Here is a 57,671-nt window from a genome sequence, read left to right on the forward strand (position 1 = left end):
CAACTGACCAATCTGCACAGCAAGGTCAGTGACCTCGAAAGCATCACTCTGACCAAGAATGATAAGGGTTATACGTTCAACCGCATTACCGCCAAGCCTACCGTGCGCTCCGCCTACGTTCATGGCGTGATCAACAGCTCGCTGTCGCAGTCTGCCGCGCGCGCCGGCCTTTCCCACAGCCTGACCATGGACATGGCCAGCGTGTTTGGCTATGACGTCGACTTCGCCCAGGATATTCGTAAGGGCGACGAGTTCGATGTGATCTACGAGCAGAAAGTCGTCAACGGCAAGGCTGTCGGCAACGGCCCGATCCTTTCCGCACGTTTCACCAACCGCGGCAAAACCTACACCGCCGTGCGTTACACCAACAAACAAGGCAACAGCAGCTACTACACCGCTGACGGCAATAGCATGCGCAAGGCGTTTATCCGCACGCCGGTAGACTTCGCCCGCATCAGCTCGAAATTCTCCATGGGACGCAAACACCCGATCCTGAACAAAATCCGCGCCCACAAAGGTGTCGATTACGCAGCACCACGCGGTACCCCGATCAAAGCAGCCGGTGACGGCAAAGTATTGCTGGCCGGTCGCCGTGGCGGCTACGGCAATACCGTGATCATCCAGCATGGCAACACCTACCGTACGCTGTACGGCCACATGCAGGGCTTTGCCAAAGGCATCAAGACTGGCGGCAGCGTCAAGCAAGGCCAGGTGATCGGATATATCGGCACAACCGGGCTCTCCACCGGCCCGCACTTGCACTATGAGTTCCAGGTCAATGGCGTGCACGTCGACCCACTGGGCCAGAAAGTTGCGATGGCCGATCCAATCTCCAAAGGGGAACGCGCACGCTTCCTTGCGCAGAGTCAGCCGTTGATGGCCCGCATGGATCAAGAGAAGTCCACTATGCTGGCTTCGAAGCGCTAAATCATGACGCTCTATATAGGTGTGATGTCCGGGACCAGCCTAGATGGCCTGGACATTGCGCTGATCGAGCTGACCCCGGCGATCAACTTGATCGCCACGCACTACACTCCCATGCCTGATTCCCTGCGCACCGAGCTGCTTGGCTTGTGCGCCAGCGGCCCGGACGAGATTGCCCGCTCCGCCATCGCTCAACAGAACTGGGTGAAACTGGCCGCTCAGGGCATTAACACCCTCCTCCAACAACACAACCTGAAACCCGAAGACATTCGATCGATTGGCAGCCACGGCCAGACCATTCGCCATGAACCGGCGCGCGGCTTCACCGTACAGATAGGAAACCCTGCCCTATTGACCGAGCTGACCGGCATCACCGTGGTCAGCGACTTCCGCAGCCGTGACGTGGCCGCCGGCGGACAAGGTGCACCGCTGGTTCCAGCCTTTCACGAAGCGTTGTTTGATGAACGTGCCGGTAATCGTGCGGTGCTGAACGTTGGCGGATTCAGCAACCTCAGCCTGATCGAACCCGGCAAGCCTGTCGCCGGCTTTGACTGCGGCCCAGGCAACGTTCTACTGGATGCGTGGATTCATCAGCAACGCGGCGACAACTTTGATCGCGACGGCCAATGGGCGGCCAGTGGCAAGGTTGAACCGGTTCTGCTGTATGAATTGCTGAGTGATCCGTTCTTCGTGACCAAAGGCCCGAAAAGCACCGGTCGCGAAGTGTTCAACCTGCCATGGCTGACACAACATCTCTCGAAGCTCCCGACCTTCGCCGCTGAAGATGTGCAAGCAACCCTGCTTGAGCTGACCGCACTGACCATCGTCGAATCGCTGCAGCACGCTCAATCGAATACTCAGGAACTGTTGGTCTGCGGTGGCGGCGCCCATAACGCCACACTGATGAAGCGCCTGGCCAGCCTGCTACCCAACGCGACAGTCAGCAGCACCGCCGCCTACGGCGTGGACCCGGACTGGGTTGAAGCCATGGCCTTCGCCTGGCTGGCCCATTGCTGCCTGGAAGGCATCGCCGCCAACCGCCCAAGCGTCACCGGCGCCCGCGGCCTGCGCGTACTCGGCGCCATCTACCCGGCATAAATGCCACACAGCAAAACGCCGCAAAGCCCTGAAGCCATGCGGCGCTTGGTAATGCGGTGAAGCGCGATCAGATCGAGAACGAAGAGCCGCAACCACACGTGGTGCTGGCGTTCGGATTCTTGATCACGAAACGCGAGCCTTCCAGACCTTCCTGATAATCCACCTCGGCGCCCGCCAGATACTGGAAGCTCATTGGATCTACGACCAGACTCACACCTTCGCGCTCGACGATGGTGTCGTCATCGGCCACTTCTTCATCGAAGGTGAAGCCGTACTGAAAACCTGAACAACCGCCGCCCGTAACGAATACGCGCAGCTTCAAGCGATCATTCCCCTCTTCATCGACCAGGCTCTTCACCTTGTGCGCGGCACCGTGGGTGAATTGCAAAGCGGTGGGGGTGAAGGATTCGACGCTCATGCTGACTATCTCCCGGCGTTACGCCGCCATAATGCGTGATGACGCGCATTATCCGCTTCTCCTAGAAAATTGGTCAACTATTGTTACGGTATATCAATAAACCCGATTGCCGGTTCTAAATGCAAAAAGGCCCGTCAGACGGGCCTTTTTGCTGAACGGGGTAAAACCTTACGGCAGCATGCCGGCGTGGGACAGGCCCAAGCGCTCATCCAGCCCGAACAGAATGTTCAGGTTCTGCACCGCCTGACCCGACGCACCTTTGACCAGGTTATCGATCACCGACAAAACCACCACCAGATCACCGTCCTGCGGACGATGCACCGCGATACGGCAAACGTTGGCACCGCGCACGCTGCGGGTTTCCGGATGGCTGCCGGCCGGCATCACGTCGACGAACGGTTCGTTGGCGTAGCGCTTTTCAAACAACGCCTGCAGATCCACCGAGCGATCCACGACAGTCGCATACAGCGTCGAATGAATGCCGCGAATCATTGGCGTCAGGTGCGGAACGAAGGTCAGACCGACGTCCTTGCCCGCTGCGCGACGCAGACCTTGGCGGATTTCCGGCAAGTGACGGTGACCTTTGACGGAATAGGCTTTCATGCTTTCCGACGTCTCGGAGTACAGCGAACCGACCGAAGCACCACGGCCCGCACCGCTGACACCGGATTTGCAGTCAGCGATCAAACGCGTGGTATCGGCCAGCCCGGCTTCGAGCAATGGCAGGAAACCCAATTGCGTAGCCGTTGGATAGCAACCCGGCACGGCGATCAGGCGAGCATCCTTGATCTGCTCGCGATTGACTTCCGGCAGACCGTAGACCGCTTCCTCCAGCAGCTCCGGCGCACCGTGCGGCTGGCCGTACCACTTGGCCCATTCAACCGAGTCTTGCAGGCGGAAGTCCGCCGACAGGTCGATGACCTTGGTCCCGGCCGCCAGCAATTCGCCAGCCAGCGCATGGGCAACACCGTGCGGCGTGGCGAAGAACACCACATCACAGGCGCCCAGCGTCTTGATGTCCGGAACGCTGAACGCCAGGCCGTCGTAGTGGCCTCGCAGGTTCGGGTACATGTCAGCGACGGCCAGACCGGCCTCGGATCGGGAAGTGATCACGACCACTTCAGCTTGCGGATGCTGTGCCAACAGACGCAGCAGTTCGACACCGGTGTAACCCGTGCCGCCGACGATACCGACCTTGACCATATACCTGCCCTCAACGAACCCACTGGAAAGCCGTCGATAATAGGGGCCGCGCGGCCCTGCGACAACCGCTTAGGTGACGTGCGGACAGTCAAGCCTCTACTATTCGGGCTACCGTGAACCTGGGAATAACTAAAAATGCTTTATCTGTGGCTCAAAGCGCTTCATATCATCAGCATGGTCTGCTGGTTTGCCGGCCTGTTTTACCTGCCGCGCCTGTTCGTTTATCACGCCCAAAGCGAGGATACCGTCAGCAAGGAACGCTTCAGCCTCATGGAGCGCAAGCTGTACCGCGGCATCATGGGCCCGGCGATGATCGCCACGCTGATTTTCGGTATCGCGCTGATCTGGCTTAACCCAAGCATCTTCAGCCAGGGCGCCTGGATTCACGCCAAGCTGACGCTGGTGGTGATCCTGATCGGCTACCACCATATGTGCGGCGCGCAGGTGAAACGTTTTGCCCGTGGCGAAAACACCCGCAGCCATGTCTTTTATCGCTGGTTCAATGAAGTGCCGGTTCTGATATTGCTGGCTATCGTAATTCTGGTCGTTGTTCGGCCGTTCTAATAAGCACAACTCACCGGGGTACTTCCAATGTCGCTGCCCGCTTTGCTCGAACAACGTTTGCGTCTGCCCGTGGTGGCAGCGCCGATGTTCCTGATTTCCAATCCGCAATTGGTGCTCGCCTGCTGCCGTAATGGCGTGGTCGGCAGCTTTCCTGCACTGAACCAGCGTGAGAGCAGCGGCTTCAAGGCCTGGCTGGAAGAGATCGAAGCAGGACTGGCGACACTGGAAAATCCTGCGCCTTACGCCGTGAACCTAATCGTCCACAACAGCAACCCGCGGCTACAAGCGGACCTTGCGATCTGCGTCGAGCACAAAGTGCCGATCGTGATCACCAGCCTCGGCGCTGTGAAAGAAGTAGTCGATGCCGTTCACAGCTATGGCGGCCTGGTGTTTCATGACGTGACGACCCGTCGCCATGCCGAAAAAGCCGCCGAGGCCGGTGTGGACGGTTTGATCGCCGTGGCAGCAGGCGCCGGTGGACATGCCGGGACCTGGAGCCCGTTCTCGCTGATTGCCGAGATTCGCCAGTTCTTCGACAAAACCCTGCTGCTGGCAGGCTGCCTTAACCATGGTCACGAAATTCTTGCCGCGCAATTGCTCGGTGCGGATCTGGCCTACTTCGGTACGCGATTTATCGGCACCACCGAAAGTCATGCCCCTGACGCCTACAAAGAGATGTTGCTGACGTCCAGAGCCGCGGACATCGTTCATACGCCAGCGGTGTCAGGCGTACCGGCAAGTTTCATGCGCCAAAGCCTGGAGGCCGCCGGTTTCGACATGGCGGCACTGCAAGGCAAGGGCAAAGTCGACTTCGGCTCCAAACTCAAGCCGATCAGCGATGAAGCCAAAGCCTGGAAAACCGTGTGGTCTGCAGGCCAGGGTGTCGGGGAAATCGATGATTTGCCAAGCGTCGATCAACTGGTCGCTCGACTGGACGCGGAATATCGCAAGGCACTGGAACTGGCGGCACAGCTGCCTAAACGCTGGCCGCGCTGAGATGAAAGTTTGGCCAGCCCGCCCCGGCTGGCCTTACACTCCACGCCTGTAACATTTCCTCATTCAAAAACTCGCGACAAGGATGCCTCGCAATGAGCGACAACCGTTTCAAGATCGTGTTCGACGGCGCTCTGCTGCCAGGCGTTGACGTCACCACCGCCAAACAGAAGCTGGCCGAGCTATACAAAAGTGAAGTCGCTGCCGTCGAACGATTGTTTACGGGCAAGTCGGTTACGCTCAAGAAAGGCTTGTCGCAGATCGACGCGCAAACCTACCTTCAGGAGCTGACGAAAACCGGTATCGATGCTCGCGTCGAAAGCGAATCGTCCATTGAACTGAACTTGGCCGAAGCCCACGAACACCGGCCTGTCGCCAGCCAACCGGTATTTGCCGACCCTGCCTCCCCTTACGCACCGCCCCGAGCCACCGTCGGCGAAAGCCTGCCCGCGTACGCTCCACTCAAGCCATTCAGCGTTGAAGGCCGCATCGGTCGTTTGCGCTATCTCGCCTGGACGATGGTCCTGACGCTGGTCACGCTGGCCGTCGGTTCGGTATTGGCCATTTTCGCCTTCGCCATCATCAGCGCCGATTCGACCGCAGGCCTGATTCTCGGTGGCCTGGTTGCGTTCTTACTGTTCATTGCCATGGCGGTCGTGAGCATTCAGATCAGCGTTCAGCGCCTGCATGACATCGGCTGGTCCGGCTGGCTCTGGCTGCTGAACCTGGTCCCGTTCGTGGGCAGCTTCTTCCCGTTCGTGATCATGATCGCCCCGGGCACCAACATCGCCAATCAATACGGCGCGCCGCCTCCACCTAACACCACCGCGGTCAAAGTGCTGTCTTCGCTGTGGGTCGTGTTGATTGCCATCGTCTTTATTGGCGCACTGGCCGGAGGCTTGACGGCTATTCAGGAAGAATATGAAACCGCGGCCGAAACCAGCTACGACAGCAGCTCGGTGATTACCGAAGAAATTGAAGTCGAGCCGGCGCAAGAGGCGGAGCAAGCAGCGGATTCCGCAGAGGAAGAAGCCGAATAAGCCCCGGCCCCTGTAGACTCTGCGAAAGAATGAACAGCGCTCCCCGCCCGTGACACCCGCGTCGCCGGCGCGGAGCTGTTGCGATGGAGAACTGCATGACCCGTTACGCTCTGATCACCGGCGCTTCCAGCGGCATCGGCCTGGCGATGGCCGAAGCGCTGGCCCGCCGTGGCCGCAGCCTGATACTGGTGGCCCGACAGCGTGATCAGCTGGAAAGTATTGCAATCGAATTGACCCAACGGTTTGGCGTGGAAGTGCTGTTCCGCGCCTGTGACCTCGGTGAACCGCTACGGCTGTCCGGGTTTCTGCTGGAACTGGAAGAAGGTGACCGGCAAATCGATTTGCTGGTCAACTGCGCGGGCATCGGCACCTGCGGGCCATTTCTGGCCCAGGACTGGATGACCGAGCAGGACCTGATCGAAGTGAACATCCTGGCCCTCACCCGCTTGTGCCATGCCATCGGTAACAGCATGGCCTTGCAGGGTGGCGGGCAGATTCTGAACGTCGCTTCAATGGCGGCATTCCATCCCGGCCCGTGGATGAGCACCTATTACGCCAGCAAAGCCTATGTGCTGCACTTTTCCGAAGGGCTGCGCGTCGAGCTGAAGAAGTGCGCAGTCAAGGTCTCGGTGCTTTGCCCCGGCCCGACACGTACCGGCTTCTTCCGCACTGCGCAGTTGAACACCGGCAAACTGGCCGACAGCAACCTGCTGATGAGTCCAGAAGAGGTTGCGCTGTATACCGTGCGAGCCCTGGAGAAAAATCGGGCAATCATTATTCCGGGTCGGGGGAACCGCTGGCGTGCCTTCCTGCCGCGGCTCGGCTCTCGCTGGCTGAACCGGACAATCGCGGGCATGGTCAACAAGGCCTACTGTCCGCGCTGACCAGGCCTCAAGGTAAAAGGCTGGGCTCGGGGATAACCCATGAGTACACTCAGGCCAGCCCCAACAACGGAGAAAACAGCTGTGGATACTCTGTTCACCAAGATCATCAACCGGGAAATCCCGGCAAAAATCATTTACGAGGACGACCAGGTACTGGCCTTCCACGACATCGCCCCACAGGCACCGGTGCATTTTCTGGTCATCCCGAAAAAAGCGGTGCGCACCCTCAACGACCTCACCGAGGACGACAAGGCATTGGCCGGACATATCCTGTTCACCGCCCAACGCCTGGCCCTGGAACTCGGCTGCGAGGAAGGTTTCCGTGTGGTCATGAACTGCAATGAACTGGGTGGACAGACGGTCTATCACATTCATATGCATGTGCTGGGTCAGCGCCAGATGCACTGGCCGCCGGGCTGATTGTGACTGAGGAGTTTGTGGCGAGGGAGCGCCTTCACCTCATACCCCTTTCCTGGAAATGACCCAGCGCAAACCTTCCCCGGCCGATTGGGTTAAACTGGCCGCCGAGATTCTTCCCGGAGGTCAGCATGACTACCCAGCGTCACTACTCGCCGATTGACCGCCTTCTGCTGCAAGCCGATGCCGCGATGCGTACCTTGCTGCCCTTCAGTGGCCAGCCGTACCGTCCGTCGCCCGCCATCGTGCAGCCGGATGCGCAAATGAGTGACGAAGACACCCGCCACGTTGCCGGGTTGATGCGCATCAACCATACCGGCGAAGTCTGCGCCCAGGCGCTGTATCAGGGTCAGGCCCTGACTGCGAAGCTGCCGCATGTACGCGCCGCCATGGAACATGCTGCCGAAGAAGAAATCGATCACCTGGTTTGGTGCGAGCAACGCATCAAACAGCTGGGCAGCCACACCAGCATTCTCAACCCGCTGTTCTACGGCATGTCGTTCGGAATTGGCGCGGTGGCTGGATTGATCAGCGACAAGGTCAGCCTGGGTTTCGTTGCCGCGACCGAGCATCAGGTGTGCAAACACTTGAATGAGCACCTTGAGCAATTGCCGGAAGAAGATGAAAAGTCCCGGGCGATTCTTGAGCAGATGCGGATTGATGAAGAACATCATGCCGAGAGTGCGCTGGATGCCGGAGGTTTTCGTTTTCCGGCGCCGGTGAAATTCGGGATGAGTTTGTTGGCAAAAGTGATGACCAAGAGTACTTATCGGATCTGATAGATGCATTGCCTGACAAGGTCTCTTCGCGAGCAGGCTCGCTCCTACAGGGGATTTTGCGACAGACAAGAAAAAGGCGACTGCCGTGAGGGAGTCGCCTTTTTTTGTGCTCGAAAATCTTAGTTAGGCATGTTGCGCGCGTAGAAGATTTCCAGCATTTCGTGTTTCACACGGTCGGTTACCTGAGCTCGCTGCTCGGAGGACAGGCTGTTGGTGGCGTCGCCAAACAAGTAGTTGTCCAGTTCGAAGTTCTTCAACAGCATCTTGGTGTGGAACAGGTTTTCCTGGTACACGTTCACGTCGGTCATCTGGTACGCGTCGCGGGTGTCGTCGGAGAGGTAGTTCTGAATCGAGTTGATCTCGTGATCGATGAAGTGCTTGTTGCCTTCCACGTCACGGGTGAAACCGCGCACGCGATAATCCACGGTCACGATGTCCGAATCGAACTGGTGAATCAGGAAGTTGAGCGCCTTGAGCGGTGAAATGACGCCACAGGTCGACACGTCAATGTCCACACGGAAGGTCGCAATGCCATCGTCCGGATGGATTTCCGGGTAGGTGTGCACCGTGATGTGGCTCTTGTCGAGGTGAGCCAGGATAATCTCGGGCAACGGGCCCGGCGACTCTTCGATCTGGCTGTCGGTCGGGGTTACCGGCTCTTCAGAGATCAGAATCGTGACGCTGGCGCCCTGGGGTTCATAGTCCTGACTGGCAATGTTCAGGATGTTGGCACCAATGATATCGACAACTTCTGTGAGGATCTGCGTCAGGCGTTTCGCGTTGTACTCTTTATTGATGTACTCGACGTAAGCCTGTTGGTCTTGCGGGGTTTCCGCGTAGCAGATGTCATAGATGTTGAAGCTCAAGGTCTTTGTCAGGTTATTGAACCCGTGGAGCTTGAGTTTGCTTTTCACCGTTAAAAACTCTCTATGTATTGCGGCCCGGGCCGCGTGATCAAGCATGCCCGTCAGATGCGAACAACGCAGCTGCGTAGGACGGTTAACACCTCTTCGCGATGGCGATTTTGGTTGTCTGTTCGGGTTTGCAGCCGTCGATGACGGACCACTACCCTGAAAAAAGTGGCGCATTATGCAGACGTCAGCTTGGGATCGCCAGAGTCTGCACTGCTTTTATGATAGTTGAATGTCGATTCAACCGAGTTCGATGATCTCGTAGTCGTGGGTAATCGCCACGCCAGCCGCGCCGAGCATGATCGACGCCGAGCAATACTTCTCCGCTGACAGTTCGATAGCGCGTTTGACCTGGGCTTCTTTCAGCCCGCGGCCTTTGACCACGAAGTGCATGTGGATCTTGGTGAAGACTTTCGGATCTTCGGTCGCACGCTCGGCTTCGAGGAAGGCTTCACAGCTTTCGACGGCCTGACGGGACTTTTTGAGGATGCTGACCACGTCGAAATTGCTGCAACCGCCAACACCCAGCAGGAGCATTTCCATCGGCCGGACACCCAGGTTACGACCGCCTGCATCGGGCGGACCGTCCATGACCACGACGTGACCGCTGCCGGATTCACCGAGGAACATGGCTTCGCCAGCCCATTGGATGCGTGCCTTCATCGCCAGACTCCACTGCTTAAAAAAGGGTCGCCAGCTTAGCACAGGGCCCCTGATCTACAGCGCCCTGCATTCGTAGGGCATAACCATCCGAACCGTAGGTAATTTCTCGAATATTGCGAGAAGTGTCTGTTAAGCTGGCGCCAATTCGCTGGCGCATAGCCAGCTTTGCTGGCATCCGTCGTCATCGACTCATAAAAAATCAAACACACCGTGAAGTCTTTTCGGGATACAACCATGGTTGCTATTGCCCCAACCCCCAAAATCAAGAACCTCGACAAGCTGTTGATGCATTGCCAGCGCCGTCGTTATGCGGCCAAGAGCAACATCATTTGCGCCGGTGATCGCTCGGAAACGCTGTTCTTCATCATCAAGGGTTCCGTCACGATCCTGATCGAGGATGACGACGGCCGCGAAATGATCATCGCCTACCTGAACTCCGGGGACTTTTTCGGCGAGTTGGGCCTGTTTGAACAAGCGGGGCTCGAGCAGGAACGCAGCGCCTGGGTACGCGCGAAGATCGAGTGTGAAGTGGCGGAAATCAGCTACGCAAAATTCCGCGAACTATCCCAGCAGGATCCAGACATTCTTTACGTGCTCAGCGGACAAATCGCACAACGTCTGCGTAATACCACGCGCAAGGTCGGCGATTTGGCCTTCTTTGACGTCACCGGCCGCGTCGCCCGTTGCCTGCTGGAACTGTGCAAACAGCCGGACGCCATGACCCACCCGGACGGCATGCAGATCAAAGTCACCCGTCAGGAAATCGGGCGGATTGTCGGTTGTTCACGGGAGATGGTCGGTCGCGTGCTCAAGGATCTGGAAGAACGCAACCTGGTGGACGTCAAAGGCAAGACCATGGTGGTCTTCGGTACGCGCTAAGCTTGAAAACTCAAGCGGCGAGCATGTCCGCCAGCAGCTGGCGATAAAGCGCATCAAGCCGCCCGAGCGCATCGGGCGCGGCAAACTTCTCATGCAGGGCAATGTGGCTTTCGGCGCGCACCCGCTGCTCAAGACCGCACGCTTCGTTGAAGCGATTGACCGCAGCGACCATCGATTCACGCTCGTTATCCAGCAACAACGCACCGTGCACCAATCCAACTGGACGCGCTCCACCCTTACTCTGGCGCCAGCGCTGAGCGGTACCGACCATCTTACGGCCGTCGAGGTTGACGTTGAAACGGCCATCGCAGAACGCACCGTCGACTTCGCCCAAGGAAGATACGCCGCCCAGCTCATCGAGTAACTGACAGATCGGGTCGCAGAGACGGCGATAAGCGATTTCGATGCGGTTCTGGTCACCTTCGCTGCGAGGGGGTGCGTAGACCAGCGCGATATTGATAGTGGAAGCCGATTGCGGCACAGGCTCTCCACCGGTTTCACGCAGCAGCACTGGCCAACCGGCGGCGGCTGATACTTCACAGGCGGCTTCGAAACCTGGCAGGCGGTTCAGACGTCGGGGCATGACCAATGCGCGGTCGCTGGGTTGCCAGAACAATAAGCCGAAGTCTGAATCGCCGGTGCAGACATGGGCCAGCAGGTCTTGCTCGGCTTGCAGGCCGGCTTCGACGGTCAGATGGGTCGGCTGAGTCATGGGCTACTCCACTAGGCGTAAAGTCTTTGGGAAATTTGAGGGCCTCTTCGCGAGCAAGCCCGCTCCCACATTAGAATTGTGTACACAGATCCAATGTGGGAGCGGGCTTGCTCGCGAAGGGCGCGCAGCGGTTTGCCTGACTGCACTCAGTCGAGCGTAGAACCGCTGACCGGACCGCCGCGCTCAGGAAAGAACAGGCGCTGCAACTCGGTGCCCGGGCTTTCGGCGCGCATAAACGCCTCGCCCACCAGAAACGCGTACACGTCACTGATTTCCATCAGCTCCACATCGGCCCGGTTGAGAATGCCGCTTTCCGTAATCACCAGGCGATCACGCGGGATGCGTGGCAACAGGTCGAGCGTGGTTTCGAGGCTGACGTCGAAGGTGTGCAGGTTGCGGTTGTTCACGCCAACCAGCGGTGTGTCGAGGGTTTTCAAGGCCCGCTCCAGCTCGTCGCCATCGTGGACTTCCACCAGCACGTCGAGGCCGACGCTTTTGGCCACGGCCGCCAGTTCGGCCATCTTCAGGTCATCCAAGGCGGAGACGATCAACAGCACGCAGTCAGCGCCCAACGCGCGGGCTTCGACGATCTGGTACGGATCGATCATGAAATCCTTGCGGATCACCGGCAGGTTGCAGGCCGCCCGCGCCTGCTGCAGATATGCATCGGCGCCCTGGAAGTAATCGATATCGGTCAGCACCGACAAGCACGTCGCGCCGCCCTTCTCGTAGCTTTTGGCGATGTCGGCAGGAACGAAGTGCTCGCGGATCACGCCTTTGCTCGGCGAGGCTTTCTTGATTTCGGCAATGACGGCCGGCTGTTTCAGCTTGGCCTGAGCAATCAGTGCCTTGGCAAAACCACGGGGTGCATCGGCCGCCTTGGCCAGGCTTTCCAGCTCCGCCAGACTCACACGGGCGCTACGCTCGGCAACTTCCTGGACTTTGCGGGCCAGAATGTTTTCCAGAACCGTCGGTACACTCATCCCTCATTCTCCACTTTGAATACCGCGGTAAATGCACCCAACTCCTCAAGTTTTTCCCGAGCGAGGCCTGTGTGCAGCGCATCGTGCGCCAGGGCAACGCCTTCTTTCAAACTGGTTGCCAGGTCGGCGGCGTACAGCGCCGCACCGGCATTGAGCACGATCATCTCGGCGGCTTTCTGACCGCTTTCGGTCTTGCGCTTGCCCAGAGCATCGCGAATCAACTCAAGGGACGCCGCCGGGCTTTCCACCGCCAGGCCGTGCAGACTCTGGCTCTTCATGCCCAGGTCTTCCGGCTCGACCCAATATTCAGTGATCTGGTCATTCTTCAGTTCTGCCACGTAGGTTGGCGCCGCCAGACTGAACTCGTCCAAGCCATCCTTCGAATGCACCACCAACACGTGCTTGCTGCCCAGGCGCTGCAAGACTTCGGCCAACGGTCGGCACAACGCCTGACTGAACACGCCCACCACCTGATGTTTCACGCCGGCCGGATTCGTAAGCGGGCCGAGCATGTTGAACAGGGTACGCAGGCCAAGATCCTTGCGCGGGCCGGCTGCGTGCTTCATGGCACTGTGGTGGGTCTGGGCAAACATGAAACCGATGCCGACGTTATCGATGCAACGTGCAACCTGGACTGGCGTCAGGTTCAAATAGATACCCGCTGCCTCCAGCAAGTCAGCGCTGCCGCTTTTGCCCGACACCGCACGGTTACCGTGCTTGGCCACGGTGCATCCGGCCGCTGCCACCACGAAAGAGGAAGCGGTCGATACGTTAAAGATGTTCGCACCGTCACCACCGGTGCCGACCACGTCGACGACGCCGTCAAGGGTCTTGAGTTCGACCTTGTCCGCCAGCTCGCGCATGACCGACACCGCGCCGACGATCTCGTCGATGCTTTCACTCTTCATGCGCATGGCCATCATGAACGCGCCGATCTGCGCATCCGTGCATTGCCCGGTCATGATCTCGCGCATGACATCGCGCATCTCATCGGTGCTGAGGTCGAGGTGATCGACGATACGGCTCAGGGCTGTCTTGATATTCATGAAAAGTCCTTAGCGCGTGCCGCCGGTTTGTTTGAGGAAGTTAGCGAACAGCTCGTGGCCCTGCTCGGTGAGAATAGACTCGGGGTGGAACTGCACACCCTCGATGTTCAATGTCTTGTGGCGCAGGCCCATGATTTCGTCGACCGAGCCGTCTTCGAGCTGGGTCCAGGCGGTCAGCTCCAGGCAATCGGGCAGGGTTTCGCGCTTGACGATCAGCGAGTGATAACGCGTCACCGTCAGCGGACGATTCAGGCCTTCGAATACGCCCTTGTCCTCGTGGAATACCGGGCTAGTCTTACCGTGCATGACCTGCCGGGCGCGGACCACATCACCGCCAAAGGCCTGACCGATGGATTGGTGACCGAGGCAGACACCAAGAATGGGCAGTTTGCCGGCGAAATGCTTGATCACATCGATCGAGACTCCGGCTTCGGTCGGGGTGCAAGGGCCGGGGGACACGACGATACGCTCAGGGTTGAGCGCTTCGATTTCGGCAACGGTGAGCTCATCGTTGCGCACGACTTTGACCTGGGAGCCGAGCTCACCGAGGTACTGCACAACGTTGTAGGTAAAAGAGTCGTAGTTATCGATCATCAGCAACATGGCGGTTGGAACCTCTTGAATTCACTGACTTTAAATACAGCCTTCGAATGATTACCCGCAACGTCCTGCGCTTTGTCAGTCGCCGGGTGCGCCGGCAAAGCGGTATGTCATACGGGTGAAGAAGGCAAATCGGTACAGGTCCGGCGGAGCCGGCAAAAGAATTCAGGCGCGCCAACGCCAGCGGGCGTGTGCCTTGATGACTTGATCCAGAAGTTTGCTGATGATCAACACGGGGAAGGTCTCATTCATACGTCTCGGCACAGTAACTTAGCTGGGCAGAGCGTGCAATATAGCCGGCGTGACTGGCCGCGAAACAATTGAACGGTTCGCGACCGATGGCAAAAGGCCGGAAGTTTTTGGTACTGTCGTTTCGTTCACTACAACAATAAATAAACGGACTTGCTCATGATCAAACAGACGTTGTTTGTACCGCTCGCAGGATGCTTGCTCGCCATGGCCTGCGCCCAGGCGATCGCCGCGCCTAATCCTTACTCCAACTTCGTCGTCTTCGGTGACAGTCTCAACGATGCCGGGACCTTTGCCGACACGGGCGGGCCTGCCGGTTCGACCCAGCGCTTTACCAACCGGACGGGGCCGGTTTACCTGGATGGCAGCGGCGAAGTCCGCTCGCTCAATTCCACACAGATTCTTGGCGGAAAACTAGGCTTCTCGGCGGATCAGACCGCCTCATCTTCCTCGGCGGTACGCGCCAACAATGGCCAGCCCGATGGCAACAACTGGGCCGTCGGCGGTTATCGCACCGACCAGATTCTCGATTCGATCACCAGCACCTCCGCCACGGGCGATCGCACCCGAGCAGGCTATCTGCCGTCGAACAATTTCCGCGCCGACCCGAACGCGCTGTATTACCTGTCGGGCGGTGGTAACGACTTCCTGCAAGGTCGCGTGACCAGCCTGCCTCAGGCCAGCGCCGCCGCCGATCGCCTGGTCAGCAGCGTGCAAACCCTTCAACAGGCCGGTGCCCGCTACATCATGGTCTGGTTGCTGCCAGACATCGGCTTCACCCCGGCCTTCAACGGCACACCACTGCAAGCGTTCACCTCCCAACTCAGCACCCAGTTCAACACTGAACTGGTGAGCCAGCTGCAGAACGTCAATGCCAACGTCATTCCGCTGAACATCCCGGTTCTGCTTAAGGAGACGTTTGCCAACCCAGGGCAGTTCGGCCTGGCCACCGATCAGAACCTAAGCGCCACCTGCTTCAGCGGCAGCAGCTGTACGGAAAACGCCCGTTACGGCATCAACAGTGCGACGCCGGACCCAACCAAACTTATCTACAACGACTCGGTGCACCCGACCGAAGCCGGGCAACGCCTGATTGCCGATTACGCCTACTCGCTGCTGGCCGCGCCATGGGAAGCCACCCTGTTGCCACAAATGGCCCAAGGGACTTTGCGTTCTCATCAGGATGAGTTGCGCAACCAGTGGCTGGCTGATTGGGAAAACTGGCAAGGCGTGGGTCAATGGCGGGCGATTGTCGCCGGCGGCGGCCAACACCAGGATTTCGATAGCCAGCGCAGTGGCGCCAGTGCTGACGGCAACGGCGCCAACCTGAATATCGGCGGCAGCTACCGGCTCAATGACGCATGGCGTGTAGGTTTGGCGGCGGGCTTCTACAATCAGAAGCTCGAAGCAGGCGATCACGACTCGGAATACAAGCTCAACACCTACATGGGTACGGCATTCGCCCAGTACCAGCAAAACCGTTGGTGGGGTGACGCGGCAGTGACCGCCGGGCATCTGGACTACGACAGCCTCAAACGCAAATTCCAGTTGGGGGTCAACGAACGCGCAGAGAAAGGCGACACCGACGGTTACCTGGTCGCTATCAGTGGCCGCCTGGGGTATGACATCGCGCCAGAGGCCAGCAGCCCGTGGCACCTGTCGCCGTTCGTGAGTGCTGATTTCGCCAAAGTCGAAGTCGACGGTTACTCGGAAGACGGTGCCGATTCCACCGCATTGACCTTCGATGATCAGTCGCGCATCTCCCGGCGTCTTGGTCTCGGCATCCAGGGCAAGTACCAGATCACTTCGCAGACCCAGGTGTTCGGCGAACTGGCTCATGAGCGTGAGTACAACGACGATACCCAGGATGTGACGATGAACCTCAACAGCCTGCCGAACAATCGCTACTCCCTGGCCGGCTACACCCCGCAATCTCACCTGAACCGCTTGAATCTGGGGGTAAGCCACAACCTCACCAAGGATCTGGCATTGCGGGCCAGCTACGACATTCGCAAGGATGACGACTTTACCCAGCAAGGCATTAACGTAGGCGTTGCGCTGGACTTCTAAACATCAGGCAAAAAAAACGCGGCGCCCTCACAGGCGCCGCGTTTTTTTATGCTGAATGCACATTGTGGCGAGGGGGCTTGCCCCCGTTCGGCTGCGAAGCAGTCGCAAATCCATGTGACTTGGTGGACCTGAAGAACCAAGGGCCGCTTCGCGCCCCAACGGGGGCAAGCCCCCTCGCCACAAAGGCTTGTGTGAACTCAGGTATCCGGGGTTTGTTCGGCCAGGGCCACGGCGCGGAACATCGCACGGCGCTTGTTCAGGGTTTCTTCCCATTCCAGCGCCGGCACCGAGTCGGCGACGATGCCGCCACCGGCCTGCACGTGCAGTTCACCGTTCTTGATCACTGCGGTGCGGATCGCAATCGCGGTGTCCATGTTGCCGTTCCAGGCAAAGTAGCCCACTGCCCCGCCGTAGACGCCACGCTTGACCGGCTCCAGTTCGTCGATGATTTCCATCGCGCGAATCTTCGGTGCGCCCGACAACGTACCCGCTGGCAGAATCGCCCGCAGTGCGTCCATCGCCGTCAGTCCAGCCTTCAATTGGCCGGTAACGTTGGACACGATGTGCATCACGTTGGAATAACGCTCGATGACCATTTTCTCGGTGAGTTTCACCGAACCGATCTCCGACACCCGACCGGTGTCGTTACGGCCCAGGTCAATCAGCATCAAGTGCTCAGCGATTTCCTTGTCGTCCGACAGCAGGTCTTTTTCCAGCGCCAGGTCCGCCTCTTCGTTGGCCCCGCGTGGGCGAGTGCCGGCAATCGGGCGCACGGTGATCAGGTTGTCTTCGACCCGCACCAGCACTTCCGGCGAACTGCCGACGACGTGGAAGTCGCCGAAGTTGAAGAAGTACATGTAAGGCGTCGGATTGAAGCAACGCAGCGCCCGGTACAGATCGATCGGCGCCGCCTTGAAGTCGATCGACATGCGCTGGGACGGCACGACCTGCATGCAGTCACCGGCCAGGATGTATTCCTTGATAGTGTCGACGGCTTTTTCGTAATCATCCTGGGTGAAGCTCGAGCGGAATACCGGATCAGCCGACTGTTGCTTGCTGAAATCCAGGCCACGGCGCGGGGTGATCGGCTGGCGGAGTTTTTCCAGCAGCTCTTCCAGACGGGCCTGACCTTGCTCGAAGGCATCTTCCTTTGAGGGGTCAGCCAGCACAATCGCGTGCATCTTGCCGGCGAGGTTGTCGAACACCACCACGGCGTCGGAGACCATCAGCAGAATGTCCGGCACGCCCAGCGGATCAGGGTTCGGGCACTTGCCCAGACGCTTCTCCACATAGCGCACGCAGTCGTAACCGAAATACCCCACCAGACCGCCATTGAAGCGCGGCAGGCCAGGGATGGTCGGCACGTTGTAGCGGGCTTTAAAGGTTTCGACAAAGGCCAGAGGATCTTCGACCTCGTGGCTTTCGATCTCGACGCCGTCGTGGGTCACGCTCACCTGATGATCATGAACCCGCAGCACGGTGCGGCACGGCAGGCCGATGATCGAATAACGGCCCCACTTCTCCCCGCCTTGCACCGATTCCAGCAGGTAGGAGTTCGGCTCGTCGGCCAGTTTCAGGTAGATCGACAGCGGGGTATCGAAGTCGGCCAGGGTTTCGCAGGCCAACGGGATACGGTTATAGCCGGCAGCGGCCAAACGCAGGAATTCTTCGCGGATCATGGGGTAGCCTCGTGGCTTGAGGTGCTAACAGTCAGGTATGCAAACGCGCCGGAAAGCCGGCCAGAATCGAGTCAGGCGCGCCAACGCCAGCGGGCCAGGGCCTTGATGACTTTCATCCAGAGTTTGCGAGTGACCACCACGATGGCGTTTCCAGAAGGGGGTTGAGCTACGTCGGGCAACGTTATCTCAGCGGCTGAATCCAGGCAACCGGGAATTAGCTTGCGCAGATCGTCGATCACCAGCGTCGGCGACTCTTCCGAAATAGGCCGGCCATGGTTGTAGCCATAGCTGAGGGCCACGCACTTGACCCCCGCCGCTTTCGCCGCCAGCACGTCGCTGCGCGAATCGCCGACAAACAGCGATTGCGAGGCCGGAATATTGGCCATTTTCATCACGAAAAACAGCGCGGCCGGATCAGGCTTTTTCTGCGGCAGGGTGTCGCCGCCGATAATCCACTTGAAGTAACGGCCGATTTTCATCTGATCCAGCAGCGGCGCGACGAAGCGCTCCGGCTTGTTGGTGATCAGTGCCATCTCGACACCCTGCTTGTGCAGCCATTTGAGGGTGTCACGCACGCCTGGATAGACCACGGTCAAGTCATGGCTCTCGCTATAAGCCTCCATGAAAATCGCCAGTGCGCCCTCGGCTTCACCGTCGTCGACCGTCGAATGGTCGATGCCACCGGCCAGCGCACGGCGAACCAGCACCGGCGCGCCGTTGCCGACCCACTCGCGCACCGACTCGAGGCCGGCGGGTTGACGCCCGAGTTTGAGCAGCATGTTATCCACAGCCAGGGCGAGGTCGGGGACCGAATCGATCAGCGTGCCATCCAGATCGAACATCACCAGCCGCGGCAGACGCCCCGGGAACAGCTGCTCAAAGCCACTCATGGACGAGCCAACGCCAGTTCGGAACGCATCTTTTCAATCACCTCATGGTAGTTCGGTGCATTGAAGATCGCGGAACCGGCGACGAAGGTGTCGGCGCCAGCCGCTGCGATTTCACGAATGTTGTTCACGTTGACGCCGCCGTCGATTTCCAGGCGGATGTCACGGCCGGAGGCATCGATCAGCGCGCGCGCTTCACGCAGCTTGTCGAGGGTGCCGGGGATGAACTTCTGCCCACCGAAACCCGGGTTGACGCTCATCAGCAAGATCATGTCGACCTTGTCCATCACGTACTTGAGCACGTCCAGCGGCGTTGCCGGGTTGAACACCAGGCCCGACTTGCAGCCGCCTTCGCGGATCAGTTGCAGGGAACGATCGACGTGCTGCGAGGCTTCCGGGTGGAAGGTGATGTAGGTCGCACCAGCCTCGATGAAGTCACCAACGATGCGGTCCACCGGGCTGACCATCAGGTGAGCGTCAATCGGCGCGGTCACGCCGTACTTGCGCAGCGCGGCGCAGACCATCGGGCCGATGGTCAAGTTCGGTACGTAGTGGTTGTCCATGACATCGAAGTGCACGAAGTCGGCGCCGGCGGCCAGGACGTTGTCCACTTCTTCACCCAGGCGGGCAAAGTCGGCGGAGAGAATCGACGGAGCAATGACGAAGGGCTGCATGACGCACCTTTTTTGAGCAGAATCACGATGGCGCGCATTGTATACCTCATGCTTTGACGCGCGCACTGTGACCGCGATGATTGGGCCTGCCTTCGATCAATAAGTCGCCGCAGGCTCTAGAACGCCGCTCGGTAGATCTTCTCGATATCGATGGCGCTCAACTTACGTGGATTGTTGCGCATCAGGCGCTCGATCCCCGCGGCTTCCACGGCCATGGCCGGGATCGCGTCCTCCGGAACACCGAAGCTGCGCAGGCCCGGCGGGATTTCTACCGCGGCGCACAATTCGGTCATTGCCTCCACGGCTTTGTCCGCCGTTTCGTTGGCGCTCAAGTGAGCGGTCTTCACTCCCATGGCCTCGGCAATATCCTGCATACGCTCGACGCAGGCCATCTTGTTCCAGGTCATGACATACGGCAGGAGCAAGGCGTTGCTGACGCCGTGGGCAATGTTGAAACGCCCGCCCAACGGATACGCCAGCGCATGCACCGCGCCGACTCCGGCATTACCGAAGGCCATGCCGGCCATCAGGCTGGCGGTGGCCATGTCTTCGCGGGCTTGCAGGTTGGACGGGTTGGCGTAAGCCTTGGGCAGCGCTTTGGCGATCAGCTTGATGGCGCCAATGGCCAGGGCATCCGTGATCGGCGAGGCGTTGACCGACAAGTAGGATTCGATGGCATGCACCAGCGCATCAACGCCACTCGCGGCAGTGACACTGCGCGGACAGGTCAGGGTCATTTGCGGACTGACCAACGCCACGTCCGGCAATAGATAGTCGCTGACAATGCCCTTCTTCAGTTGCGCGACCTTGTCGGAGAGGATGGCGACGTTGGTCACCTCCGAGCCGGTGCCGGCCGTCGTCGGGATGGCAATCAGCGGTGGGCCTTTGCGTGGCACCTGATCGACGCCGAACAAATCCTCCAGCGCACCGTGGTAACCGGCGTAGGCCGCGACGCTTTTGGCGATGTCGATGGCGCTGCCGCCGCCGAGTCCGATCAGACCGTCATGCCCGCCCTCGCGGTATACCCGCATGCAGTCCTCGACGATGGCGATTTCCGGGTCTGGCAGCACACGGTCGAAAATCTCGTAGGATCGATCGCCCAACTGCGCCAGCGCCAGCTCGACCGTGCCGGACTTGACCAGGGCAGCGTCGGTGACGATCAGCGGGTTGTCGACATCCAGGCGGGTGAGTTCGGCGGCCAGTTGCTCGATGGCACCTGCGCCGGTGATCAGTTTGTGAGCGATTTTGAAAGAGGAAAGACTCATCGTGCGCAGCCTCTTATAAATAGGGGAGCTGGGCACAATAGTAGCTGGGGATTGGGGTTTGTCTGCTATTCAGCCTGTGAATGACACAACATCCCGGAAACACCTCAAATCCCTGTGGGAGCGAGCCTGCTCGCGATAGCGGAGTATCAGTCGACATCAATATTGAATGTCAGTCCGTCATCGCGAGCAGGCTCGCTCCCACAGGGGATGGTGTGTGGGTTTAGACCTGGGCGGTGCGCAGTTTTTCGCTGCGGCCGCGCAGCCACTCGAGGGTCAGCAACAGGATCACCGAGAAGGCGATCAGCAGCGTTGCTGCAGCAGCAATCGTCGGGCTGAGGTTTTCGCGGATACCGCTGAACATCTGCCGAGGCAAGGTCGCTTGTTCCGGGCCGGCGAGGAACAGCGTCACCACTACTTCATCGAACGACGTCGCGAAGGCAAACAGCGCACCGGAGATCACACCCGGCGCAATCAGCGGCAACGTCACCCGGCGGAACGCCGTCAGCGGCGAAGCTCCCAGGCTGGCAGCGGCGCGCACCAGGTTATGGTTGAACCCCTGCAAGGTCGCCGACACGGTAATGATCACAAACGGCACACCCAGCACCGCATGCACCACGATCAGCGAGAAGAAGCTGTTGCCCAGGCCCAGCGGCGCAAAGAACAGGTAGCTCGCCACACCGATGATCACCACCGGCACCACCATCGGCGAAATCACCAGCGCCATCACCAGCGCCTTGCCCGGGAAATCGCCCCGCGTCAGGCCGATCGCCGCCAGCGTCCCGAAGATCATTGCCAGTACCGTCGCCGCCGGGGCAACGATGATGCTGTTCTTCAATGCCCGCATCCATTCCGCCGAGGTGAAGAAGTCCTGATACCAGTGCAGCGAGAAGCCTTGCAGCGGATACACCAGGAAACTGCCCGAGTTGAACGACAGCGGAATGATCACCAGCACTGGCAGAATCAGGAACAACAGAATCAGGCCGCAGAGAATCCGCAAGCTGTAGAACCACACCCGCTCCACGGGCGACATATAAGGACTCAGCATTTCATTCTCCCCTTAGCTCAGGCGCAGACGACTGGCGCCCACCAGCCAGTTGTAAATCAGATAAAGCACCACGGTCGCCAACAGCAGCAACCCACCGAGTGCGGTTGCCATGCCCCAGTTGATGCTGGTGTTGGTGTAGAAGGCGACGAAGTAGCTGACCATCTGATCGTTCGGGCTGCCCAGCAACGCCGGGGTGATGTAGTAGCCGATCGCGAGGATGAACACCAACAGGCAACCGGCGCCGACACCGGCATAGGTCTGCGGGAAGTACACCCGCCAGAAACTGGCGAACGGGTGGCAGCCAAGGGAAATCGCGGCGCGCATGTAGGTCGGCGAGATGCCTTTCATCACGCTGTAGATCGGCAGGATCATGAACGGCAGCAGGATGTGCACCATCGAGATGTAAACCCCGGTGCGGTTGAACACCAGCTCCAGCGGCTTATCGATAATGCCCATCGCCATCAGGCCGCTGTTGATCAGCCCGCCCGATTGCAGCAACACGATCCACGCGGCAACCCGCACCAGGATCGAGGTCCAGAACGGCAGCAACACCAGAATCATCAGCAGGTTGCTTTGGCGTGACGGCAGGTTCGCCAGCAGGTAGGCCAACGGATAAGCCAGCACCAGGCAGATCACGGTGATGATCAGGCCCATCCAGAACGTGCGGGCGAAGATGTCGAGGTAGATCGCCTGGTCGGGGGTGGCCGGGGCGATTTCGCCGAGGTCGTCGATGCGATGATCGACGGACGCCAGCAGGTAGTACGGCGTAATACTGCTGGTGTTGCGACGCACCGCTTGCCAATAGGCCGGGTCACCCCAACGCTCGTCGAGGCCTTCCAGCGCTTCTTTATAAGAGGCCGGTTCGGTGGCGAACGGCAAGGCGCGGGCGGTTTTGGTCAGCAGGCTGCGGTAGCCGGCCAACTCCATGTTCAAGCGTTTGGACAGATCGCCCAGGGTCTGATTTTTGCGCGCTTCAGCGAGGTCTTCGCTGGCCGCCTTGTAAACCGGTTCAGCGGGCAGGCCGCGGCCGTCCCAACTGGCGATGGCCTCCACGGTGCGCGGCATGCCGCCGACCACTTCCGGGTTACCAACGCTTTTGTAGAGCAGCGCCACGATCGGCACCAGGAACACCAGCAACAGAAACAGCACCAACGGCGCGATCAAGGCTTGTGCCTTCCAGCGGTTGATCCGCTCGGCGTGCTTGAGCCGCTGCTTCAAGGTGGGGTCAGTGCCCGCGTTCAGGGGAATGGCGGTGGCCATGGCGTACTCCGGAAATCTTTGATCATTGCAGAGGCATACAAACAACCTGTGGGAGCTGGCTTGCCTGCGATGGCGCCATCAGATTCAACATCTCTGTTCTCTGACACACCCTCATCGCGGGCAAGCCCGCTCCCACAAGGATTGCGGTGTTCAAACCCTTAACTGACCGGCATTGGGCAAAGCCTATGCCACAGGGTCGTGCTTACTTCGCAGCCCAGGAATTGAAGCGCTGTTCCAGTTGCTCGCCGTTGTCAGCCCAGAAGCTGACGTCGATTTGCACTTGGTTGGCGATGTTTTCCGGGGTGGTCGGCATGTCTTTCAGGACATCCTTGGACAACAACGGTACGGCTTGAATGTTGGCCGGGCCGTAAGCGATGTTTTCCGAGTAAGTCTTCTGCTGCTGCGGAGCCACCGAGAATGCGATGAATTTCTTCGCCGCTTCGGCGCGCTTGGCGTCCAGACCTTTCGGAATCGCCCATGCGTCGAAGTCGTAGATACCGCCGTTCCACACGACTTTCAGGTTGCTTTCTTTCTGCACGGCGGCGATCCGGCCGTTGTAGGCCGAGCTCATGACCACGTCACCGGACGCGAGGTATTGCGGCGGTTGTGCACCGGCTTCCCACCACTGAATGCTTGGCTTGAGCTCATCGAGTTTCTTGAATGCGCGATCCTGGCCATCTTTGCCGGCCAGCACTTTATAGACGTCTTTCGGCGCAACGCCGTCGGCCATCAGTGCGAATTCCAGGGTGTACTTGGCGCCTTTGCGCAGGCCGCGCTTGCCCGGGAATTTCTTGGTATCCCAGAAATCTACCCAGCTGGTCGGTGCGGAGGCCAGTTTGTCGGCGTTGTAGGCCAACACGGTCGACCACACGAAGAAACCTACGCCACAAGGCTGGATAGCACCCTTGACGTAATCTTCGGATTTGCCGAACAGCGCAGGGTCAAGTTGCTCGAACATGTCTTCGTCGCAACCGCGAGACAGTTCTGGCGATTCAACTTCCACCAGGTCCCAGGACACGCTCTTGGTGTCGACCATGGCTTTGACCTTGGCCATCTCACCGTTGTATTCGCCTGCCACGATCTTGCCGTTGCCAGCCGCTTCCCACGGTGCATAGAACGCTTTGGCCTGCGCGGCCTTGTTCGCCCCGCCAAAGGACACCACGGTCAAATCCGGGCCCGCCGCCATCGCGTGTGCCGCACCGATCATGCCCATGACCAAAGCGGTGAATTTCAGGGATCTCAACATTTATTGTTCTCTCCACGTGCAGGGTTGGTGTTGGTGTAGCCGGGGCGATCAATGCGCCTCTAGAAGTGGGTCGAGCGCGCGAACGTGTTCGACCTGCCAGCCAAGCGGTACCACATCGCCGACGGCGAGCGCGGGATCGAGCTCGGCAATCGGTTGTTTCACGAAGAAGTCGGTCTTGCCGCAGACTTCCAGGCGAACCCGGACGTGGTCGCCCAGATAGATGAATTCCGCCACCCGCCCTGAGAAGCGGTTGACGCAGGATTCGCTGGAGCCGTTGAGGCTTACGCGTTCCGGACGAATCGACAGCGTGACCGGTTCGCCGGTTTTGCCGACGTTGACCGCCAGGGCTTCAACCTTTTCACCGCGACCGAGTTCGACGATGCAACGATCGCCGGTCTGGCTGTGCAAGCGGCCGTTGAGGCGGTTGTTCTCGCCGATGAAATTGGCGACGAAGGTGTTTTTCGGCTCTTCATAGAGGGTGCGCGGCGCAGCGATCTGCTGGATCTCGCCCTGATGGAACACCGCCACACGGTCGGACATGGTCAGGGCTTCACCCTGGTCGTGAGTCACGTAGACCACGGTCACGCCGAGGCGCTGGTGCAGGTGTTTGATTTCCATCTGCATGTGTTCGCGCAGTTGTTTGTCCAATGCGCCGAGGGGTTCGTCCATCAGCACCAGTTGCGGTTCGAACACCAAGGCGCGGGCCAGGGCCACACGCTGTTGCTGGCCGCCGGACAGTTGCGCCGGATAGCGCTGGGCGAAGGCGTCGAGCTGAACCATGCTCAGGACTTTTTTGACCTTGTCACTGACGTCGCTCTTGTTCAAACCGCGCACGGTCAGCGGAAACGCCAGGTTCTCGGCGACGGTCATGTGCGGGAACAACGCGTAATTCTGGAACACCATGCCGATGTCGCGCTTGTGCGGCGGCACGTTGTTGATGGAGCGCCCGGCCAGTAGGATTTCGCCGGCAGTCGGCGTTTCGAAACCGGCGAGCATCATCAGGCTGGTGGTCTTGCCGGAGCCGGACGGCCCGAGCAAGGTGAGGAACTCGCCTTTGCGAATTTCCAGGTTGAGGTCTTTGACGATCAGGTTCTCGCCGTCGTAGCTTTTTTGCACTCCACGAAAGCTGACCAGAATGTCACTGGCCCCTGCGTTTGAATCGACCTGGCTCATACCCACACCTTTTTTGTTGATGACTGCTGTGGACTAAGCCTAGTGGACGGTGGGGAGCGCGCAAATCGGGGCGCAGGAGAGAATCGCCTCAGCGGGATGGAAGGTTGGGGGTAGGGATTGCCCTACACGGATGGCGGGGATGGGTAGGTGCGGCGGCGGCTTGAAGCTGCAAGCCGCGGGAATGGGCAAAAGCGGGTTAGTAAGCATGTCGCAAATGGACATCCCACCGCGGACCTGTGGGAGCGAGCTTGCTCGCGATTGCGGAGTGTCAGTCGACATATGCTATGAATGTTCCACCGTCATCGCGGGCAAGCCCGCTCCCACATGGGGCTGCGGGGGGGCTTAGAGGAGTTTGTGTTCCATCGCGTACTTCACCAGTTCCGCCAGGGAGGTGATGTTGAGCTTTTGCATCAGCCGCGCCTTGTGAGTGCTGATGGTTTTGCTGCTGAGGGCCAGTTGCTGCGCGATGTCGTTGACGTTGGCGCCCTGGGCCAGGCGTTCGAACACCGAGAACTCACGCTCCGATAGCAACGAATGCAACGGCCGCGAATCGGTCAGGCCGACTTCGAAGACCATGCGGTCGGCCAGGTCCGGGTCGATGTAACGACCGCCCGCCGCGACTTTGCGAATCGCCGTCAGCAGCAGTGCCGGATCGCTGTCCTTGGTCGCGTAACCCGCAGCGCCGACTTTCAGCGCCCTGGCGGCCATTTGCGCTTCGTCGTGCATCGACAGCACCAGAATGGCCGGCGGATTGTTCAGCGCACGAATCCGCGGAATCGCTTCCAGACCATTGACGCCCGGCATGGAGATGTCCAGCAATACCACTTCGCAGGGAACATGCCGCAGGGTCTCGAGCAACTGCTCGCCATTGCTCGCCTCCCCTACCACCAGTAAGTCCTTGGCCAAGCCAATCAACTGCTTGATGCCTTCACGGACGATGGTGTGGTCTTCGGCTACCAGTACACGGATCACAGTCTTCTCCATTTTTCTTGTTTCAGAGCCAAGATCATTCGCGGGCAAGCCACGCTCCCACAGGGTTTTGCGTTGTTCACACTATCCCTGTCGGAGCGAGCCTGCTCGCGAAGGCTTCAGTACAGACACCACAAATACTTCAGGCCTCATTCACCGGCACTCGCACACTCAACGTCGTGCCCTCCCCCGGCTCACTCTCCAGCGACAACCGCCCACCCATGATCAACACCCGCTCACGCATGCCGACCACCCCGAAGGACGTCGCCCTGCCGGTGGCGGGAACAAATCCTACGCCATCATCGCTAACCGTCAGACACAACTCGTCGCCTTCCAGCGTCAACGTCAGTTCGACAGTATGCGCCTGGGCATGGCGCATGACATTGGTCAGCGCTTCCTGAAGGATCCGGAACAGCCCAATGGCCTTGGCGTCACTGAGCACCGGCAGATTCTCCGGCACCTGCACCAGACACGGAATCTGCGTGCGCGCCTCGAAGCGCCGGGCCTGCCACTCGATGGCGGACGCGATCCCGGCATCGAGAATCGGTGGTCGCAGCGCCGTCGCCACATCGCGCACCAACTGGAACAGCTGCGCAATCAGGCGTTTCATGCTGTTCAATCGCTCATTCAGACCCGGGTCGAGTTGGGCATAGGCCAATTCGCACATGGAGGTTTCCAGCTTGAGCACGGTCAACATCTGACCCAACTCGTCGTGAACTTCCCGGGCGATGCGGGCTTTTTCCTCTTCGCGCACGCTCTCCAGGTGAGCGGACAGCTCACGCAGCTGCTCGCGGGAGCTGGCCAGTTCCAGTTCGATGCGCTTGCTCTCGCTGATGTCCCAGACAATTCCGTCCCAGACATACGCGCCGTCCTCGAGTCGACGGGTGATGGCCTTGATCTCGGCCCAGCGCTGTTCGCCTGAACGGGTAAGAATCCGCCCCTGCCACGACCAGTCACTGTCCGTATCCAGCGCATGGTCCTGAGTCTGGTGATAGCTGGCCTTGTCGTCCGGATGCACCAGACTGCGCAGGCCTTTGTCGCGATGGGCCAGAGTCGCCGGCGAGTAGCCCACCAGACTCTCGCTGCCTTCACTGATGTAGGCAAAATCGATCTGCCCTGTCACCGGCGCCCGCTCCAGGCGAAAGACCAATCCCGGAACGTTGGCGGCAATCCCCTGCAACCGTGCTTCGCTTTCCTGCAACGCCGCAAGGGCACGACGACGCTCAGTGACGTCGTTGAGGTAAACCACCAGGTATTCACCCCCGCGAAAGCGCATGAAGCTCAACGAGACATCGGTCGGCAGGATGCTGCCATCGGCTCGTACACAGTTGGTTTCGAAACTTTGCGGCCCCTCTTCGCTGGCCCGGGCGCGCTTCCACAGGTTTAACCAGCGGTCCATGTGCAAGCCCGGCTCGAAGTCGATCAATGGCCGATCAATGATTGCACCGGACGGATAGCCGAGCATGGTTTCAGCGGCGCGGTTGGCATAGCGCACGTGACTGTCCCAGTTGACCCAGAGGATGCCGACGGTGCTTTGATCGATGGAGAACTGCGTCAGGCGCAACGCCTCTTCACTGGCCTCGCGCAGGGCAATGTCCTCGCGCGCCGCCAATAGACGCTGCTCCAGACTGTGTTGTTGGCGGCGCTGCCAGAACACGATGGCCATGCTGCTCAGCATCAATACCGCCATCAGCAGGCAGAGGTTTTGCCAGAATCCCCGGGATTCGGTCAGGCGTGGGTATTTGGGTTGCAGCCATTGGTTGTGCAGTTGTTCAAGGTCTTTGGCCGGGATTGCCCGCAGTGCGCTTTCGACGATGCCGGCCAGTTCCGGCTGGTCTCGACGTGTGGCGACCCGCAGCAATTGCGGCAAGCCGATGTCACCCACCACGACCAGCCCGGAGAACTCAGGCTCCACGGATAAACGTCCCAACTGCGCTTCATCGACCACGGCGTAACCAGCCTGCTGGCTCAGCAACAGCTGCAACGCCTGGCGCTCGATCGGTACGCCTTGCAGGTTCAGGTGGGGATAGTTGCCGCGAAGGTAATCGGCCGTCGCGCTGGGCATGCGCACGGCGACGCGGGTCTGGCTGTCGAGTTTCTCCAGCTCCACCACACCAGCGCTTTTCTGATCGCTGACCACCAGTTGCGGCACTCGCATGTAGGGGTCAGAGAACTGCCAGAACCGCAGGCCGGCGGGGGTTTGGGTCAGCCCGGGGGCAATGTCGATTTCACCCTCGCGCGCGGCGGCTTCCAGTTGCGCGAGGTCGGGGAAATTACGCCAGCTCAGTTCGACCTTGAGGGCCTTGGCCAGCCATTTCATCAACTCGACGTTGACCCCGGACAAGCGCTGCAAGCGGCGATCGTATTGCGCGTAAGGCGCCTGCAACACCAGCCCCACGCGCAATTCGCCGTGTGCGGCCAGCCACTGTTGTTGCTTGGGCGACAAGGGCGCGACGTGCGCCGGTGGCGCGGAAGCCGCCCAACTCATCAAGGGAAACCACAAACAGCCGATAACCCACAGGCAGCGAAAACGCATCATTGAAGTCTCACACACTGACAAATACTGACCAACCCATTAGGCTGCCGGAATAACTTCTGGCCTGGAATATCCGATGCCCCCTGTCTACCGCCTGGCATTGCCAGCATTGTGCCTGTCGCTGATCCTGCCTTGCGCCTTTTCCGTCGAGGCGGCCGATCCTGCGCCTGCTGCCGCGGAAAAACCCGCAGAAGAAAAACCGGTCGAACGCCAGCCACTGCTTGAGCGTAGTCAGGAAGAAGCGACAGCACTCGAGCGACAAATCCCTGCGCAGGAACAGCAACAACTGCAAGCCGGCGCCGACACCTTTCTTGCGTTGTGGAAACCGGCCAATACCGCCGAGCCCAAAGGTGCGGTGATTATCATCCCGGGCGCCGGCGAAACCGTTGACTGGCCGCAAGCAATCGGCCCGTTGCGCAACAAATTGCCCGACGCCAAGTGGAGCAGCCTGAGTATCACCTTGCCGGACGTGCAAAGCGATGCCATCGCACCACGCGTCATGGAAATGCCACCAACGCTCAAGGCGCCGGAAACCGGCAGCAAGGACTCGACTACGGCAGCCCCCATCGAGCAAGCGGCCGGTGGTGAAGCGGAAGTTGCCGACAAGGCCATCGCCGAAACCACCGAGGAGCAAGCCAAAGCCAATGCCGAGCGCATCTTTGCTCGCATTGATGCGGCTATTGCCTATGCCGAACAACAAAGCGCTCGCAGCATCGTGGTATTGGGCCATGGCACCGGTGCTTATTGGGCCGCGCGTTATCTGAGCGAAAAGCAGCCGTCGCAAGTGGAGAAATTTGTGATGGTCGCGGCACAGACACCTGCCGCGGCGAAGCCCGAGCTGGTTGAACTGACGCCGACACTGAAGCTGCCGACGGCGGACATCTTCTATATGGACAAGCCGCTGGATCGCAACGCAGCGCTGGCACGGATGCAGGCCAGCAAGCGCTTGAAGACTTCGGCGTTCAGCCAGGTGTCGCTCAAGGCGCTGCCCGGTAATGCAAAGGCCGAGCAAGAGCAACTCGTGCGGCGGGTGCGTGGTTTGTTAAATCCGCAGAAGGCGGCGGACTGACAGACCGCGTCGCTCCATTCGCGGGCAAGCCCGCTCCCACAGGTTTACATGTCGATAGCAAAAATTGCGTACGACTCAAATCCTGTGGGAGCGGGCTTGCTCGCGAAGGCGACATCACTGACGGCACATATCTTTGCCGCTACCGAAAATCCCGCCGCTCACGAATCAACGTGTAGGCCGTATGCAGTTCACGAGTCTTGTCGGTCGCCTCACGCACCTGCAACGCCGTTGCACCGCTGCCGGCAATCTTGTCCGGGTGATGGCGACTGAGCAGGCGTCGATAGGCACGCTTGATCTGCGCCGGCTCGCTGGTCGCCGACACCCCCAACAGCCGCAAGGCATCCTGATACGTCAGGGTGCTGCTGACCTGCGGTCGCTTGTGCTGATCGTAGTCGGCCGCCAGCGCCAGTACTTGTTGCGGCGTCCAGCCCAGCCACTTGCCCCACTGGGCCAGCAGTTCGCGCTCATTGTTCCCCGCTCGCCCATCGGCCCAGACCATCCGCCAACAGGCGCGCAACACGCCTTCGGCAGCATGAGGCTGGGCACTCAAGCGCCGTAGATATCCGCGCAAGCGGTCATTGCCCGACTTGCCACGATTGAACGCGGCAATGGCACGACGCTGCGCCGACTCGGTCATTTCCAGCGAGCGCATTTCCTGGCGGGCCTGCTGGATGTGGCCTTCAACCACTCGTCCATCGCTCTTGGCCAACCGTCCCAGCAACACGAACAACAGTTCATCGTTGCGCAGCATCGGACGACCGCCGAGCTTTTCCCGCAAATGCCCCCAGCTCTGCAGGTGCAAACGCCGATCCAGCGCCTGTCCCAACAAAGCGCCGAGCATGGCCCCCGGAATGCTGGCTATGGCAAAGCCCGCTCCGGCTCCAATCAGAGTCCCTGGCCACAGCATGTCAGCGTCTCGCTTCTATCAGGGTTTCAACTTCAGCCAGGCGTTCGTGCGTGCCGACATCCACCCAGTGTCCGTTCAGGCGTTCACCGGTGACCTGTCCATCAGCCATGGCTTTGCGCAGCAGCGGTGCCAGTTTGAAGGCGCCGGCCGAGCAACCGTCGAACAATTGCGGATGCAACACGGCAATGCCGCTGTAGGTCAAGGTGTCGGTGTCTGGCTGACCGTCACGCACTTGCCCGTCGACCAGCGTGAAATCGCCGGTCGGGTGATGGGGCGGGTTGTCCGCCAGCACCAGGTGCGCCAACCCGGCGATAGGTTGATGCAGCACACTGAAGTCGTAGTCGGTCCAGATGTCACCGTTGACCACCAGGAACGCATCATCGCCCAGCAACTGCAACGCGCGGAAGATGCCGCCGCCGGTTTCCAGTGGCTCACCTTCCGGCGAGTACTGAATACGCAAGCCGTATTGCGAGCCGTCACCCAGGTAACTTTCGATCTGCTGACCGAGCCAGGCGTGATTGATGACGATCTCGGTAAACCCGGCGATCGCCAGGGCTTTCAAGTGGTACTCGATCAGAGGAACGCCGCCAGCACGAACCAGCGGCTTGGGTGTGGTCAGCGTCAGCGGGCGCATGCGCTCGCCTTTTCCCGCGGCCAGAATCATTGCCTTCATGCAGAGGCTCCAGCACGCAGACTCAGCAGCAACACATCCAGCTCAGCCAGTTCAGGACGGCGGGCGATCACCGCGTCTATATAGGCAAAGAAGCGCGGCACATCGGCCAGGTAGCGCGGTTTGCCGTCGCGGTGGCAGATGCGGGCGAAGATGCCGATCACTTTCAGGTGGCGCTGCACGCCCATCAAGTCGCTGGCCCGCAGGAAGTCTTCGAAATCAGGCTGCACGGGAATGCCGAGCGCACCTGCTTGCTGCCAGTAATATTCCAGCCAGGCGTGCACACGCTCCTCGGGCCAACTGAGGAACGCGTCCTTGAACAGGCAGGTCACGTCATAAGTCACCGGGCCATAGACCGCGTCCTGGAAATCCAGCACGCCAGGGTTCGGCTCGCTGAGCATCAGGTTGCGTGGCATGTAGTCGCGATGCACCAGCACTTTGGGTTGGGCCAGGGCGCTGTCGATCAGCAACTCGGTCACGTTCTGCCAGAGCATTTGCTGCGCCGAGTCGAATTCGATGCCCAGCTCACGTTTCACGTACCACTCGGGGAGCAGTTCCAGTTCGCGGCGCAGCAATGCCACGTCATAACTTGGCAACGGCGCGACCATTGGCAATTGCTGAAAAGCCAGCAGTGCTTGCAGGGCATCCTTGAACAAATCGTCGGCATTTTCGCTGTCGATCACGTCAAGGTAAGTCTTGTTGCCCAGGTCATTGAGCAAAAGAAAACCGCGCTCGAGGTCTTCGGCATAAATTTTCGGCACATTTATTCCGGATTTCGCCAGCAAAAAAGCGATATCCACGAAGGGTTTGCAGTTTTCCTGGGGCGGTGGCGCGTCCATTACGACGAAACTTCTGCCCTCGCCTTCCCAGCGGAAGTAGCGTCGAAAACTCGCGTCGCTGCTGGCCGCGGTCAATGTGGCCGGGGGTACGACGCCCCATCCCTGTTCTGCAAAGAGGGTTGCCAACTGCTCATCGAGCCAAACTTTCAGGTGTTGCAAACGTACATCTTGGTCAGGCATTGCAAGGGTCTCCGACGGCGCTAGCCGTCAAGCGGGTCATGCTTTATTATCCAGCATCTTTTTCAGACCATCGAGAGGCGTGCGGCCCACACCGCGGGCAGATGGCACGCAGGAAGCCCGGACTAATAAGATGGCATTGAAATCCCCCGCGTTTCGTAAAAAATTTCCGTTGTTGGTTACCGGCAGTCTGCTGGCCCTGCAACCCCTAGCCACCTCATTCGTGGTCGCCGCGGAACAGTATGACTGCTCAGTCTCTGCTTCGGGTGCCTGGGACTGTGCGCCAAAAGCGCCAGCGGCGGCATTGCCACCGCGTCCCGTCCATGAAGGCAGCGCAGTTTCCGCCACCGGCGAAGCTGCGACCGAGAGTGGCACCAGCGAAGACACCGGCGCCAAGCCTGTGCTGGTTACCGAGTCCAAAGGCCGCGGCCTGAAGTCGCGTAGTGCAGACTACAGTCACCTCGACTGGGTTCCGCGCGAGAACCTCACGGCGGCACAACTGGCCGAGACCGGTCCTTACTGCTCTGGTTCCTATATCGAACCGATTCGTCCTGGCATGAATGACAAGACGGATAAAAGTGACGCACCGACCTTTATCGGCGCGAAAGCCTCCCGCTATAAGCAGGAAGAGCAAGTCGCGACCCTGGCCGGTGACGTCGTCATGCGCCAGGGCAGCATGCAGGTCGAAGCCGACGAAGCGAACCTGTACCAGGCCGAGAGCCGTGGCGAACTGAGCGGCAACGTGCGCATTCGCGACAACGGCGCGCTGATCGTGGGCGACCACGCCGACGTGCAGCTCGATACCGGTGAAGCCAAGGTCGATAACGCCGAATACGTGATGCACAAGTCGCGTATCCGCGGTAACGCGCTGTACGCCAAACGTGCCGAAAACGCGATCATCCGCCTCAAGGACGGTACGTACACCACGTGCGAACCGAACAGCAACGCCTGGCAGCTCAAGGGCAACAACATCACCTTGAACCCGGCGACCGGTTTCGGTACCGCAACCAACGTGACTCTGCGGGTCAAGGACATTCCTGTTCTGTACACGCCGTACATCTATTTCCCGATCGATGACCGTCGCCAGTCCGGCTTCCTGCCGCCGACTATCGGCACGGGCAGCGATACCGGCTTCATGCTGGTCACACCGTATTACTTCAACCTGGCGCCGAACTACGACGCCACGTTGTACCCGCGTTACATGAGCAAGCATGGCTTGTTGATGGAAGGTGAATTCCGCTACCTGACCCCGTCCAGCGAAGGTCAGTTCGGTGCCGCGTACCTCAACGACGAAGATACCGATCGCAGCAAGCAGACCGACTACCAGAAAAACCGCTACATGTATAACTGGCAGCACAAGGGTGGTCTGGATTCGCGGGTACTGACGCAAGTCGACTACACCAAGATCAGCGATCCGTATTACTTCCAGGATCTGCAGACTGACCAGATCGGCGTGAAAAGCGCTGACTACGTTAACCAGCAGGGTTCTGTCAGCTATCGTGGCGACAGCTACACGGCTCGTTTGAATGCCCAGGCTTATCAGCTGGCGACCGTTTCGAACATCACACCGTATGATCGTTTGCCGCAGATCACGTTCAATGGCGCTCTGCCGTATCACCCAGGCGGACTGGATTTCAGTTACAACACTGAAATCGTGCGATTTGATCGCGACCTGAAAGACGGCACCTTCACTGATGAAGATGGCAATGAGTCTCCACGCCTGGACACAAACGTTTTCGGATTAGCCCGCGCAAACGGTGATCGCCTGAACGTCGCCCCGGTTGTCAGCTATCCGATGAATGCCAGCTATGGTTTCCTGAAGCCATCCTTGAAGTACCAGTACACGCAGTACCAACTGGATCTGGACGGCAAGGGTAAAACTGACATTGCCAACCAGGGACCGGAAGGTGACCGCCTCAACGGTACCTTCGGTAGCAACCAGAATCGCGGCGTACCAATCGCCAGCATCGACAGCGGCCTGTACTTCGATCGCAATACCCAATGGTTTGGCAAAAACTATCGCCAGACCCTTGAGCCGCGCCTGTACTACCTCTATGTCCCCGAGAAGGATCAGGAAGACATTCCTGTCTTCGACACCGGCGAATACACCTTCAACTATGCGTCGCTGTTCCGTGACAACCGGTTCTCTGGCTCCGACCGCGTCGGTGACGAAAACAAGCTGTCGCTGGGTATAACCAACCGCTGGATCGAAGACAACGGTTTCGAGCGTCAACGCATCAGCGTCGGTCAGGCCTTGTACTTCAAGGACCGCGAAGTCCAGTTGCCGGGTATCGATGCAAAAACCCGCGACGATGCACACGCCAACGTGTCGCCTTATGCGCTGGAATACGAATACCGCTGGAACCGCGATTGGCGTACCACGGCCGACTACAACTGGGACCCGGACAGCCGCAGCCCGCGTTCGGGTAGCGCGATGTTCCACTACCAGCCTGAAGATAATCCGAACAAGATCATCAACGCCGGCTATCGCTATCGCAACGACCAGGTCCGTTACGACCAGAACACCGGTAAATGGTCGGTGGGCGGTGGTGACTACGGCACCCCTGGCCAGCCTGGCTATGTGAAGGACTACTACAAGATCCAACAGCACGACCTCTCGGTGATGTGGCCGATCGTGCCGCAATGGAACCTCATCAGCCGCTGGCAGTATGACTACAACCGCAACCGTACCCTGGAAGCCTTCGGTGGTTTCGAGTACGACAACTGCTGCTGGAAACTGCGCCTGATCAATCGTTACTGGGTTTCGTATGACGAATTCAGTCAGAACGCCCCGGAAAACGAAAAAGGCGACCATGGCATCTTCCTACAAATCGTTCTGAAGGGTCTCGGCGGCCTCACCGGCGCCAAAGTAGAGAGCTTCCTCGACAAAGGCATCCAAGGTTATCGTGAACGTGAAGACCAAGCTTTCTGATTGTCTGCGCCCGCTAGTGCTGGGCGCGCTGTTCCTGGGTACCGCGGCCAACGCCGCGGTACAGTCCATCGATAAAGTGGTGGCCATCGTCGACAACGACGTGGTCATGCAGAGCCAATTGGACCAGCGCGTTCATGAAGTTCAGCAAACCATCGCCAAACGCGGCTCAGCGGTGCCGCCGGCCGGCGTGCTGGATCAGCAGGTGCTTGAGCGTCTGATCGTCGAGAACCTGCAGCTGCAGATCGGCGAGCGTTCCGGCATCCGCATTACCGATGAAGAACTGAACCAGGCTGTCGGCACCATTGCCCAGCGCAATAACATGTCGATTGATCAATTCCGCGCAGCCCTGACTCGCGACGGCCTCTCTTACGAGGACGCCCGGGAGCAGATCCGCCGCGAAATGATCATCAGCCGTGTGCGCCAGCGTCGTGTGGCCGAACGCATCCAGGTTTCCGAGCAGGAAGTGAAGAACTTTCTGGCTTCCGACCTCGGCAAGATGCAATTGTCCGAAGAGTTCCGCCTGGCCAACATCCTGATTCCGACACCGGAAAGCGCTAACTCCGATGCGATTCAGAATGCTGCCAAGCAAGCGGACGCGGTGTACCAGCAGCTCAAGCAAGGCGCTGACTTCGGTCAGTTGGCAATCGCCAAATCCGCCAGCGAAACCGCACTGGAAGGCGGCGACATGGGCTGGCGTAAAGCCGCTCAATTGCCACCTCCATTCGATCGCATGCTGAGCACCATGACCGTTGGCGACATTACCCAGCCAATGCGTACGCCGGGCGGCTTCATCATCCTGAAGATCCTCGACAAGCGTGGTGGTGAGACCCAGACGCGTGACGAAGTGCACGTGCGTCATATCCTGGTCAAGCCAAGCCCGATCCGTGACGAAGCAAAGACCAAGGCCTTGGCTGAGTCGCTCTACACCCGGATCGAAGCGGGCGAAGATTTCGGCGAACTGGCGAAAAGCTTCTCGGAAGATCCGGGTTCCGCCCTCAACGGTGGCGACCTGAACTGGATCGATCCGAATGCATTGGTACCTGAGTTCCGCGAAGTGATGGCCAAGACCCCGCAAGGTCAGCTGTCCAAGCCGTTCCAGACCCAATACGGCTGGCACGTTCTGGAAGTCCTTGGCCGTCGCGCCACCGACAGCACTAACCAGGCCCGTGAGCAGCAAGCGATGACCGTACTGCGTAACCGCAAATACGATGAAGAGCTGCAAACCTGGCTGCGTCAGATTCGTGACGAAGCGTACGTAGAGATCAAACTCCCTGGTGCAGACCAGGCAGCGCAGTGAAACCCAAGCGTTTCGCGCTGACACCCGGCGAACCGGCCGGCATAGGTCCCGACCTGTGCCTGCTGCTCGCCTCGCAAGCCCAGCCACACCCTCTGATTGCCATTACCAGCCGCGACCTGCTCCTTGAGCGGGCCGCGCAGCTGGGTGTGGTTGTCGATTTGCTGCCGGTAACGCCGGACAACTGGCCGGATGTACCGGCACCCGCCAACAGCCTGTATGTCTGGGACACCCCGCTCAATGCACCGGTCAGCGCCGGGCAACTGGACAAGGCCAACGCGGCTTTCGTTCTGGAAACCCTGACCCGTGCGGGCCAAGGCTGCCTCGACGGGCACTTCGCCGGCATGATCACTGCCCCTGTGCACAAGGGCGTGATCAATGAATCCGGGATTGCCTTCTCCGGGCACACCGAATTTCTCGCTGACCTGACCCACACCGCACAAGTGGTGATGATGCTTGCCACCCGCGGCTTGCGCGTGGCACTGGTGACCACTCACCTGCCCCTTCGCGAGATTGCCGATGCAATCACGCCGGAGCGTCTGGAACGGGTCACACGGATTCTGCACACAGACCTGCAACAAAAATTCGGCATCGCCCGGCCACGCATCCTGGTTTGCGGGTTAAACCCGCACGCCGGTGAAGGCGGTCACCTGGGCCATGAAGAAATCGACATCATCGAACCTACATTAGAGCGCCTGCGCGGCGAGGGCATGGACCTTCGCGGCCCCCTGCCCGCCGACACTCTGTTTACCCCCAAATATCTGGAGCACTGCGACGCGGTGCTGGCGATGTACCACGACCAGGGCCTGCCTGTGCTGAAATACAAAGGCTTCGGCGCGGCAGTCAACGTGACCCTGGGCTTGCCGATCATCCGCACGTCAGTCGACCACGGCACCGCCCTGGATCTGGCCGGCAGCGGCAACATCGACACCGGCAGCCTGCAAGTCGCCCTGGAAACCGCCTACCAGATGGCCGAGACCCGTATATGACCGAGCATTACCAACACCGGGCGCGCAAGCGTTTCGGCCAGAACTTCCTGCACGATGCCGGTGTTATCGACCGCATCCTGCGCTCCATTCACGCCAAGCCCGAAGACCGCCTGCTGGAAATCGGCCCGGGCCAGGGTGCGTTGACCCAAGGCCTGCTGGGCAGTGGTGCGCAACTGGACGTGGTGGAACTGGACAAGGACCTGATCCCGATCCTCAATCAGCAGTTCGCCGGCAAGAGCAACTTCAACCTGCATCAGGGCGACGCGCTGAAGTTCGACTTCAACAGCCTGAATGCAGCACCGGGCAGCCTTCGTGTCGTCGGCAACCTGCCGTACAACATCTCGACGCCGCTGATTTTTCACTTGCTGCATAACGCCAGCCTGATTCGCGACATGCACTTCATGCTGCAAAAAGAAGTGGTCGAGCGCATGGCGGCAGGTCCTGGTGGCGGTGACTGGGGTCGCCTGTCGATCATGGTTCAGTATCACTGCCGGGTCGAACATCTGTTCAACGTTGGCCCGGGCGCTTTCAACCCGCCACCGAAAGTCGATTCGGCCATCGTGCGCCTGGTGCCTCACGCGGTGCTGCCGCACCCGGCCAAGGATCACAAGCTGCTGGAACGTGTGGTGCGCGAAGCCTTCAACCAGCGTCGCAAGACCCTGCGCAACACCCTCAAGTTGCTGCTGAGCAACGACGAAATCACCGCAGCCGGCGTTGACGGCAGCCTTCGCCCAGAGCAGCTCGACCTTGCCGCCTTCGTGCGCCTGGCCGACAAGCTCAGCGAACAAGTCCCGCCATCCCCCGCCGCCGACTGACAGGCGACGAACGTCATCGGGTAGGACACCAGCGCCCATGTCTGGTTTACTACCCGATACTTGGCCTAGACTGAGTTCAATCAGCTACGCCCCGCGTCCCGCTTCGTTTTTAAGGCCTCTTGCATGTCCGATCCTCGTTATCAGGTCGACGTCAGCGTCGTCACCCGCTATCTGGCAGAACAATCGCAACCCGAGCACGACCGCTTTGCCTTCGCCTACACCATCACCGTGCAGAACAACGGCGAGCTATCGGCCAAGCTGCTGTCACGGCACTGGGTCATCACCGATGGCGACGGGCATGTCGAAGAGGTTCGCGGTGCGGGCGTTGTCGGCCAGCAACCGTTGATCGAACCAGGCAAGAGCCTTACCTACAGCAGCGGCACCGTCATGACTTCCAAGGTCGGCACGATGCAGGGTACTTACGAAATGGTCGCCGATGACGGCAAACACTTTGACGCCATCATCGCGCCATTCCGCCTGGCGGTGCCCGGAGCCCTGCACTGATGGCGACGTACGCCGTCGGCGACCTTCAAGGCTGTCTTGAAGCCCTTCAATGCCTGCTCAAAAAAGTCGCGTTCGACCCGGCAAAGGATCGTCTGTGGCTGGTGGGTGATCTGGTCAACCGTGGCCCGCAGTCGCTGGAAACCTTGCGCTTTCTCTACAGCATCCGCGAATCGCTGGTGTGCGTGCTCGGCAACCATGACCTGCACTTGCTGGCGGCCGGGAAGAACATCGAACGGCTGAAGAAAACCGATACCCTTCGCGAGATTATCGAAGCCCCCGATTGCGCCGAGCTACTGGAATGGCTGCGCCAGCAAAAACTCATGCACTACGACGAGCAACGTAACGTTGCGCTGGTGCATGCCGGCATTCCGCCGCAATGGTCGCTGCGCAAAGCACTGAAGTGCGCCGCCGAAGTCGAGACGGCGCTGCGCGACGACAATTTGCTGCCACCCTACCTCGACGGCATGTACGGCAACGATCCGGCGAAATGGGACAGCGACCTCCAAGGCGTCACGCGTCTTCGGGTGATCACCAACTATTTCACCCGCATGCGTTTCTGCACGGCCGAAGGCAAGCTGGACCTCAAGAGCAAGGAAGGCCTGGGCACTGCGCCACCCGGCTACAAACCCTGGTTCCAGCACAAGGAACGCAAAACCAAGGGTGTGAAAATCATTTTCGGGCACTGGGCTGCGCTTGAAGGCCAGTGCAACGAGCCGGGCATCTCTGCCCTCGACACGGGTTGCGTCTGGGGCGGTGCCCTGACGATGATGAATGTCGACAGCGGGGAACGCCTGTCCTGCAAATGCGACGAGCATGGCCATGCTGCCGCGCCACCAGTCGCCCCACTCACTTGCGAACAAACGCCAGCCAGCGCCCAGCGCTAGACTGCGCTTTCAGCCGAGCCACCGGAGCCCGCCATGAGCGAATTCAAACGCATCCCCCCAGAACAGGCACAAGCCCTGCGCGAACAAGGCGCAGTGGTGGTCGATGTCCGCGACCCTGCAACTTTTGCCGCGCTGCACATCAGCGGCTCGAAGCATCTGGACAATCATTCACTGCATGCCTTTATTCAGGCTGCCGATCTGGATGCACCGACCGTAGTGGTCTGCTACCACGGCAATTCCAGCCAAGGCGCGGCCGCGTACCTGATCAGCCAGGGCTTTTCAGACGTGTACAGCATGGACGGCGGTTTTGAGCTGTGGCGTACGACTTACCCGGCGGAAACGGCGCAAGGCACGTCCGAATAATTTTTTTGTAACGTGCAAGCCCCGGCCCCCGTGGGCTCGCGCGGTGGCAGACGAACGGTCTGCCACAACTAATTACGTATCTCGCCTTTACCTCCCGAATAAGCAACTATCCTTAAGCGCAGGCCATCCAAAACAGGGGAGAGCCGGTACACCGGCGCGCGGGTCATCGGGAGTAGCTTTCGGGGTAGTCAGCCCTGAAAGAGTTCTGGGGGGTAAACAGCAACTGCATATCCGGTTGCTGCCAGCATCGACTGAATGATCCGGCGTCGGCTCCACGTATCGAGCGAGGTGACGTCATGAGTATCTTTAGCCACTTCCAACAACGCTTCGAGTCCACACGCCAGGAAGAACTCTCGCTGCAAGAGTATCTTGAGCTGTGCAAACAGGACCGCAGCGCCTATGCCTCCGCCGCCGAGCGTCTATTGCTGGCCATCGGAGAACCGGAGCTGCTCGACACCTCGACCAACTCGAGACTGTCGCGAATCTTCTCCAACAAGGTGATCCGCCGCTATCCGGCCTTTGAAGACTTCCACGGGATGGAAGAATGCATAGACCAGATCGTGTCGTATTTCCGCCACGCCGCTCAGGGCCTGGAAGAGAAGAAACAAATCCTCTATCTGCTCGGCCCCGTCGGTGGCGGTAAATCGTCCCTGGCCGAGAAGCTCAAACAACTGATCGAGAAAGTGCCCTTCTACGCCATCAAGGGCTCGCCGGTATTCGAGTCGCCTCTGGGTCTGTTCAACGCCACTGAAGATGGCGCGATCCTCGAGGAAGACTTCGGTATTCCACGGCGCTACCTCAATACCATCATGTCGCCATGGGCCACCAAACGCCTGGCCGAATTCGGCGGCGACATCAGCCAGTTCCGCGTAGTGAAACTCTATCCGTCGATCCTCAACCAGATCGCGGTGGCCAAAACCGAACCGGGCGATGAAAACAACCAGGACATCTCCGCACTGGTGGGCAAGGTCGATATCCGCAAACTGGAAGAATTCCCGCAAAACGACGCCGACGCCTACAGCTATTCGGGCGCACTGTGCCGGGCCAACCAGGGCCTGATGGAATTCGTCGAAATGTTCAAGGCACCGATCAAGGTGCTGCACCCATTGCTGACCGCCACTCAGGAAGGCAACTACAACAGTACTGAAGGCCTCGGGGCGATTCCGTTTACCGGGATCCTGCTCGCCCACTCCAACGAATCGGAATGGCACACCTTCCGTAACAACAAGAACAACGAAGCCTTCATCGACCGGATCTACATCGTCAAAGTGCCGTACTGCCTACGGGTCAGCGACGAAGTGAAGATCTACGACAAGCTTCTGTTCAACAGCTCCCTGGCCAAGGCCCATTGCGCGCCCGACACCCTGAAAATGCTCGCCCAGTTCACCGTGCTCTCGCGTCTCAAGGAGCCGGAAAACTCCAACATCTACTCCAAGATGCGTGTGTATGACGGCGAGAATCTCAAGGACACGGATCCAAAAGCCAAGTCGATCCAGGAATACCGTGATAACGCCGGTGTCGACGAGGGCATGAACGGTCTGTCGACCCGGTTCGCGTTCAAGATCCTGTCCAAGGTCTTCAACTTTGATCCGCACGAAATCGCCGCCAACCCGGTGCACTTGCTCTATGTGCTGGAACAACAGATTGAACAGGAACAGTTCCAGGCCGAGACCCGCGAACGCTATCTGCGCTTCCTCAAGGAGTACCTGGCGCCGCGTTATATCGAATTCATCGGCAAGGAGATCCAGACCGCCTATCTCGAGTCTTACAGCGAGTACGGCCAGAACATCTTCGATCGTTACGTGCTGTACGCCGACTTCTGGATCCAGGACCAGGAATACCGCGATCCGGAAACCGGCGAGATCCTCAACCGCGTCGCGCTGAACGAAGAACTGGAGAAAATCGAAAAACCGGCCGGTATCAGCAATCCGAAGGATTTCCGCAACGAAATCGTCAACTTCGTATTGCGCGCCCGGGCCAACAACAATGGCAAGAACCCGACCTGGCTCAGCTACGAAAAACTGCGGGTGGTCATTGAGAAGAAAATGTTCTCCAACACCGAGGACCTCCTGCCGGTCATCAGCTTCAACGCCAAGGCCAGCAAAGAGGACCAGCAGAAACACAACGACTTCGTCACACGGATGGTCGAGCGGGGCTACACCGACAAACAGGTACGACTGCTGTCCGAGTGGTACCTGCGGGTCAGAAAATCACAGTAACCCGCTGCCGGTCAGACCGGTTGTCGTCAGCCAGAGGCCTGTGTACGCATTTTCTGTTACACAGACCTCTGGAAGGTGTTCGAAAGTCGGTAGCGAGGTTCAGTCAGCGTCCAAAAGCGCTTGGGGGAGCGTGAACATCCCTTGGCACCGTCGATGCTGCATAACCGCTCGCCCCTTTCAGGACAGCTTCTAAGGAGCAGTCATGAGCTATGTGATCGACCGACGTCTCAATGGCAAGAACAAGAGCACGGTAAACCGTCAGCGGTTTCTGCGGCGTTACCGTGATCACATCAAGAAGGCTGTCGAAGAGGCGGTCAGTCGGCGTTCCATTACCGATATGGAGCACGGCGAACAGATCAGTATCCCCGGCCGCGACATCGACGAGCCGGTGCTTCACCACGGACGCGGTGGCAAGCAGACGGTCGTGCACCCCGGCAACAAGGAATTCACCAGCGGCGAACACATCGCCCGTCCACCAGGCGGTGGTGGCGGCCGGGGCCCGGGCAAGGCTGGCAACTCGGGCGAAGGGATGGACGAATTTGTCTTCCAGATCACCCAGGAGGAATTTCTCGAATTCATGTTCGAGGACCTCGAACTGCCAAACCTGGTGAAACGCAACCTCACCGGCACCGACACCTTCAAGACCGTACGCGCGGGTATCAGCAACGAAGGTAACCCGTCGCGGATCAACATCATCCGAACCTTGCGCTCGGCCCATGCCCGGCGAATCGCCCTGTCTGGCAGCAGCCGGGCAAAATTGCGCGAAGCCAAAGAGGAACTGCTGCGACTCAAGCGAGATGAACCGGACAACTTCGGCGATATTCAGGAGATCGAAGCAGAAATCGAGAAACTCAGTGCGCGCATCCATCGCGTACCCTTTCTGGACACCTTTGACCTCAAGTACAACCTGCTCATCAAGCAGCCGAACCCAAGCTCCAAAGCGGTGATGTTCTGCCTGATGGACGTATCTGGCTCCATGACCCAGGCGACCAAGGACATCGCCAAGCGCTTCTTCATCCTGTTGTACCTGTTTCTCAAGCGTAACTACGACAAGATCGACGTCGTGTTCATCCGCCACCACACCAGCGCTCGCGAAGTGGACGAGGAAGAGTTCTTCTACTCCCGGGAAACCGGCGGCACCATCGTCTCCAGCGCCTTGAAACTGATGCAGGAGATCATGGCCGAGCGTTATCCGAGCAATGAGTGGAACATCTACGCGGCCCAGGCCTCCGATGGTGACAACTGGAACGACGATTCGCCGATCTGCCGCGACATTCTGATCAACCAGATCATGCCATTCGTGCAGTACTACACTTACGTTGAGATTACCCCGCGCGAACATCAGGCCTTGTGGTTCGAGTACGAACGCATTGCCGAAGCCTTCTCTGACACTTTTGCCCAGCAGCAACTGGTCTCGGCCGGGGATATCTATCCGGTCTTCCGTGAACTCTTCCAGCGCAGGTTAGTGACATGACCGCCAAAGAGCAGAAGCGCCAACCCATTTCCACCGGCTCCGAATGGACGTTCGAGCTGATCCAGGCCTACGACAAGGAAATCAGTCGCCTGGCGGCTCGTTATGCCCTGGACACCTACCCCAACCAGATCGAAGTGATCACCGCCGAGCAGATGATGGACGCCTACGCCTCCGTCGGCATGCCGCTGGGTTATCACCATTGGTCCTACGGCAAACACTTCCTTAGCACCGAGAAGTCCTACAGCCGTGGGCAGATGGGACTGGCCTACGAGATCGTGATCAACTCGGACCCGTGCATCGCCTACCTGATGGAAGAAAACACCATCTGCATGCAGGCCCTGGTGGTCGCTCACGCGTGCTACGGCCACAACAGCTTCTTCAAGGGCAATTACCTGTTCCGCACCTGGACCGATGCCAGTTCGATCATCGATTACCTGGTTTTTGCCAAGCAATACATCATGCAGTGCGAAGAACGCCATGGCATCGACGCGGTGGAGGACTTGCTGGATTCCTGCCACGCCCTGATGAACTACGGGGTTGATCGCTACAAACGTCCGTATCCGATTTCGGCTGAAGAAGAACGCCGTCGGCAAAAGGACCGGGAAGAGCATCTGCAAAAACAGATCAACGATCTGTGGCGGACCATTCCAAAAGGCGCGGACAAGTACAGCGACAAGGACAACGCTCGCTTCCCCGCCGAACCTCAGGAAAACATCCTGTACTTCATCGAAAAACACGCGCCGTTGCTGGAGCCCTGGCAGCGGGAAATCGTGCGCATCGTGCGCAAGATCGCCCAGTATTTCTACCCGCAACGCCAGACCCAGGTGATGAACGAAGGTTGGGCCACGTTCTGGCACTACACGCTGATGAACGACCTGTATGACGAAGGCCTCGTCACCGACGGCTTCATGATGGAGTTTCTGACCTCCCACACCAGTGTGGTCTACCAACCCGGCTTCGACAGCCCCTACTACAACGGCATCAACCCCTACACCCTGGGTTTTGCCATGTACCGGGACATCCGCCGCATGTGTGAACACCCGACCGAAGAGGACTACCGCTGGTTCCCTGAGATTGCCGGCACCGACTGGCTGTCGAGCATCAAGTTCGCCATGAGCAGCTTCAAGGATGAAAGCTTCATCCTGCAGTACTTGTCACCCCAGGTTATCCGCGACCTGAAGTTGTTCAGCATCCTCGATGATGACCAAAAGGACGATCTGCTGGTCCCGGCGATTCACGACGAAGGGGGCTACCGCATCATTCGCGAAACCCTGGCCGCGCAGTACAACCTGGGAAATCGCGAGCCCAACATTCAGATCTACAGCATCGACCGACGCGGCGACCGCTCCCTGACCTTGCGTCACCAGCAGCACGACCGCAAACCGTTGGGCGAGTCCACCGAAGAAGTGCTCAAGCATCTGCACCGACTGTGGGGCTTCGACATTCATCTGGAAACGCTGCAAGGCGACCAGGTCATGAAAGTTCACCATGTTCCGCCCAGAAGCGAACACAGCGAGGGGGATTACGGCCGGCTGGACCTGGCTGTCATTCATCTTTGATTCTGTTTCTGCCTCCGGAAGTTCGACGCAAAGGTTATTCTGTCGAGCTAACGGAGGTTTTTTATGCGGATTTATAAAGTCGGCGGCGCGGTACGCGATCGCCTGCTGGGCAAGCCGGTCACCGATATCGACTGGGTCGTGGTCGGTGCCAATACCGAAGAAATGCTCGCCAAGGGTTTTCGCCCGGTAGGCGCTGATTTCCCGGTATTTCTTCACCCCAAGAGCGGTGAGGAATACGCCCTCGCCCGTACCGAACGCAAAAGCGGACGCGGTTACGGCGGCTTCACCTTCCATGCCAGCCCCGAGGTCACCCTCGAAGAAGACTTGATCCGTCGCGACCTGACGATCAACGCCATGGCCGAGGACGATCAGCAGAACCTGACGGACCCGTACCACGGCCAACGCGACCTTGAAGCTCGCGTGCTTCGCCACGTTTCCCCCGCTTTCGCCGAAGATCCACTCCGTGTCCTGCGCGTTGCCCGCTTCGCAGCTCGATACGCCGGGCTGGGTTTCACCGTCGCGCCTGAAACAATGGGCCTTATGCGGCAACTCAGTGAGTCAGGTGAACTGGAGGCGCTGACTGCCGAACGCAGCTGGAAGGAAATTTCCCGCGCACTGATGGAAGATCAGCCACAGATATTCATCGAAGTGCTGCGCGAATGTGGCGCGCTCAAGGTATTGATGCCGGAAGTCGACGCCCTGTTCGGCGTGCCACAACCGGAAGCCCATCACCCTGAGATCGACACGGGCGTGCACACCCTGAGCGTGCTCGAGCAAGCGGCTCTGCACAAACAACCGCTGACTGTGCGTTGGGCGTGCTTGCTGCATGATCTGGGCAAAGGATTGACGCCCCAGGAAGAATGGCCGCGCCACATCGCCCACGAACACACGGGCCTGAAGCTGATCAAAGCGGTCAACGAACAGTTCAAGGCACCGAAGGATTGCCAGGAATTGGCATTGCTGGTGGGCCAGTATCACACCCACGGCCACCGCGCCCTGGAGCTGAAGGCCTCGACTCTGCTGGAGTTGCTGCAGAGTTTTGACGTGTACCGTCGTCCGCAGCGGTTTGAAGAGTTCATTGCAGCGTGCGAGATGGATGCGCGCGGGCGCAAAGGGCTGGAGCAGAGAAGTTATCCACAGGCGGATTATTTGCGCGGCGCGGCGACTGCAGCCCGGAGCGTGGCAGTTCAGCCGTTGCTGGAGAAGGGATTCAAGGGGCCGGAGCTGGGCGAGGCGATCAAGCGTGAGCGGCTAAAAGCGCTCAAGGCCTACAAAGAGGCAGAGTCTGCCTGAAAAGCTTCGCGAGCAAGCCCGCTCCCACAGTTTCAGTGTAAATCCCTGTGGGAGCGGGCTTGCCCGCGATTGCGTCAGTCAGATCACAGCAAATTCGAAGGCGTCAGCTGCTCACCGCGCCACTCGAACGCCACTGGCGCCAACACCTGATCGATCTGCGCTTCACCCCACAAGGTCGCAAAGCTTTTGCCTACGCCCGGATGCACACGATCCGGCGCAATCAGCGACAACGGCCACAGTACAAAGGCGTTTTTCAGAATCTCTGCCCGCGGCAGGATCAACCCATCGAAATTGCCCACCAGATCGCCAAACAAAAGCACATCGATATCCAGCGGCAGCCCCTTGCGGTCAGGCGCATAACGGCCATTGTCCGCCTCGATGAATTTCAATCGACGGTCCAGCTCCATCAGCGGCAAATCGGTGTACGCCGAGACCACGAAATTAAAGAACGGCCCGCTCTTGATCCCCACTGGCTGGCTTTCGAACACCGCCGAGCAACGGATATCCACGAGAAAATCCGCCAGGGCTTCGAGCCCGGCATGCAAATGGGTTTCGCGCTCGATATTGCTACCGAGCCCGAGATACACCTGAGTCAGCGACATCCGCGCTCGATCTCCACACCCACACCACCGGTGGCCGCCGGGACCGCGCCAGGCTTGGTCAGCTTGAGGCGCATCCAGGTGATGTTGAATTCGCTCATCAACACTTCGACCAGACGCTCGGCAAAAGTCTCGACCAGCTGGAACTGCGCCTGCTCGGCAAACGCCTGAATGCGCGACGAAACGCTCGCGTAGTCGAGCGCCAGGGTCAGGTCGTCCCCTGCAGCGGCCGGACGATTGTCCCAGGCGAAGCTCAGATCAAGTCTCAGGCACTGTCGGATGCCTCGCTCCCAGTCGTAGGCACCGATCACGGTGTCGACTTCCAGGCCCTCGATAAACACTCTGTCCAAGCACTTTTCTCCGCTGCACGACAAGGGCGCAATGCGCCGTTAGAATCAGGGCGTCCTCGCCCGGAATAGTTAGCATGTTTTGGTTATTGGCGACCCTCGCCTACCTGCTCGGCTCTCTGTCCTTCGCCATTTTGCTCAGCCGCCTGACCGGTAACCCCGATCCGCGAATGAGTGGCTCGGGCAATGCCGGCGCCACCAACATGTTGCGTCTGGCCGGCAAAAAACTCGCCATCCTGACGTTGATCGGCGACCTCTGCAAAGGCCTGCTGCCAGTATTAATCGCCGGCTTTGCGGGTCTTTCCCTACAAGAACAGGCCTGGATCGGCGTTTGTGCCGTCATCGGTCACCTGTTCCCGCTGTACTTCCGCTTTCGCGGCGGCAAGGGCGTCGCCACTGCGGCCGGCATGCTGCTTGGCCTGTATCCGCCTGCAGCACTGCTGGCGGTCTGCGCCTGGCTGCTGACGTTCTACCTGACCCGCACCAGCTCACTCGCCGCGTTGATCGCCACGCCGTTGACCCTGCCACTGCTGGCCTGGCAAGAACCGGCGGCACTGCTGCCCATGAGCGCACTCACGGGGCTGATCGTCTGGCGTCATCGCGGCAATCTACGCGACCTGTTTGCCGGGCGCGAACGGCATTTTTAAATACCGGACATGAGCACCGCTCATTACAGCGCCGACAGCTGCTCCATCGGCCAGCGCGCCTGCACGCTGATCGCCAGGCTTTCGTGCTGACCGGCCTGCAAGCGCTGGCAACCGGCAAACGCGATCATCGCGCCATTGTCGGTGCAGAACTCCGGGCGGGCATAAAACACATCGCCTTTCATGTCGCCGAGCATTTTTTCCAGTGAAGTGCGCAGTGCCTTGTTGGCGCTGACGCCTCCAGCGATCACCAGGCGCTTCATGCCCGCCTGTTTCAGGGCGCGCTTGCACTTGATGGTCAAAGTCTCCACCACGGCCTGCTGGAACGCCAGCGAGATGTCGCAACGGGCTTGCTCGCTGTCGTCCCCGGCGCTGACGCTCTGTTGCCAGGTGTTCAGGGCGAAGGTTTTCAAGCCGCTAAAGCTGAAGGCCAAGCCCGGGCGGTCGCACATCGGACGCGGAAAGGTGAAACGTCCTGAAACGCCCCGCTCAGCCAGTTTGGCGATTTCCGGACCGCCTGGATAATTGAGGCCCATCATCTTCGCAGTCTTGTCGAACGCTTCACCGGCGGCATCGTCGAGTGTCTCGCCCAACAGCGTGTAATGGCCGATTCCGTCGACCTGAACGAGCTGCGTATGACCCCCCGACACCAACAAAGCGACGAACGGGAATTGCGGCGGTTGCGGCTCCAGCATTGGCGCCAGCAAATGCCCTTCCATGTGGTGCACACCGAGCGCCGGAATGCCCCAGGCAAACGCCAGCGCCTGCGCGCAGGAGGCGCCCACCAGCAAGGCACCGACCAGGCCGGGACCCGCGGTATAAGCGATGGCATCGATCTCGGTCGGCACACAGTCAGCTTCGGCCAACACCTGACGAATCAAGGGCAGCATGCGTTTGACGTGGTCGCGCGAGGCCAGCTCCGGCACCACACCGCCATAGGCGCGGTGCAGGTCGATCTGACTGAACAGCGCGTCGGCCAGCAGGCCGCGTTCACTGTCATATAATGCGACACCGGTTTCGTCGCAGGAGGTTTCTAATCCCAGTACTAGCATGGGTTTGCGCCTTGTTTAGGCTGAATTCGAAGGCGCGCATAATAGTCGCCATCGGATGCCCCGACTAGCGGTTTTCGATCAGAGGCTTTGCATTCCGGTCGATGAGGAGTTAACATCCGCAACCCTTAAAAACCGACGTCTTCAAGTGCTCTTTTGCCGCGAGGATGTTGACCCCGGTAATGAATGAAGGTAGCTCTGGATGCCAGCCGTCAAAGTAAAAGAGAACGAACCCTTCGACGTAGCTCTGCGTCGTTTCAAGCGCTCCTGCGAAAAAGCCGGTGTACTGGCTGAAGTTCGTAGCCGCGAATTCTACGAGAAGCCTACTTCTGAGCGTAAGCGCAAAGCAGCAGCCGCTGTTAAGCGTCACGCGAAGAAAGTTCAGCGCGAACAGCGCCGCGCCGTTCGTCTGTACTAATACACAGACGTTCGTAGCAAGCTTCTGCCAAGCCCGGCCCTCAGCCGGGCTTATGGCATTTGCGGAAAACGCTTGATGCTTCACCGTCAAAGCCGCAGACGCGACCGAGACAAACCTGCTTCACAGCGTCAGACCTGGCTCTTTTGCCAGCGGTGCACGTCTTTTCTGACGAGCCTTCCAAGGCTACTGACGAGCACACCCACTGATTCCTCTCACGACGATCAGCCCAAGGCACCTTCTTGCGTGCCCGCTTATGAGCTATCCGAGGCCCTCGACTGGCCGCAGCGGATTTCAGCGCAACACTTTCAAATAGTCGAATACTGATTGGTACTAACGTCAGTGGATTTTCGGCAGATACACTTCCCGACAGCGATTACGCAGACGACACCGGTCGAGCCGCACATTTTGCGTGCCTCAAACAACGACCCGCGTTCGGCAGCTCATCGTTTTGGGTCCATTAAAGCGCAGATGACGAGAACGCCATGGCCGGGCTAATTCCCCAGAGCTTCATTGACGACCTTCTGAACCGCACCGACATCGTCGATGTGGTCAGCTCGCGCCTGCAAATGAAAAAGGCCGGCAAGAACTACACCGCCTGCTGCCCTTTTCATAAAGAGAAAACCCCGTCTTTCAGCGTCAGCCCTGATAAACAGTTCTATTACTGCTTCGGCTGCGGCGCTGGCGGCAACGCCCTCGGTTTCATGATGGACCACGACAACCTGGACTTCGTCCAGGCTGTTGAAGAACTGGCCAAAGCCGCCGGCATGGAAATCCCCCGCGAAGAAAGCGGTCGGCCGCACAAACCGCGGCAACCGACCGATTCGCCGCTGTACCCGCTGCTGACTGCGGCCGCCGATTTTTACCGCCAGGCCCTGAAAAGTCATCCATCGCGCAAAGCCGCTGTGGATTATTTGAAAGGTCGCGGGCTGACCGGCGAAATCGCCCGGGACTTCGGCCTCGGTTTCGCCCCGCCCGGCTGGGACAACCTGTTCAAGCACCTCAGCAGCGACACCCTGCAACAGAAAGCCATGGTCGACGCCGGCCTGCTGATCGAGAACGCCGAAACCGGCAAGCGCTATGACCGCTTTCGCGATCGCGTAATGTTCCCGATCCGCGACAGTCGAGGGCGCATCATCGCTTTCGGTGGCCGGGTATTGGGCGATGACAAGCCGAAATACCTGAACTCACCGGAAACCCCGGTATTCCATAAGGGCCAGGAACTCTACGGCCTTTATGAAGCACGCAAGAATAACCGCAACCTCGACGAAATCATCGTCGTCGAAGGCTACATGGACGTCATCGCCCTCGCTCAGCAAGGCTTGCGCAACGCCGTCGCGACCCTGGGCACCGCCACCAGCGAAGAGCATATGAAGCGGCTGTTTCGCGTCGTGCCCAACGTGCTGTTCTGCTTCGACGGCGACCAGGCCGGCCGCAACGCCGCGTGGCGCGCACTGGAAGCCACCCTGCCCTGCCTGCAGGACGGGCGGCGCGCACGCTTTCTGTTCCTGCCTGAGGGCGAGGACCCGGATACGCTGGTCCGCTCAGAGGGCACTGACGCGTTTCGCGCGCGAATCAACCAGCATGCCCAGCCATTGGCGGATTATTTCTTTCAGCAACTGACCGAGGAATCGGACCCGCGCTCGCTCGAAGGCAAGGCCCACATGGCCACCCTCGCCGCGCCGCTGATCGACAAGGTACCGGGCGCGAATCTACGTATCCTGATGCGTCAACGCCTGACCGAAATTACCGGCCTGAGCGGTGAAGCCGTGAGCCAGTTGGTGCAGAGCGCTCCACAGGATGCGCCGCCGGCGTACGACCCAGGCATCGATTACGACGCCATGCCGGATTACAGCGACTACCATCAGCCGCAGGCACAAGAGATGTACGTGCCGCAGCAGGAGTGGACGCCGAAGAAACCCGGTGCAGGCGGCAAGAAGTGGGACAAGAAGCCCTGGGACAAGAATGGCAAGCGTGGTGGTGATCGCGATCAACCGAGCGCCCCACGCACACCGATTGCGGTGGAAGCCCCGACCCTGATTGCACTGCGCACACTCATCCATCACCCGGATCTGGCTGGCAAGGTAGAAACCGCCAACCATTTCGCCAATGAGAGCAATACCTACGCTCAGCTGCTGGTAGCTCTGATCGAGGCCGTGCAAAAAAATCCTAAGCTAAACTCAATTCAGTTAATGGCCCGGTGGCACGGGACCGAACAGGGTCGCTTGCTCAAGGCTTTGGCGGAAAAGGAGTGGCTGATTGCGGGTGACAACCTTGAACAACAGTTTTTAGACACCATTACTAGGTTATCAGCCTCTCAACACACCGATAGCCTGGAAGCACTAATCAGAAAAGCAAGGCAGCCAGGACTGACCGCGGAGGAAGCAAATCAGATCGCAAATCAGATGCGCGACCTATTAAAACGCAATATGGCTGTATCAACCCCGACCTCAACTGGCGCGTGAGGTCATAGCTCAGGTATAATCCTCGGCTTGTTTTTTGCCCGCCAAGACCTTCAGTGGATAGGGTGTTATGTCCGGAAAAGCGCAACAGCAGTCTCGTATCAAAGAGTTGATCACACTTGGTCGTGAGCAGGGTTACCTGACTTACGCGGAGGTCAACGACCACCTGCCGGAGGATATTTCAGATCCGGAACAGGTGGAAGACATCATCCGCATGATCAATGACATGGGGATCAACGTATTCGAGGTTGCGCCAGATAAGGATTCCCTTATGCTGGCCGACGCCGATACCGACGAAGCCGCGGCCGAAGAGGCAGCAGCAGCGTTGGCAGCGGTCGAGACCGACATTGGTCGCACCACCGACCCAGTGCGCATGTATATGCGTGAAATGGGTACGGTAGAGCTCCTCACACGTGAAGGCGAAATTGAAATCGCCAAACGTATTGAAGAGGGTATCCGTGAAGTGATGGGCGCAATTGCGCACTTCCCTGGCACGGTTGACCACATTCTCTCCGAGTACACTCGCGTCACCACCGAAGGTGGCCGCCTGTCTGACGTCCTGAGCGGTTATATCGACCCGGACGACGGCATTGCGCCGCCTGCCGCAGAAGTGCCGCCGCCTGTCGATCCGAAAGCCGTGAAAGCGGACGACGATACCGACGACGATGACGCCGAAGCGGCAACCGATGACGAAGAAGAAGCCGAAAGCGGTCCGGATCCGGTCATTGCAGCTCAGCGCTTTGGCGCTGTCTCCGATCAGATGGAAGTCACCCGCAAGGCGCTGAAAAAGCACGGTCGTGGCAACAAGCTGGCAATTGCCGAGCTGGTGCTGCTGGCTGAGCTGTTCATGCCGATCAAACTGGTTCCGAAGCAATTCGAAGGCCTGGTCGAGCGTGTTCGCAGTGCCCTGGATCGTCTGCGTCAGCAAGAGCGCGCGATCATGCAACTTTGCGTTCGTGATGCCCGCATGCCGCGTGCCGACTTCCTGCGCCAGTTCCCGGGCAACGAAGTTGACGAAAGCTGGACCGATGCACTGGCCAAAGGCAAAAGCAAATACGCTGAAGCCATTGGTCGCCTGCAACCGGACATCATTCGTTGCCAGCAGAAGCTGACCGCGCTGGAAACCGAAACCGGTTTGACGATCGCCGAGATCAAGGACATCAACCGTCGCATGTCGATCGGTGAGGCCAAGGCCCGCCGCGCGAAGAAAGAGATGGTTGAAGCGAACTTGCGTCTGGTGATCTCCATCGCCAAGAAGTACACCAACCGTGGCTTGCAATTCCTCGATCTGATCCAGGAAGGCAACATCGGCCTGATGAAAGCGGTAGACAAGTTCGAATACCGCCGCGGCTACAAATTCTCGACTTATGCCACCTGGTGGATCCGTCAGGCGATCACTCGCTCGATCGCCGACCAGGCACGCACCATCCGTATTCCGGTGCACATGATCGAGACGATCAACAAGCTCAACCGTATTTCCCGGCAGATGTTGCAGGAAATGGGTCGCGAACCGACCCCGGAAGAGCTGGGCGAACGCATGGAAATGCCTGAGGACAAGATCCGCAAGGTATTGAAGATCGCTAAAGAGCCGATCTCCATGGAAACCCCGATCGGTGATGACGAAGACTCCCATCTGGGTGACTTCATCGAAGACTCGACTATGCAGTCGCCAATCGATGTCGCCACTGTTGAGAGCCTTAAAGAAGCGACTCGCGAAGTTCTGTCCGGCCTCACTGCCCGTGAAGCCAAGGTTCTGCGCATGCGCTTCGGTATCGACATGAATACCGACCACACCCTCGAGGAGGTTGGTAAGCAGTTCGACGTGACCCGTGAACGGATTCGTCAGATCGAAGCCAAGGCGCTGCGCAAGCTGCGCCACCCGACGAGAAGCGAGCATTTGCGCTCCTTCCTCGACGAGTGATCACAGAACCCCCGGCCCAGGCCGGGGGTTTTGCTTTCTACAGATAAAATCCCCCGTACCTCCCCCCCGCCGAATTGCCCGTCTACACTCGAAACATTCCCCGAGCCATAACGAGACCGTTATGCCCAGACTGCCGACCGTGCTTTTTTTGCTGTCGCTGATGACCTGGACCGCAACGGCTGGCGCGCTGACTCTGACCGACGAAGAACGTAGCTGGCTGGCGGCTCACCCGGACTTGCGCCTGGGTGTCGACGCGTCTTGGCCGCCGTTTGAATTTCGTGACGACCAAGGCCGCTATCAGGGCCTGGCGGCGGACTACATCAACGTGATCCGTCAGCGGCTGGCCGTCAAACTGACGCCCATCGAACCGATCAGTTGGACCGAAGTCCTGCAGCAGGCCAAGCAAGGTAAGCTGGACGTCCTGCCGGGCATCATGTCGACCCCTGAACGCCAGTCGTACCTGTCATTCACTCGCCCCTATCTGGACTTTCCGATTGTCATCCTCGCCCATGTCGGCGGCCCCCAGCCGCGCAAGCTCGAAGACCTCTACGGGCTGAAGATCGCGGTGGTGGAAAACTATGCGCCCCACGAACTGCTGCGCACGCACCATCCCGACCTGAATCTGGTAGCGATGCCCAATGTCAGTTCGGCCTTGCAAGCGCTGGCCACCGATGAAGTGGACGCGGTCGTGGGCGATCTCGCCTCCAGCGTCTGGAGCCTGCGCCAGCTCAAGCTCGACGGCCTGTATGTCAGCGGTGAAACGCCCTACCGCTATCAATTGGCGATGGCCGTGCCCCCAAACAACAAAATGCTGGTCGGTATCCTGGACAAAGTTCTGGCGGATATGAGCTCAAGTGAAATCAGCGCCATTCAGGAGCACTGGATCGGTAACGTCCTGGATCATCGAACTTTTTGGTCGGATCTGCTGGTTTACGGTCTGCCAGGGCTGCTGTTTCTGATGATCATGCTGGCAGTGGTCATCCGGATCAACCGCCGCTTGAGTTCGGAAATTGCCCGGCGAGTCGATCTGGAACAAGAGCTACGCAGCAGCGAATATCATTACCGCGGGCTGGTGGAGAGCCTTTCCGCGATAGCCTGGGAAGCGCGAATCAGCGATTTCACCTACAGCTATGTGTCACCGCATGCCGAAGAACTCCTTGGCTATCCCCTTTCCCACTGGCTGATTCCGGGCTTCTGGCGCAACATCATCCACCCTGCGGACCTGACCCGGGCCCAGACCTTCTGCGATCACGAAGTGCTGGCCGGCCGCGATTACAGCGTCGATTACCGGGTCATCACCGCCGACGGCCGCTGCCTGTGGGTACGCGATATCGTCAGTCTGATCGAGCACGGGCATGAGCCGGTGATGCGCGGACTGATGATCGACATCAGCGACGCCAAGCGCACGGAAGAGGCGCTGAGCCTGTCCGAGCAAAAATTCGCCTCCGTGTTTCAGCAATGCCCGGACATCCTGGTGATTGCGCGGCTTTCCGACGGCTGCCTGCTGGAAGTCAACAAAGCGTTCGAGGAACAAATTGGTCTCAGGGCCGAAGACGTTATTGGCCAGACCGCTACGGACCTGAACATCTGGGGCATTCCCGGCGTCGGTCCGGGTTTGCTGCAGCGCCTTCAGGCCGGCAGCATCCGCAACCTGGAGATGCCCTTTCGCCGCAACAACGGCCAGGTGTTTACCGGCCTGATTTCCGCCGAACCCTTCGATCTCGATACGACCCCTGCCTTGGTCGTCGTCGTGCGCGATATCAGTCAGCTCAAGGAAACCCAGCAACAACTGCAAACCTCTGAAGAAAAGTTCGCCAAGGCCTTCCACGCCTCCCCGGATGGCCTGTTGCTGTCGCGGCAGAGCGACGGGTTGCTGCTGGAGGTCAACGAGGGTTTCAGTCGCATCACAGGCTTCAACAGCGCGATGTCGGTGGATCGTTCGGCCCTGGAGCTGGGGATATGGGTCAATCTCAACGAGCGCAAACAGATGCTCGATTTGCTGCACCGGGATGGCTTCGTTCGCGACTTCAGTTGCCATATCCGCCGCAGTGACGGGCAGATCCGTCTCTGCGAGGTGTCCAGCCGTCCGCTGCCCATCGGCGACGAAGACTGCATGTTGACCATTGCCCGGGACATCACCGAGCGGCATTTGATGCAGGAAAAACTGCAACAGGCCGCCACGGTGTTCGAGAGCACCGCCGAAGGTGTATTGATCACCGACACCCAACAACACATCAGCGCGGTCAACCGTGCGTTTACCGAGATCACCGGCTACAGCGAGAGCGAAGCACTGGGCCACACCCCTCGCCTGCTCGCCTCGGGCCTGCACGACAGCGCGTTTTATGCGGCGATGTGGCATCAACTGACCGATGAAGGTCATTGGCAAGGCGAGATTTCCAACCGACGCAAGAATGGCGAGCTCTACCCGAGCTGGCTGACCATCAGCGCCGTGCGCAACCGGGAAAAATTCATCACTCACTTCGTTGCGGTGTTCGCGGACATTTCCAGCCTCAAGCACGCGCAGGCCAAGCTCGACTACCAGGCGCACCACGACCCACTGACGGGCCTGCCAAATCGCACGCTGTTCGAGAGTCGACTGCTGACCGCACTCAATACCCAACAGGAAAACGGCGGTCAGGGCGCAGTGTTGTTCCTCGACCTGGACCGCTTCAAACACATCAACGACAGCCTTGGCCACCCGGTCGGTGACTTGCTGCTCAAAGGCATCGCCGTGCGCCTCAAAGAGCAGCTGCGCGATATCGATACCGTTGCGCGCCTGGGTGGCGACGAATTCATCATCCTGCTGCCCGGCCTGCAGCAGTCCAGCGATGCCGACAACATCGCCACCAAACTGCTCAATTGCTTCGCCGCACCGTTCCAGGCCGGCGAGCACGAGTTCTTCATCAGCGCCAGCATTGGCACCAGCCTGTATCCCAAGGACGGCTGCGACGTTGCCACGCTGGTCAAGAACGCCGATGCCGCGATGTATCGCTCCAAAGCCAAGGGCCGCAATCGGGTGGAAAGCTACACCCGCGACCTTACCGCCCAGGCCAGCGAGCGCGTGGCGCTGGAACATGAA

51 protein-coding genes (2 of these 51 cut by a window edge) are annotated in these 57,671 nt (G+C 59.3%); 27 read left to right on the top strand and 24 right to left on the bottom strand.

From position 1 onward, the window contains the following. Both DJ564_RS29515 and DJ564_RS29520 read left to right on the top strand, forming a co-directional pair. A protein-coding gene (locus DJ564_RS29515) for a peptidoglycan DD-metalloendopeptidase family protein (protein WP_109635268.1) crosses the window boundary here: on the top strand, nt 1-927 show its 3' portion. Its footprint begins 495 nt before the window's first position; only the last 927 of its 1,422 coding nucleotides appear in the window; the start codon falls outside the window, past its left edge; it ends in the stop codon at nt 925-927. Nucleotides 928-930: 3 nt separating this feature from the next. Further along, complete coding sequence (locus DJ564_RS29520) at nt 931-2,022, top strand: anhydro-N-acetylmuramic acid kinase (protein ID WP_109635270.1); 1,092 nt, start codon at nt 931-933, stop codon at nt 2,020-2,022. 67 nt (nt 2,023-2,089) lie between these two features. Here the strand turns inward: DJ564_RS29520 and erpA are convergent, their stop codons facing one another. Both erpA and argC read right to left on the bottom strand, forming a co-directional pair. Continuing rightward, nucleotides 2,090-2,440 carry an iron-sulfur cluster insertion protein ErpA gene (erpA, locus tag DJ564_RS29525; protein WP_007947969.1) on the bottom strand — a complete coding sequence of 117 codons (351 nt, stop codon included), beginning with the start codon at nt 2,438-2,440 and terminating at the stop codon, nt 2,090-2,092. A gap of 168 nt (nt 2,441-2,608) precedes the next feature. Next, on the bottom strand, nt 2,609-3,643 hold the full coding sequence (argC, locus tag DJ564_RS29530) for an N-acetyl-gamma-glutamyl-phosphate reductase (RefSeq protein WP_109635271.1): 1,035 nt from the start codon (nt 3,641-3,643) through the stop codon (nt 2,609-2,611). Nucleotides 3,644-3,778: 135 nt separating this feature from the next. Here argC and hemJ point away from each other — a divergent pair, with 135 nt between their 5' ends. The 6 genes from hemJ (at nt 3,779) to coq7 (ending at nt 8,320) form a co-directional block, all read left to right on the top strand. After that, a complete protein-coding gene (hemJ, locus tag DJ564_RS29535; protein WP_109635272.1) occupies nt 3,779-4,207 on the top strand; it encodes a protoporphyrinogen oxidase HemJ in 429 nt (142 codons plus the stop codon). A 27-nt stretch (nt 4,208-4,234) separates the two neighbouring features. Then, on the top strand, nt 4,235-5,203 hold the full coding sequence (locus DJ564_RS29540; protein ID WP_109635274.1) for a nitronate monooxygenase family protein: 969 nt from the start codon (nt 4,235-4,237) through the stop codon (nt 5,201-5,203). 92 nt (nt 5,204-5,295) lie between these two features. Continuing rightward, complete coding sequence (locus tag DJ564_RS29545) at nt 5,296-6,240, top strand: DUF805 domain-containing protein (RefSeq protein WP_109635276.1); 945 nt, start codon at nt 5,296-5,298, stop codon at nt 6,238-6,240. 95 nt (nt 6,241-6,335) lie between these two features. Further along, the gene (locus DJ564_RS29550; RefSeq protein ID WP_109635278.1) at nt 6,336-7,124 is read left to right on the top strand and encodes an SDR family oxidoreductase; all 789 of its coding nucleotides are present in this window, start codon (nt 6,336-6,338) and stop codon (nt 7,122-7,124) included. Between the two features lie 81 nt (nt 7,125-7,205). Next, nucleotides 7,206-7,544, top strand: coding sequence for a histidine triad nucleotide-binding protein (locus tag DJ564_RS29555; protein WP_094470373.1), 339 nt, complete (start codon nt 7,206-7,208; stop codon nt 7,542-7,544). 128 nt (nt 7,545-7,672) lie between these two features. Next, nucleotides 7,673-8,320 carry a 2-polyprenyl-3-methyl-6-methoxy-1,4-benzoquinone monooxygenase gene (gene coq7, locus DJ564_RS29560; RefSeq protein ID WP_109635280.1) on the top strand — a complete coding sequence of 216 codons (648 nt, stop codon included), beginning with the start codon at nt 7,673-7,675 and terminating at the stop codon, nt 8,318-8,320. Nucleotides 8,321-8,439: 119 nt separating this feature from the next. On the opposite strand, the gene speD is transcribed toward coq7, so the two are convergent. Continuing rightward, nucleotides 8,440-9,234 carry an adenosylmethionine decarboxylase gene (speD, locus tag DJ564_RS29565; protein WP_109635282.1) on the bottom strand — a complete coding sequence of 265 codons (795 nt, stop codon included), beginning with the start codon at nt 9,232-9,234 and terminating at the stop codon, nt 8,440-8,442. A 237-nt stretch (nt 9,235-9,471) separates the two neighbouring features. After that, the gene (locus DJ564_RS29570) at nt 9,472-9,894 is read right to left on the bottom strand and encodes an OsmC family protein (RefSeq protein ID WP_007941657.1); all 423 of its coding nucleotides are present in this window, start codon (nt 9,892-9,894) and stop codon (nt 9,472-9,474) included. 234 nt (nt 9,895-10,128) lie between these two features. Between DJ564_RS29570 and crp the strand changes: the two genes are divergently transcribed. Next, on the top strand, nt 10,129-10,773 hold the full coding sequence (gene crp, locus DJ564_RS29575; RefSeq protein WP_008027103.1) for a cAMP-activated global transcriptional regulator CRP: 645 nt from the start codon (nt 10,129-10,131) through the stop codon (nt 10,771-10,773). Between the two features lie 10 nt (nt 10,774-10,783). Here crp and DJ564_RS29580 read toward each other — a convergent pair whose 3' ends face one another. The 4 genes from DJ564_RS29580 to DJ564_RS29595 form a co-directional block, all read right to left on the bottom strand. After that, the gene (locus DJ564_RS29580; RefSeq protein WP_109635283.1) at nt 10,784-11,485 is read right to left on the bottom strand and encodes a lipoate--protein ligase family protein; all 702 of its coding nucleotides are present in this window, start codon (nt 11,483-11,485) and stop codon (nt 10,784-10,786) included. A 146-nt stretch (nt 11,486-11,631) separates the two neighbouring features. Continuing rightward, entirely contained in the window at nt 11,632-12,468 is an 837-nt protein-coding gene (gene trpC, locus DJ564_RS29585; protein WP_109635285.1) for an indole-3-glycerol phosphate synthase TrpC, read from the bottom strand. Further along, nucleotides 12,465-13,514: an anthranilate phosphoribosyltransferase gene (gene trpD, locus DJ564_RS29590; protein WP_109635287.1), complete on the bottom strand. Its 1,050-nt coding sequence runs from the start codon at nt 13,512-13,514 to the stop codon at nt 12,465-12,467. Before trpD ends, trpC begins: the two co-directional genes overlap by 4 nt. Nucleotides 13,515-13,523: 9 nt before the next feature. Next, nucleotides 13,524-14,117: an aminodeoxychorismate/anthranilate synthase component II gene (locus DJ564_RS29595; RefSeq protein ID WP_109635289.1), complete on the bottom strand. Its 594-nt coding sequence runs from the start codon at nt 14,115-14,117 to the stop codon at nt 13,524-13,526. A gap of 405 nt (nt 14,118-14,522) precedes the next feature. On the opposite strand from DJ564_RS29595, the gene estP reads away from it, so the two are divergent. Then, complete coding sequence (gene estP / locus DJ564_RS29600; RefSeq protein WP_109635291.1) at nt 14,523-16,433, top strand: esterase EstP; 1,911 nt, start codon at nt 14,523-14,525, stop codon at nt 16,431-16,433. A 197-nt stretch (nt 16,434-16,630) separates the two neighbouring features. On the opposite strand, the gene trpE is transcribed toward estP, so the two are convergent. From trpE to DJ564_RS29655, 10 genes are all read right to left on the bottom strand, one after another. Continuing rightward, a complete protein-coding gene (gene trpE / locus DJ564_RS29605; protein WP_109635292.1) occupies nt 16,631-18,112 on the bottom strand; it encodes an anthranilate synthase component I in 1,482 nt (493 codons plus the stop codon). Nucleotides 18,113-18,183: 71 nt separating this feature from the next. Continuing rightward, nucleotides 18,184-19,002 carry a phosphoglycolate phosphatase gene (locus DJ564_RS29610; protein WP_109635294.1) on the bottom strand — a complete coding sequence of 273 codons (819 nt, stop codon included), beginning with the start codon at nt 19,000-19,002 and terminating at the stop codon, nt 18,184-18,186. Continuing rightward, the gene (gene rpe / locus DJ564_RS29615) at nt 18,999-19,673 is read right to left on the bottom strand and encodes a ribulose-phosphate 3-epimerase (protein ID WP_109635296.1); all 675 of its coding nucleotides are present in this window, start codon (nt 19,671-19,673) and stop codon (nt 18,999-19,001) included. Before rpe ends, DJ564_RS29610 begins: the two co-directional genes overlap by 4 nt. Nucleotides 19,674-19,789: 116 nt before the next feature. Next, the gene (locus tag DJ564_RS29620) at nt 19,790-20,938 is read right to left on the bottom strand and encodes an iron-containing alcohol dehydrogenase (RefSeq protein WP_109635298.1); all 1,149 of its coding nucleotides are present in this window, start codon (nt 20,936-20,938) and stop codon (nt 19,790-19,792) included. Between the two features lie 220 nt (nt 20,939-21,158). Continuing rightward, the gene (locus tag DJ564_RS29625) at nt 21,159-21,983 is read right to left on the bottom strand and encodes an ABC transporter permease (protein ID WP_109635299.1); all 825 of its coding nucleotides are present in this window, start codon (nt 21,981-21,983) and stop codon (nt 21,159-21,161) included. A 12-nt stretch (nt 21,984-21,995) separates the two neighbouring features. Next, complete coding sequence (locus DJ564_RS29630) at nt 21,996-23,243, bottom strand: ABC transporter permease (protein ID WP_109635301.1); 1,248 nt, start codon at nt 23,241-23,243, stop codon at nt 21,996-21,998. A gap of 202 nt (nt 23,244-23,445) precedes the next feature. Beyond that, a complete protein-coding gene (locus tag DJ564_RS29635; RefSeq protein ID WP_109635303.1) occupies nt 23,446-24,489 on the bottom strand; it encodes an ABC transporter substrate-binding protein in 1,044 nt (347 codons plus the stop codon). 48 nt (nt 24,490-24,537) lie between these two features. Beyond that, nucleotides 24,538-25,662, bottom strand: a complete 1,125-nt coding sequence (locus DJ564_RS29640) for an ABC transporter ATP-binding protein (protein WP_109635305.1) — start codon at nt 25,660-25,662, stop codon at nt 24,538-24,540. Between the two features lie 342 nt (nt 25,663-26,004). Further along, entirely contained in the window at nt 26,005-26,646 is a 642-nt protein-coding gene (locus tag DJ564_RS29650) for a response regulator transcription factor (protein WP_154501908.1), read from the bottom strand. Between the two features lie 127 nt (nt 26,647-26,773). Beyond that, nucleotides 26,774-29,170 (bottom strand): PAS domain S-box protein, encoded by a 2,397-nt coding sequence (locus DJ564_RS29655; protein ID WP_109635306.1) that lies wholly within the window; start codon nt 29,168-29,170, stop codon nt 26,774-26,776. Between the two features lie 73 nt (nt 29,171-29,243). Between DJ564_RS29655 and DJ564_RS29660 the strand changes: the two genes are divergently transcribed. After that, on the top strand, nt 29,244-30,236 hold the full coding sequence (locus tag DJ564_RS29660; RefSeq protein ID WP_109635308.1) for an alpha/beta hydrolase family protein: 993 nt from the start codon (nt 29,244-29,246) through the stop codon (nt 30,234-30,236). A gap of 139 nt (nt 30,237-30,375) precedes the next feature. Here DJ564_RS29660 and DJ564_RS29665 read toward each other — a convergent pair whose 3' ends face one another. The 3 genes from DJ564_RS29665 to DJ564_RS29675 are packed head-to-tail and all read right to left on the bottom strand — an operon-like array spanning nt 30,376 to nt 32,832. Next, nucleotides 30,376-31,143: a TerB family tellurite resistance protein gene (locus DJ564_RS29665; protein ID WP_109635310.1), complete on the bottom strand. Its 768-nt coding sequence runs from the start codon at nt 31,141-31,143 to the stop codon at nt 30,376-30,378. A 1-nt stretch (nt 31,144) separates the two neighbouring features. Next, nucleotides 31,145-31,816, bottom strand: a complete 672-nt coding sequence (gene murU / locus DJ564_RS29670) for an N-acetylmuramate alpha-1-phosphate uridylyltransferase MurU (protein ID WP_109635311.1) — start codon at nt 31,814-31,816, stop codon at nt 31,145-31,147. After that, nucleotides 31,813-32,832, bottom strand: coding sequence for an aminoglycoside phosphotransferase family protein (locus tag DJ564_RS29675; RefSeq protein WP_109635314.1), 1,020 nt, complete (start codon nt 32,830-32,832; stop codon nt 31,813-31,815). Before DJ564_RS29675 ends, murU begins: the two co-directional genes overlap by 4 nt. 130 nt (nt 32,833-32,962) lie before the next feature. Between DJ564_RS29675 and DJ564_RS29680 the strand changes: the two genes are divergently transcribed. From DJ564_RS29680 to DJ564_RS29730, 11 genes are all read left to right on the top strand, one after another. Further along, complete coding sequence (locus DJ564_RS29680; protein WP_109635316.1) at nt 32,963-35,761, top strand: LPS-assembly protein LptD; 2,799 nt, start codon at nt 32,963-32,965, stop codon at nt 35,759-35,761. After that, nucleotides 35,742-37,058: a peptidylprolyl isomerase SurA gene (surA, locus tag DJ564_RS29685; RefSeq protein WP_109635318.1), complete on the top strand. Its 1,317-nt coding sequence runs from the start codon at nt 35,742-35,744 to the stop codon at nt 37,056-37,058. Before DJ564_RS29680 ends, surA begins: the two co-directional genes overlap by 20 nt. Continuing rightward, nucleotides 37,055-38,044 (top strand): 4-hydroxythreonine-4-phosphate dehydrogenase PdxA, encoded by a 990-nt coding sequence (pdxA, locus tag DJ564_RS29690; RefSeq protein ID WP_109635320.1) that lies wholly within the window; start codon nt 37,055-37,057, stop codon nt 38,042-38,044. Before surA ends, pdxA begins: the two co-directional genes overlap by 4 nt. Beyond that, entirely contained in the window at nt 38,041-38,859 is an 819-nt protein-coding gene (rsmA, locus tag DJ564_RS29695) for a 16S rRNA (adenine(1518)-N(6)/adenine(1519)-N(6))-dimethyltransferase RsmA (RefSeq protein WP_109635321.1), read from the top strand. Before pdxA ends, rsmA begins: the two co-directional genes overlap by 4 nt. A gap of 123 nt (nt 38,860-38,982) precedes the next feature. Continuing rightward, a complete protein-coding gene (apaG, locus tag DJ564_RS29700; RefSeq protein ID WP_109635323.1) occupies nt 38,983-39,363 on the top strand; it encodes a Co2+/Mg2+ efflux protein ApaG in 381 nt (126 codons plus the stop codon). Further along, on the top strand, nt 39,363-40,247 hold the full coding sequence (locus DJ564_RS29705) for a symmetrical bis(5'-nucleosyl)-tetraphosphatase (protein ID WP_109635325.1): 885 nt from the start codon (nt 39,363-39,365) through the stop codon (nt 40,245-40,247). Before apaG ends, DJ564_RS29705 begins: the two co-directional genes overlap by 1 nt. Nucleotides 40,248-40,280: 33 nt before the next feature. Further along, nucleotides 40,281-40,610 carry a thiosulfate sulfurtransferase GlpE gene (gene glpE, locus DJ564_RS29710; protein WP_109635326.1) on the top strand — a complete coding sequence of 110 codons (330 nt, stop codon included), beginning with the start codon at nt 40,281-40,283 and terminating at the stop codon, nt 40,608-40,610. Between the two features lie 296 nt (nt 40,611-40,906). After that, nucleotides 40,907-42,829, top strand: a complete 1,923-nt coding sequence (locus tag DJ564_RS29715; protein WP_059407387.1) for a PrkA family serine protein kinase — start codon at nt 40,907-40,909, stop codon at nt 42,827-42,829. Between the two features lie 202 nt (nt 42,830-43,031). Beyond that, nucleotides 43,032-44,303, top strand: a complete 1,272-nt coding sequence (locus tag DJ564_RS29720; RefSeq protein WP_010467159.1) for a YeaH/YhbH family protein — start codon at nt 43,032-43,034, stop codon at nt 44,301-44,303. Further along, the gene (locus DJ564_RS29725) at nt 44,300-45,862 is read left to right on the top strand and encodes a SpoVR family protein (RefSeq protein WP_109635328.1); all 1,563 of its coding nucleotides are present in this window, start codon (nt 44,300-44,302) and stop codon (nt 45,860-45,862) included. Before DJ564_RS29720 ends, DJ564_RS29725 begins: the two co-directional genes overlap by 4 nt. Nucleotides 45,863-45,925: 63 nt before the next feature. Continuing rightward, a complete protein-coding gene (locus DJ564_RS29730; protein ID WP_109635330.1) occupies nt 45,926-47,155 on the top strand; it encodes a multifunctional CCA addition/repair protein in 1,230 nt (409 codons plus the stop codon). 83 nt (nt 47,156-47,238) lie between these two features. Here DJ564_RS29730 and folK read toward each other — a convergent pair whose 3' ends face one another. Then, nucleotides 47,239-47,757: a 2-amino-4-hydroxy-6-hydroxymethyldihydropteridine diphosphokinase gene (gene folK / locus DJ564_RS29735; RefSeq protein ID WP_109635331.1), complete on the bottom strand. Its 519-nt coding sequence runs from the start codon at nt 47,755-47,757 to the stop codon at nt 47,239-47,241. Further along, nucleotides 47,748-48,104 carry a dihydroneopterin aldolase gene (gene folB, locus DJ564_RS29740; protein ID WP_008027044.1) on the bottom strand — a complete coding sequence of 119 codons (357 nt, stop codon included), beginning with the start codon at nt 48,102-48,104 and terminating at the stop codon, nt 47,748-47,750. Before folB ends, folK begins: the two co-directional genes overlap by 10 nt. A 74-nt stretch (nt 48,105-48,178) precedes the next feature. Here folB and plsY point away from each other — a divergent pair, with 74 nt between their 5' ends. Then, nucleotides 48,179-48,748, top strand: coding sequence for a glycerol-3-phosphate 1-O-acyltransferase PlsY (gene plsY, locus DJ564_RS29745; RefSeq protein ID WP_109635333.1), 570 nt, complete (start codon nt 48,179-48,181; stop codon nt 48,746-48,748). Between the two features lie 23 nt (nt 48,749-48,771). On the opposite strand, the gene tsaD is transcribed toward plsY, so the two are convergent. Then, nucleotides 48,772-49,797, bottom strand: a complete 1,026-nt coding sequence (tsaD, locus tag DJ564_RS29750; protein WP_010467153.1) for a tRNA (adenosine(37)-N6)-threonylcarbamoyltransferase complex transferase subunit TsaD — start codon at nt 49,795-49,797, stop codon at nt 48,772-48,774. Nucleotides 49,798-49,996: 199 nt separating this feature from the next. Here tsaD and rpsU point away from each other — a divergent pair, with 199 nt between their 5' ends. The 4 genes from rpsU to DJ564_RS29770 form a co-directional block, all read left to right on the top strand. Then, nucleotides 49,997-50,212: a 30S ribosomal protein S21 gene (gene rpsU / locus DJ564_RS29755; RefSeq protein WP_002551877.1), complete on the top strand. Its 216-nt coding sequence runs from the start codon at nt 49,997-49,999 to the stop codon at nt 50,210-50,212. Nucleotides 50,213-50,694: 482 nt separating this feature from the next. After that, nucleotides 50,695-52,674 (top strand): DNA primase, encoded by a 1,980-nt coding sequence (gene dnaG / locus DJ564_RS29760; RefSeq protein WP_109635335.1) that lies wholly within the window; start codon nt 50,695-50,697, stop codon nt 52,672-52,674. Between the two features lie 67 nt (nt 52,675-52,741). Then, nucleotides 52,742-54,592, top strand: coding sequence for an RNA polymerase sigma factor RpoD (rpoD, locus tag DJ564_RS29765; protein ID WP_109635336.1), 1,851 nt, complete (start codon nt 52,742-52,744; stop codon nt 54,590-54,592). A 121-nt stretch (nt 54,593-54,713) separates the two neighbouring features. Continuing rightward, nucleotides 54,714-57,671 carry the 5' portion of a bifunctional diguanylate cyclase/phosphodiesterase gene (locus tag DJ564_RS29770; RefSeq protein WP_109635338.1) on the top strand. Its footprint extends 789 nt past the window's final position, so the window shows 2,958 of its 3,747 coding nt (coding positions 1-2,958); the start codon lies at nt 54,714-54,716; its stop codon lies beyond the right edge, outside the window.

This window comes from Pseudomonas sp. 31-12, assembly GCF_003151075.1.
Lineage (GTDB): Bacteria > Pseudomonadota > Gammaproteobacteria > Pseudomonadales > Pseudomonadaceae > Aquipseudomonas.

Bases quoted from the DNA above. Each gene is read 5' to 3' on its own strand.
- DJ564_RS29545 (WP_109635276.1), top strand. From the start codon at position 5,296: ATGAGCGACAACCGTTTCAAGATCGTGTTCGACGGCGCTCTGCTGCCA.
- DJ564_RS29665 (WP_109635310.1), bottom strand. From the start codon at position 31,143: ATGCTGTGGCCAGGGACTCTGATTGGAGCCGGAGCGGGCTTTGCCATA.
- dnaG (WP_109635335.1), top strand. From the start codon at position 50,695: ATGGCCGGGCTAATTCCCCAGAGCTTCATTGACGACCTTCTGAACCGC.
- DJ564_RS29650 (WP_154501908.1), bottom strand. From the start codon at position 26,646: ATGGAGAAGACTGTGATCCGTGTACTGGTAGCCGAAGACCACACCATC.
- DJ564_RS29635 (WP_109635303.1), bottom strand. From the start codon at position 24,489: ATGTTGAGATCCCTGAAATTCACCGCTTTGGTCATGGGCATGATCGGT.
- trpC (WP_109635285.1), bottom strand. From the start codon at position 12,468: ATGAGTGTACCGACGGTTCTGGAAAACATTCTGGCCCGCAAAGTCCAG.
- glpE (WP_109635326.1), top strand. From the start codon at position 40,281: ATGAGCGAATTCAAACGCATCCCCCCAGAACAGGCACAAGCCCTGCGC.
- rpe (WP_109635296.1), bottom strand. From the start codon at position 19,673: ATGCAGCCCTTCGTCATTGCTCCGTCGATTCTCTCCGCCGACTTTGCC.
- estP (WP_109635291.1), top strand. From the start codon at position 14,523: ATGATCAAACAGACGTTGTTTGTACCGCTCGCAGGATGCTTGCTCGCC.
- apaG (WP_109635323.1), top strand. From the start codon at position 38,983: ATGTCCGATCCTCGTTATCAGGTCGACGTCAGCGTCGTCACCCGCTAT.
- DJ564_RS29705 (WP_109635325.1), top strand. From the start codon at position 39,363: ATGGCGACGTACGCCGTCGGCGACCTTCAAGGCTGTCTTGAAGCCCTT.
- DJ564_RS29580 (WP_109635283.1), bottom strand. From the start codon at position 11,485: ATGACTCAGCCGACCCATCTGACCGTCGAAGCCGGCCTGCAAGCCGAG.
- rpsU (WP_002551877.1), top strand. From the start codon at position 49,997: ATGCCAGCCGTCAAAGTAAAAGAGAACGAACCCTTCGACGTAGCTCTG.
- DJ564_RS29620 (WP_109635298.1), bottom strand. From the start codon at position 20,938: ATGAGTCTTTCCTCTTTCAAAATCGCTCACAAACTGATCACCGGCGCA.
- trpD (WP_109635287.1), bottom strand. From the start codon at position 13,514: ATGAATATCAAGACAGCCCTGAGCCGTATCGTCGATCACCTCGACCTC.
- coq7 (WP_109635280.1), top strand. From the start codon at position 7,673: ATGACTACCCAGCGTCACTACTCGCCGATTGACCGCCTTCTGCTGCAA.
- murU (WP_109635311.1), bottom strand. From the start codon at position 31,816: ATGAAGGCAATGATTCTGGCCGCGGGAAAAGGCGAGCGCATGCGCCCG.
- DJ564_RS29660 (WP_109635308.1), top strand. From the start codon at position 29,244: ATGCCCCCTGTCTACCGCCTGGCATTGCCAGCATTGTGCCTGTCGCTG.
- crp (WP_008027103.1), top strand. From the start codon at position 10,129: ATGGTTGCTATTGCCCCAACCCCCAAAATCAAGAACCTCGACAAGCTG.
- DJ564_RS29720 (WP_010467159.1), top strand. From the start codon at position 43,032: ATGAGCTATGTGATCGACCGACGTCTCAATGGCAAGAACAAGAGCACG.
- DJ564_RS29595 (WP_109635289.1), bottom strand. From the start codon at position 14,117: ATGTTGCTGATGATCGATAACTACGACTCTTTTACCTACAACGTTGTG.
- tsaD (WP_010467153.1), bottom strand. From the start codon at position 49,797: ATGCTAGTACTGGGATTAGAAACCTCCTGCGACGAAACCGGTGTCGCA.
- plsY (WP_109635333.1), top strand. From the start codon at position 48,179: ATGTTTTGGTTATTGGCGACCCTCGCCTACCTGCTCGGCTCTCTGTCC.
- DJ564_RS29520 (WP_109635270.1), top strand. From the start codon at position 931: ATGACGCTCTATATAGGTGTGATGTCCGGGACCAGCCTAGATGGCCTG.
- argC (WP_109635271.1), bottom strand. From the start codon at position 3,643: ATGGTCAAGGTCGGTATCGTCGGCGGCACGGGTTACACCGGTGTCGAA.
- rpoD (WP_109635336.1), top strand. From the start codon at position 52,742: ATGTCCGGAAAAGCGCAACAGCAGTCTCGTATCAAAGAGTTGATCACA.
- DJ564_RS29640 (WP_109635305.1), bottom strand. From the start codon at position 25,662: ATGAGCCAGGTCGATTCAAACGCAGGGGCCAGTGACATTCTGGTCAGC.
- DJ564_RS29550 (WP_109635278.1), top strand. From the start codon at position 6,336: ATGACCCGTTACGCTCTGATCACCGGCGCTTCCAGCGGCATCGGCCTG.
- trpE (WP_109635292.1), bottom strand. From the start codon at position 18,112: ATGATCCGCGAAGAATTCCTGCGTTTGGCCGCTGCCGGCTATAACCGT.
- rsmA (WP_109635321.1), top strand. From the start codon at position 38,041: ATGACCGAGCATTACCAACACCGGGCGCGCAAGCGTTTCGGCCAGAAC.
- DJ564_RS29630 (WP_109635301.1), bottom strand. From the start codon at position 23,243: ATGGCCACCGCCATTCCCCTGAACGCGGGCACTGACCCCACCTTGAAG.
- erpA (WP_007947969.1), bottom strand. From the start codon at position 2,440: ATGAGCGTCGAATCCTTCACCCCCACCGCTTTGCAATTCACCCACGGT.
- DJ564_RS29715 (WP_059407387.1), top strand. From the start codon at position 40,907: ATGAGTATCTTTAGCCACTTCCAACAACGCTTCGAGTCCACACGCCAG.
- DJ564_RS29675 (WP_109635314.1), bottom strand. From the start codon at position 32,832: ATGCCTGACCAAGATGTACGTTTGCAACACCTGAAAGTTTGGCTCGAT.
- folK (WP_109635331.1), bottom strand. From the start codon at position 47,757: ATGTCGCTGACTCAGGTGTATCTCGGGCTCGGTAGCAATATCGAGCGC.
- hemJ (WP_109635272.1), top strand. From the start codon at position 3,779: ATGCTTTATCTGTGGCTCAAAGCGCTTCATATCATCAGCATGGTCTGC.
- DJ564_RS29725 (WP_109635328.1), top strand. From the start codon at position 44,300: ATGACCGCCAAAGAGCAGAAGCGCCAACCCATTTCCACCGGCTCCGAA.
- DJ564_RS29610 (WP_109635294.1), bottom strand. From the start codon at position 19,002: ATGAGTGGCTTTGAGCAGCTGTTCCCGGGGCGTCTGCCGCGGCTGGTG.
- DJ564_RS29570 (WP_007941657.1), bottom strand. From the start codon at position 9,894: ATGAAGGCACGCATCCAATGGGCTGGCGAAGCCATGTTCCTCGGTGAA.
- DJ564_RS29730 (WP_109635330.1), top strand. From the start codon at position 45,926: ATGCGGATTTATAAAGTCGGCGGCGCGGTACGCGATCGCCTGCTGGGC.
- DJ564_RS29540 (WP_109635274.1), top strand. From the start codon at position 4,235: ATGTCGCTGCCCGCTTTGCTCGAACAACGTTTGCGTCTGCCCGTGGTG.
- DJ564_RS29680 (WP_109635316.1), top strand. From the start codon at position 32,963: ATGGCATTGAAATCCCCCGCGTTTCGTAAAAAATTTCCGTTGTTGGTT.
- DJ564_RS29655 (WP_109635306.1), bottom strand. From the start codon at position 29,170: ATGATGCGTTTTCGCTGCCTGTGGGTTATCGGCTGTTTGTGGTTTCCC.
- DJ564_RS29625 (WP_109635299.1), bottom strand. From the start codon at position 21,983: ATGCTGAGTCCTTATATGTCGCCCGTGGAGCGGGTGTGGTTCTACAGC.